This is a genomic window from Parasphingorhabdus sp. (assembly GCF_039977335.1).
In the GTDB taxonomy this organism is placed as follows: Bacteria; Pseudomonadota; Alphaproteobacteria; order Sphingomonadales; family Sphingomonadaceae; genus Parasphingorhabdus.
Genome location: NZ_JBDWDI010000001.1, coordinates 829671 through 886052 on the forward strand (window position 1 = coordinate 829671; position 56382 = coordinate 886052).

55 protein-coding genes (2 of these 55 running past the window's edge) are annotated in these 56382 nt (G+C 53.3%); 32 read left to right on the plus strand and 23 right to left on the minus strand.

Going from position 1 to position 56382, the window contains the following annotated elements:
- The 5 genes from gcvPA to ABJM21_RS03900 all read left to right on the plus strand — a co-directional run.
- Nucleotides 1-663: the 3' portion of an aminomethyl-transferring glycine dehydrogenase subunit GcvPA gene (gcvPA, locus tag ABJM21_RS03880; RefSeq protein ID WP_348302714.1), read on the plus strand. 696 nt of this gene lie to the left of the window's left edge; the window shows 663 of its 1359 coding nt (coding positions 697-1359); its start codon lies off the left edge, out of view; the stop codon is at nt 661-663.
- The gene (gene gcvPB, locus ABJM21_RS03885; RefSeq protein ID WP_348302713.1) at nt 660-2243 is read left to right on the plus strand and encodes an aminomethyl-transferring glycine dehydrogenase subunit GcvPB; all 1584 of its coding nucleotides are present in this window, start codon (nt 660-662) and stop codon (nt 2241-2243) included. The genes gcvPA and gcvPB overlap by 4 nt, the downstream gene beginning before the upstream one ends.
- 33 nt (nt 2244-2276) lie before the next feature.
- On the plus strand, nt 2277-3263 hold the full coding sequence (locus ABJM21_RS03890) for a bile acid:sodium symporter family protein (RefSeq protein WP_348302712.1): 987 nt from the start codon (nt 2277-2279) through the stop codon (nt 3261-3263).
- On the plus strand, nt 3253-3900 hold the full coding sequence (locus ABJM21_RS03895) for a DUF938 domain-containing protein (RefSeq protein WP_348302711.1): 648 nt from the start codon (nt 3253-3255) through the stop codon (nt 3898-3900). The genes ABJM21_RS03890 and ABJM21_RS03895 overlap by 11 nt, the downstream gene beginning before the upstream one ends.
- Before the next feature lie 80 nt (nt 3901-3980).
- Nucleotides 3981-5567, plus strand: a complete 1587-nt coding sequence (locus ABJM21_RS03900) for a long-chain-fatty-acid--CoA ligase (RefSeq protein WP_348302710.1) — start codon at nt 3981-3983, stop codon at nt 5565-5567.
- 20 nt (nt 5568-5587) lie between these two features.
- Here the strand turns inward: ABJM21_RS03900 and ABJM21_RS03905 are convergent, their stop codons facing one another.
- On the minus strand, nt 5588-6175 hold the full coding sequence (locus tag ABJM21_RS03905; protein ID WP_348302709.1) for a TetR/AcrR family transcriptional regulator: 588 nt from the start codon (nt 6173-6175) through the stop codon (nt 5588-5590).
- Between the two features lie 117 nt (nt 6176-6292).
- Between ABJM21_RS03905 and ABJM21_RS03910 the strand changes: the two genes are divergently transcribed.
- A complete protein-coding gene (locus ABJM21_RS03910) occupies nt 6293-6610 on the plus strand; it encodes a hypothetical protein (RefSeq protein WP_348302708.1) in 318 nt (105 codons plus the stop codon).
- A gap of 52 nt (nt 6611-6662) precedes the next feature.
- Nucleotides 6663-7220: a dihydrofolate reductase family protein gene (locus tag ABJM21_RS03915; protein ID WP_348302707.1), complete on the plus strand. Its 558-nt coding sequence runs from the start codon at nt 6663-6665 to the stop codon at nt 7218-7220.
- Nucleotides 7221-7253: 33 nt separating this feature from the next.
- Here the strand turns inward: ABJM21_RS03915 and ABJM21_RS03920 are convergent, their stop codons facing one another.
- On the minus strand, nt 7254-8171 hold the full coding sequence (locus ABJM21_RS03920; protein WP_348302706.1) for a copper resistance protein B: 918 nt from the start codon (nt 8169-8171) through the stop codon (nt 7254-7256).
- Nucleotides 8171-9982 (minus strand): copper resistance system multicopper oxidase, encoded by a 1812-nt coding sequence (locus tag ABJM21_RS03925; RefSeq protein WP_348302705.1) that lies wholly within the window; start codon nt 9980-9982, stop codon nt 8171-8173. Before ABJM21_RS03925 ends, ABJM21_RS03920 begins: the two co-directional genes overlap by 1 nt.
- A gap of 40 nt (nt 9983-10022) precedes the next feature.
- On the opposite strand from ABJM21_RS03925, the gene ABJM21_RS03930 reads away from it, so the two are divergent.
- Entirely contained in the window at nt 10023-10784 is a 762-nt protein-coding gene (locus tag ABJM21_RS03930) for a glutaredoxin (protein WP_348302704.1), read from the plus strand.
- A gap of 37 nt (nt 10785-10821) precedes the next feature.
- Nucleotides 10822-11097, plus strand: coding sequence for a metal-sensitive transcriptional regulator (locus ABJM21_RS03935; protein ID WP_348302703.1), 276 nt, complete (start codon nt 10822-10824; stop codon nt 11095-11097).
- A gap of 40 nt (nt 11098-11137) precedes the next feature.
- Here ABJM21_RS03935 and ABJM21_RS03940 read toward each other — a convergent pair whose 3' ends face one another.
- Genes ABJM21_RS03940 through ABJM21_RS03950 form a run of 3 tightly spaced genes read right to left on the minus strand, consistent with a single transcriptional unit; the run spans nt 11138 to nt 15480 of the window.
- On the minus strand, nt 11138-12697 hold the full coding sequence (locus ABJM21_RS03940) for a long-chain-fatty-acid--CoA ligase (RefSeq protein ID WP_348302702.1): 1560 nt from the start codon (nt 12695-12697) through the stop codon (nt 11138-11140).
- A gap of 29 nt (nt 12698-12726) precedes the next feature.
- Entirely contained in the window at nt 12727-14475 is a 1749-nt protein-coding gene (locus tag ABJM21_RS03945; protein ID WP_348302701.1) for an amidohydrolase family protein, read from the minus strand.
- 51 nt (nt 14476-14526) lie between these two features.
- Complete coding sequence (locus tag ABJM21_RS03950; protein ID WP_348302700.1) at nt 14527-15480, minus strand: DMT family transporter; 954 nt, start codon at nt 15478-15480, stop codon at nt 14527-14529.
- 228 nt (nt 15481-15708) lie between these two features.
- Between ABJM21_RS03950 and ABJM21_RS03955 the strand changes: the two genes are divergently transcribed.
- From ABJM21_RS03955 to ABJM21_RS03985, 7 genes are all read left to right on the plus strand, one after another.
- Nucleotides 15709-17127, plus strand: a complete 1419-nt coding sequence (locus tag ABJM21_RS03955) for an aldehyde dehydrogenase family protein (protein WP_348302699.1) — start codon at nt 15709-15711, stop codon at nt 17125-17127.
- Between the two features lie 64 nt (nt 17128-17191).
- Nucleotides 17192-18139 (plus strand): polysaccharide deacetylase family protein, encoded by a 948-nt coding sequence (locus tag ABJM21_RS03960; protein WP_348302698.1) that lies wholly within the window; start codon nt 17192-17194, stop codon nt 18137-18139.
- Nucleotides 18136-19281 (plus strand): acyl-CoA dehydrogenase family protein, encoded by a 1146-nt coding sequence (locus ABJM21_RS03965; protein WP_348302697.1) that lies wholly within the window; start codon nt 18136-18138, stop codon nt 19279-19281. The genes ABJM21_RS03960 and ABJM21_RS03965 overlap by 4 nt, the downstream gene beginning before the upstream one ends.
- A gap of 32 nt (nt 19282-19313) precedes the next feature.
- Nucleotides 19314-20360 (plus strand): enoyl-CoA hydratase/isomerase family protein, encoded by a 1047-nt coding sequence (locus ABJM21_RS03970; RefSeq protein WP_348302696.1) that lies wholly within the window; start codon nt 19314-19316, stop codon nt 20358-20360.
- Between the two features lie 13 nt (nt 20361-20373).
- Entirely contained in the window at nt 20374-21150 is a 777-nt protein-coding gene (locus tag ABJM21_RS03975; protein ID WP_348302695.1) for an enoyl-CoA hydratase-related protein, read from the plus strand.
- A gap of 2 nt (nt 21151-21152) precedes the next feature.
- Complete coding sequence (gene mmsB, locus ABJM21_RS03980) at nt 21153-22034, plus strand: 3-hydroxyisobutyrate dehydrogenase (RefSeq protein ID WP_348302694.1); 882 nt, start codon at nt 21153-21155, stop codon at nt 22032-22034.
- Between the two features lie 36 nt (nt 22035-22070).
- Complete coding sequence (locus ABJM21_RS03985; protein WP_348302693.1) at nt 22071-22238, plus strand: hypothetical protein; 168 nt, start codon at nt 22071-22073, stop codon at nt 22236-22238.
- Between the two features lie 8 nt (nt 22239-22246).
- On the opposite strand, the gene ABJM21_RS03990 is transcribed toward ABJM21_RS03985, so the two are convergent.
- Complete coding sequence (locus tag ABJM21_RS03990) at nt 22247-23776, minus strand: CpaF family protein (protein ID WP_348302692.1); 1530 nt, start codon at nt 23774-23776, stop codon at nt 22247-22249.
- Between the two features lie 194 nt (nt 23777-23970).
- On the opposite strand from ABJM21_RS03990, the gene ABJM21_RS03995 reads away from it, so the two are divergent.
- Entirely contained in the window at nt 23971-24885 is a 915-nt protein-coding gene (locus ABJM21_RS03995; RefSeq protein WP_348302691.1) for a DMT family transporter, read from the plus strand.
- On the opposite strand, the gene ABJM21_RS04000 is transcribed toward ABJM21_RS03995, so the two are convergent.
- The 5 genes from ABJM21_RS04000 to ABJM21_RS04020 are packed head-to-tail and all read right to left on the minus strand — an operon-like array spanning nt 24882 to nt 29622.
- The gene (locus ABJM21_RS04000; RefSeq protein WP_348302690.1) at nt 24882-25139 is read right to left on the minus strand and encodes an ATP synthase F1 subunit epsilon; all 258 of its coding nucleotides are present in this window, start codon (nt 25137-25139) and stop codon (nt 24882-24884) included. The genes ABJM21_RS03995 and ABJM21_RS04000 overlap by 4 nt on opposite strands.
- Before the next feature lie 44 nt (nt 25140-25183).
- Nucleotides 25184-26629: a F0F1 ATP synthase subunit beta gene (atpD, locus tag ABJM21_RS04005; RefSeq protein ID WP_348302689.1), complete on the minus strand. Its 1446-nt coding sequence runs from the start codon at nt 26627-26629 to the stop codon at nt 25184-25186.
- Between the two features lie 23 nt (nt 26630-26652).
- A complete protein-coding gene (locus ABJM21_RS04010) occupies nt 26653-27528 on the minus strand; it encodes a F0F1 ATP synthase subunit gamma (protein ID WP_348302688.1) in 876 nt (291 codons plus the stop codon).
- Entirely contained in the window at nt 27528-29057 is a 1530-nt protein-coding gene (atpA, locus tag ABJM21_RS04015) for a F0F1 ATP synthase subunit alpha (RefSeq protein ID WP_348302687.1), read from the minus strand. The genes ABJM21_RS04010 and atpA overlap by 1 nt, the downstream gene beginning before the upstream one ends.
- 10 nt (nt 29058-29067) lie before the next feature.
- Nucleotides 29068-29622 carry a F0F1 ATP synthase subunit delta gene (locus ABJM21_RS04020; RefSeq protein ID WP_348302686.1) on the minus strand — a complete coding sequence of 185 codons (555 nt, stop codon included), beginning with the start codon at nt 29620-29622 and terminating at the stop codon, nt 29068-29070.
- Nucleotides 29623-29949: 327 nt separating this feature from the next.
- On the opposite strand from ABJM21_RS04020, the gene ABJM21_RS04025 reads away from it, so the two are divergent.
- From ABJM21_RS04025 to ABJM21_RS04035, 3 genes are read left to right on the plus strand one after another with little or no spacing between them, the layout of a single operon-like run.
- Nucleotides 29950-30408 (plus strand): DUF1203 domain-containing protein, encoded by a 459-nt coding sequence (locus tag ABJM21_RS04025; RefSeq protein WP_348302685.1) that lies wholly within the window; start codon nt 29950-29952, stop codon nt 30406-30408.
- Nucleotides 30405-31451, plus strand: coding sequence for a bifunctional DNA-binding transcriptional regulator/O6-methylguanine-DNA methyltransferase Ada (ada, locus tag ABJM21_RS04030; protein WP_348302684.1), 1047 nt, complete (start codon nt 30405-30407; stop codon nt 31449-31451). Before ABJM21_RS04025 ends, ada begins: the two co-directional genes overlap by 4 nt.
- Nucleotides 31451-32200: an isocitrate lyase/phosphoenolpyruvate mutase family protein gene (locus ABJM21_RS04035; RefSeq protein WP_348302683.1), complete on the plus strand. Its 750-nt coding sequence runs from the start codon at nt 31451-31453 to the stop codon at nt 32198-32200. The genes ada and ABJM21_RS04035 overlap by 1 nt, the downstream gene beginning before the upstream one ends.
- 9 nt (nt 32201-32209) lie before the next feature.
- Here ABJM21_RS04035 and ABJM21_RS04040 read toward each other — a convergent pair whose 3' ends face one another.
- The 3 genes from ABJM21_RS04040 to ABJM21_RS04050 form a co-directional block, all read right to left on the minus strand.
- Nucleotides 32210-33475 (minus strand): TCR/Tet family MFS transporter, encoded by a 1266-nt coding sequence (locus ABJM21_RS04040; protein ID WP_348302682.1) that lies wholly within the window; start codon nt 33473-33475, stop codon nt 32210-32212.
- Nucleotides 33450-34997 (minus strand): trypsin-like peptidase domain-containing protein, encoded by a 1548-nt coding sequence (locus ABJM21_RS04045; RefSeq protein WP_348302681.1) that lies wholly within the window; start codon nt 34995-34997, stop codon nt 33450-33452. The genes ABJM21_RS04040 and ABJM21_RS04045 overlap by 26 nt, the downstream gene beginning before the upstream one ends.
- Nucleotides 34998-35117: 120 nt before the next feature.
- On the minus strand, nt 35118-37316 hold the full coding sequence (locus tag ABJM21_RS04050) for a primosomal protein N' (RefSeq protein WP_348302680.1): 2199 nt from the start codon (nt 37314-37316) through the stop codon (nt 35118-35120).
- A gap of 67 nt (nt 37317-37383) precedes the next feature.
- On the opposite strand from ABJM21_RS04050, the gene ABJM21_RS04055 reads away from it, so the two are divergent.
- Nucleotides 37384-38058: a DUF4197 domain-containing protein gene (locus ABJM21_RS04055; RefSeq protein WP_348302679.1), complete on the plus strand. Its 675-nt coding sequence runs from the start codon at nt 37384-37386 to the stop codon at nt 38056-38058.
- A 142-nt stretch (nt 38059-38200) separates the two neighbouring features.
- Complete coding sequence (gene fsa / locus ABJM21_RS04060) at nt 38201-38854, plus strand: fructose-6-phosphate aldolase (RefSeq protein ID WP_348302678.1); 654 nt, start codon at nt 38201-38203, stop codon at nt 38852-38854.
- A gap of 48 nt (nt 38855-38902) precedes the next feature.
- On the opposite strand, the gene ABJM21_RS04065 is transcribed toward fsa, so the two are convergent.
- Nucleotides 38903-40120 (minus strand): penicillin-binding protein activator, encoded by a 1218-nt coding sequence (locus ABJM21_RS04065; protein WP_348302677.1) that lies wholly within the window; start codon nt 40118-40120, stop codon nt 38903-38905.
- 1 nt (nt 40121) lies between these two features.
- On the opposite strand from ABJM21_RS04065, the gene rsmI reads away from it, so the two are divergent.
- The 3 genes from rsmI to gshB are packed head-to-tail and all read left to right on the plus strand — an operon-like array spanning nt 40122 to nt 42314.
- On the plus strand, nt 40122-40967 hold the full coding sequence (rsmI, locus tag ABJM21_RS04070; protein ID WP_348302676.1) for a 16S rRNA (cytidine(1402)-2'-O)-methyltransferase: 846 nt from the start codon (nt 40122-40124) through the stop codon (nt 40965-40967).
- Entirely contained in the window at nt 40964-41317 is a 354-nt protein-coding gene (locus ABJM21_RS04075; RefSeq protein ID WP_348302675.1) for a YraN family protein, read from the plus strand. Before rsmI ends, ABJM21_RS04075 begins: the two co-directional genes overlap by 4 nt.
- A gap of 49 nt (nt 41318-41366) precedes the next feature.
- Nucleotides 41367-42314 (plus strand): glutathione synthase, encoded by a 948-nt coding sequence (gene gshB, locus ABJM21_RS04080; RefSeq protein WP_348302674.1) that lies wholly within the window; start codon nt 41367-41369, stop codon nt 42312-42314.
- A gap of 68 nt (nt 42315-42382) precedes the next feature.
- Here gshB and ABJM21_RS04085 read toward each other — a convergent pair whose 3' ends face one another.
- Entirely contained in the window at nt 42383-43522 is a 1140-nt protein-coding gene (locus ABJM21_RS04085; RefSeq protein ID WP_348302673.1) for a helix-turn-helix domain-containing protein, read from the minus strand.
- A 55-nt stretch (nt 43523-43577) separates the two neighbouring features.
- Between ABJM21_RS04085 and ABJM21_RS04090 the strand changes: the two genes are divergently transcribed.
- Complete coding sequence (locus ABJM21_RS04090; RefSeq protein ID WP_348302672.1) at nt 43578-45830, plus strand: penicillin acylase family protein; 2253 nt, start codon at nt 43578-43580, stop codon at nt 45828-45830.
- Between the two features lie 94 nt (nt 45831-45924).
- Here ABJM21_RS04090 and ABJM21_RS04095 read toward each other — a convergent pair whose 3' ends face one another.
- Complete coding sequence (locus ABJM21_RS04095) at nt 45925-46824, minus strand: tyrosine recombinase XerC (RefSeq protein WP_348302671.1); 900 nt, start codon at nt 46822-46824, stop codon at nt 45925-45927.
- Nucleotides 46825-47579: 755 nt separating this feature from the next.
- Nucleotides 47580-48776, minus strand: coding sequence for a radical SAM family heme chaperone HemW (gene hemW / locus ABJM21_RS04100; protein ID WP_348302670.1), 1197 nt, complete (start codon nt 48774-48776; stop codon nt 47580-47582).
- Between hemW and ABJM21_RS04105 the strand changes: the two genes are divergently transcribed.
- Nucleotides 48768-49502 carry a CAP domain-containing protein gene (locus ABJM21_RS04105; protein WP_348302669.1) on the plus strand — a complete coding sequence of 245 codons (735 nt, stop codon included), beginning with the start codon at nt 48768-48770 and terminating at the stop codon, nt 49500-49502. The two genes, hemW and ABJM21_RS04105, sit on opposite strands and share 9 nt — an antisense overlap.
- A 13-nt stretch (nt 49503-49515) precedes the next feature.
- On the opposite strand, the gene rdgB is transcribed toward ABJM21_RS04105, so the two are convergent.
- Nucleotides 49516-50148, minus strand: a complete 633-nt coding sequence (rdgB, locus tag ABJM21_RS04110; RefSeq protein ID WP_348302668.1) for an RdgB/HAM1 family non-canonical purine NTP pyrophosphatase — start codon at nt 50146-50148, stop codon at nt 49516-49518.
- Nucleotides 50149-50156: 8 nt separating this feature from the next.
- The gene (gene rph, locus ABJM21_RS04115; protein ID WP_348302667.1) at nt 50157-50870 is read right to left on the minus strand and encodes a ribonuclease PH; all 714 of its coding nucleotides are present in this window, start codon (nt 50868-50870) and stop codon (nt 50157-50159) included.
- A 71-nt stretch (nt 50871-50941) separates the two neighbouring features.
- Between rph and ABJM21_RS04120 the strand changes: the two genes are divergently transcribed.
- The 4 genes from ABJM21_RS04120 (at nt 50942) to ABJM21_RS04135 (ending at nt 53967) form a co-directional block, all read left to right on the plus strand.
- Nucleotides 50942-51535: a hypothetical protein gene (locus tag ABJM21_RS04120; RefSeq protein WP_348302666.1), complete on the plus strand. Its 594-nt coding sequence runs from the start codon at nt 50942-50944 to the stop codon at nt 51533-51535.
- Between the two features lie 55 nt (nt 51536-51590).
- Nucleotides 51591-52634 carry a heat-inducible transcriptional repressor HrcA gene (hrcA, locus tag ABJM21_RS04125; RefSeq protein WP_348302665.1) on the plus strand — a complete coding sequence of 348 codons (1044 nt, stop codon included), beginning with the start codon at nt 51591-51593 and terminating at the stop codon, nt 52632-52634.
- 11 nt (nt 52635-52645) lie between these two features.
- The gene (grpE, locus tag ABJM21_RS04130; protein WP_348302664.1) at nt 52646-53242 is read left to right on the plus strand and encodes a nucleotide exchange factor GrpE; all 597 of its coding nucleotides are present in this window, start codon (nt 52646-52648) and stop codon (nt 53240-53242) included.
- A gap of 194 nt (nt 53243-53436) precedes the next feature.
- On the plus strand, nt 53437-53967 hold the full coding sequence (locus ABJM21_RS04135; protein ID WP_348302663.1) for a PadR family transcriptional regulator: 531 nt from the start codon (nt 53437-53439) through the stop codon (nt 53965-53967).
- Between the two features lie 3 nt (nt 53968-53970).
- On the opposite strand, the gene ABJM21_RS04140 is transcribed toward ABJM21_RS04135, so the two are convergent.
- Nucleotides 53971-54456, minus strand: a complete 486-nt coding sequence (locus ABJM21_RS04140; RefSeq protein WP_348302662.1) for a GNAT family N-acetyltransferase — start codon at nt 54454-54456, stop codon at nt 53971-53973.
- Nucleotides 54457-54611: 155 nt separating this feature from the next.
- On the opposite strand from ABJM21_RS04140, the gene ABJM21_RS04145 reads away from it, so the two are divergent.
- Entirely contained in the window at nt 54612-55400 is a 789-nt protein-coding gene (locus tag ABJM21_RS04145; protein WP_348302661.1) for a hypothetical protein, read from the plus strand.
- An 8-nt stretch (nt 55401-55408) separates the two neighbouring features.
- On the opposite strand, the gene ABJM21_RS04150 is transcribed toward ABJM21_RS04145, so the two are convergent.
- Nucleotides 55409-56382 carry the 3' portion of a GntP family permease gene (locus ABJM21_RS04150; protein WP_348302660.1) on the minus strand. Its footprint extends 382 nt past the window's final position, so the window shows 974 of its 1356 coding nt (coding positions 383-1356); the start codon falls outside the window, past its right edge; its stop codon occupies nt 55409-55411.

A 56382-nucleotide genomic window follows, 5' to 3' on the forward strand; every position in this document is an offset into this window, starting at 1 on the left:
CACAAAGCATTGTTGATCGCTGTTGTCACCGAACCTGTCGCCCTGGGCGCGATCAAGGCACCCGGTGATATGGGCGCAGATATCGTGGTGGGTGAGGGGCAATCACTAGGTGTCGGTTTGCAATTTGGCGGACCCTACGTCGGTCTTTTCGGCTGCAAGCAAAAATATGTGCGCCAGATGCCAGGACGGCTATGCGGCGAGACGGTAGATGCCGAGGGTAAGCGCGGTTTCGTGCTGACCCTGTCGACGCGTGAACAACATATCCGCCGTGAAAAGGCGACATCGAATATCTGCACCAATAGCGGCCTTTGTGCGCTGGCCTTTACCGCGCATATGACCTTGCTCGGTGAAAAGGGCCTTCGGGAACTCGCTATGTTGAACCATAAAAAGGCTGTTGTTGCGGTGGATCGCTTGACGAAGATTGATGGCGTCTCGTTGTTGAATGGCAGTTTTTTCAATGAGTTCACGCTGGTTCTTGATAAGGATACGCGGCCGATTGTCCGCAAGCTGGCGGATCAAAAAATCCTTGCTGGTGTCTCTTTGGGCCGTCTCTATCCCGATGCCGGTGAACTGGCGCATGGCTTGATCGTCGCGATCACCGAGACGACCTGTGATGAGGATGTCGAAGCCCTAGTGGCGGCTCTGGAAGGAGAATTGGCATGAACATGTTGACTGAGGGCCGTCCTACCAAACAGGAAGAAAACATCGTCATGCCAGAGCAAGCTGCGCTCAAAACCCATACCGGCAATCGTGCGTTGATGGTTGACGAACCACTGATATTTGAAACCGGATCACCGGACCGCAGTGGCGTGGATCTGCCCGAAGCGCCGGCGGTGGAAAGCCGCTTGGGCGGTCTGGACCGCGATGAAGCGATCAGTATTCCCGGCCTGTCCGAGGCGGAAGCGGTGCGTCACTACACCCGGCTGAGCCGTCAGAATTATGCGATTGATGTCGGCCTGTTCCCCTTGGGTAGTTGCACCATGAAACATAACCCGCGGCTGAACGAGAGAATGGCGCGTTTGAAGGGCTTTTCCGACATCCATCCATTGCAGCCCGTTGATAGTGTGCAGGGCGCGCTGGAAACAATTTACCAACTGGCGGACTGGCTCAAAACACTGACTGGCATGCCCGCTGTGGCGATGAGTCCTAAGGCGGGTGCGCATGGCGAACTATGCGGTATTCTTGCCATTCGCTCCGCTCTTGAGGCGCGCGGCGACGCCCGTGAAGTTATCTTGGTACCGGAAAGTGCGCATGGTACCAATCCGGCGACCGCTGCTTTTGCAGGATATAAGGTTGAGGATATCCCCGCCAATGCAGCTGGCCGCGTTGACCTTGATGCGCTGAAAGCGCGGCTCGGTCCCGATGTCGCTGGTGTGATGATCACTAACCCTAATACTTGCGGACTGTTCGAACCGGACATGAAAGCTATTTCCGATGCCGTGCACGATGCCGGCGGTTTGGTCTATTGCGATGGCGCGAATTTCAACGCGATTGTTGGCCGTGTCCGTCCCGGCGATCTTGGCATTGATGCAATGCATATCAATTTGCACAAAACTTTCTCGACACCACATGGCGGTGGCGGTCCGGGTTCTGGTCCTGTGGTTTTCTCAGAAGCGCTCGCGCCATATGCGCCCTTGCCGTTCGTGGAGAGATCCGAAGACGGGCATTTTCACTTGGTCGAAGAAGAAACTGCGGAGGACCATCATGAAAGCAGCTTTGGCCGCATGGTCGCCTTTCATGGCCAGATGGGCATGTTTACGCGTGCACTGACCTATATGCTCAGCCATGGCGCCGATGGCCTGAAACAGGTGTCCGAGGACGCGGTGCTCAACGCGAACTATGTGCTGCGTAGCATGGAAGACCTTCTGGAAGCCCCGTTCGCCAAATCTGGCCCGTGCATGCATGAAGCCCTATTCTCGGACAATGGCTTTGCCAACGGCCTGACCACGCTTGATCTTGCAAAGGGGCTGATTGACGAAGGCTATCACCCCATGACCATGTATTTCCCGCTGGTGGTGCATGGCGCGATGCTGGTCGAGCCAACCGAAACCGAAAGCAAGGCAGCAATTGACCAGTTTATCGGCGCCCTGCGGTCGGTGGCCGAACGCGCCAAGGCTGGCGACGAATTGCTCAAATCCGCGCCGCATTTTGCGCCGCGTCGACGGCTGGACGAGACACAAGCTGCCCGCAAACCGATTTTGGTCTGGCAAGAACCGGAGGAATATGCTGAAGCAGCCGAATGAAGGCTGACTGACGTCTAGCTTGGGGGAGGCAGAATGATACAGCGCTTAACGAACTTGTTTGCGTTGTGGACTGTCCTCGGCACCGCTTGGGCCTGGTTTATACCCGAGCATTTTCTTTGGGTGGTGGACGGTCGTTTCCGGCCATTGGGCCAACCGCTGATCAGTGTCATGCTGGGCCTCATCATGCTCGGCATGGGCCTGACGTTGTCCTTTGATGATTTCAAGCGGATTGGCCGCATTCCCAAATGCGTTGCTGCTGGCGTGATATTGCAGTTCACTGTCATGCCGCTAGCGGGAATAGCCATTGCGATGCTGACCAATCTGGAAACCGGGTTGGCGGTCGGACTGATCCTTGTGTCCTGCTGCCCAGGTGGCACGGCGTCTAACGTGGTCGCCTATCTCGCTAATGCCAATCTGGCGCTGTCGGTGACGATGACCATGGCCTCGACGCTGGTTGCCGTTGTCGCGACGCCGCTGCTCACCGGTTGGCTGGCGGGCAAATTTGTGGAGATTGATCAATGGAACTTGTTCATCAACATGGTTTCGATTGTGCTGTTACCGGTGATCGCGGGCGTATTGCTCAACCGCTATTTTCCGAAAGCTACGGAGAAGATCGCAATTGTCTCTCCGCTCGCATCGGTGATCGTGATTGTGTTGATTGTCGGTGCAATTATCGCCAATTCCAAAGCCCTGATCGAGGAGCATTTTGGTGTATTGATGCTGGCGGTCTTGTTGCTCCACGTCTTCGGCTTCGGGCTGGGTTATCTGATCACCAAGGCTTTGGGTTTCGGCATCGGCGAGCGCCGGACGATCAGTATCGAGGTGGGCATGCAAAATAGTGGTCTGGGGTCAAGCCTCGCCTCCACGCCAGCCTTCGCCGCACAATTTGCTAACCCGCTGCAAGCGGCTCTCGCGCCGGTTCCCAGCGCGATCTCGGCGGTTTATCATGTCGTCATCGGCAGTTTTCTCGCCGCGATCTGGCGGCGGCAACCGATACAGGAGAGCTTTGATGACAGGTGAAGGCGATTCCACCCCATGGTTCCGCGATCAAGCCGGTCCGGAGGATGAAAAACATGCCCCTGCCACCCTGCGCAACCGCGATGCCATAGTCGCGCTATTGCGGGATGCCTTGCCCGATACCGGTACCGTGCTGGAAATCGCCAGCGGCACCGGCGAGCATGCAGTTTATTTCGGTGAGAAATTTCCGAGCCTGACTTGGCGGCCAAGCGATCCTGATCCCGAGGGCTGCCGCTCCATCGCCGCATGGACCAAGCGAGCAGGGGTGGTCAATGTCCTGCCGCCGCTGCAACTTGACGCGCTCGCGCCCAGTTGGGATATCGCCAAACCCGCCGCGATCCTTTGCATCAACATGGTTCATATCGCGCCGTGGGAGGCGTCTATCGGGTTATTTGAGAAGGCCGCACAGCTGCTCGAACCCGGTAGCACTTTCTATCTCTATGGCCCTTATTTCCGCGGTGATGCACCGACAGCACGGGGCAATCTCGACTTTGATCGCAGCCTCAAAAGCCGCAATCTGCGCTGGGGTATCCGCGAAGTCGCTGATATGGATGCGCTGGCCGTGGATAACGGCTTCACTCGGACTGATCTCGTTGAAATGCCCGCGAATAACCTGTCCCTGATCTACCGGCGCAACTAGCTCGATTACCGTAACGTCAATCCGCTTGCCTTGATTTAAGCGAGTGCTTAACGTCGCTCCAAACAGATCAAGGAGCGGGCATGTCAAACGAAACCCCAGAAATTCGCCGGTGCATGGGATCATCCATTGCCTATTGGGCAGAGCGTTTGCCGGACAATATCGCGCTGGATGATGCCGCTGGGGTGGTCACCTATGCCGAGCTCGACCGGATCGTAACCGATTATGCGCGCGCCTTCACCGGCTCAGGCCTTAAAAAAAGCGACCGCATCTGCTGGCTCGGCAAGAACAGCGCGCTCTTTTTCACTTTATTTGCTGCCGCTAGTCGGGCAGGCGCTGTCATCGCACCCATCGGTTGGCGCCTTGCGGCCCCGGAAGTTGCCTATGTCCTTAAAGATGCGCAGGCGATGCTGGTCATTTGCGAGCCGGAATTTGCCGAAACCGCGAAACAGGCGGCGGCCGAAACGGGTACTGTCAAAACGATATTGGTTGCAGGCGAGGCGGATGGCCTGCAATCGCTTGATGAGTGGATGGTCAAGACCCAGCCAGGCGACTTGCCCGCCACCGATCCCGCGGAAGGCGTGTTGCAACTCTACACATCCGGTACAACCGGCAATCCAAAGGGCGTGGTGCTGGCCAACGACAATCTGTTTAAAATGCGTCCGCTTGTGGAAAACAATCCGGAACATGCCTGGATTGATATTGGCCCGGACGACAGCACGTTGGCAGTCATGCCCTGCGCGCATATTGCAGGATCCGGCATTGGTCCGATAGCCTTTTACAATGGTGCAACGATGATGGTCATTCCCGAATTTCATCCCGACACTGTGCTCGATTGCGTGGACAAGGGGCTCAATCAGTTTTTCCTTGTACCGACCGCGCTGCAAATGCTGGTCAACTGGCCGCGCGCGAAGGACACCGATTTTTCCAGCGTGCGTTCCGTGACCTATGGTGCAGCGCCGATCCCGCTGGAACTGCTGCGCCAATGCATCCAGACTATGCCGCAGGCTTTATTTTGCCAGCAATATGGCATGACCGAAACCACTGGTACGGTTTGCATCCTCCCACCGGAAGATCATGATCCAGCAGGGAATGACCGGATGCGCGGCATTGGCATCCCGCTGCCAGGCGTTGAGCTACGCATTGTTGACGAGCAGCATGAAGAAGTGCCGCCAAATACCATCGGAGAAATCGCAACACGATCCGGCCTCAACATGCTGTATTATTTTAATAATCCTGAAAAGACCGCCGAGACAGTCGACAGTGACGGCTGGCTCTACACCGGCGATGCCGCGATCATGGATGAAGACGGCTATTTCTACATCAAGGACCGGGTGAAGGACATGATCATCTCTGGCGGCGAAAATGTCTATCCGGCAGAAGTCGAAAACGCGATCTTCGGACACCCGCAGGTCAACGAAGTCGCCGTCATCGGTATCCCCGATGAAAAGTGGGGTGAAGCGGTCAAGGCGGTCGTTTCGCCCAAGCCGGACGCGGGCGAGATCGATGCGGACAGTGTGATCAGCTGGGCGAGGGAGCGGATTGCCGGGTTCAAGGTACCTAAGACGGTAGATGTCATCGCGGAACTTCCGCGCAACGCGTCGGGTAAGATTTTGCGGCGCGAATTGCGCGCGCCTTATTGGGAAGGCAAGGAGCGCGGGGTCAATTAAGGAACCGGAATCCTAATGGTTTAGTTTGCCAATTGTCCCAGAGCAAAACTCTCCGCGGCACTTCGCACCTCTTCTGCCAAGTCTGAATCGGGTAGTGATTTGGCAACAACCATGCCGCCCACACATAAGGCTGCCAGTGACAAGGCGCGTTGTCGCGACTGACCGCCTTTCTCACCAATGCCGTTCTCGAACAATCCAACCATCGCTTCCAGCAATTGAGAGTAAGACGTCTGCACCTGCGGATTGGACCGGGCTATGTCTGAAGGCAAGGCAATCATTGGGCATTGTCCATCGATATCGCCCAAATGTTCCGAAGACAGATATCCGGATATCATTTGGCGGACCATGTCTTCCCCGGGTGAACTGGGATCAACGCCGGCATCTTTTCGCCATTCAGCACCGCGGCCATGAAGAAAGCTGGATACTGCGGCGTGATGGAGCTGTTCTTTCGTCTTGAAATGATTGTAGAATCCGCCGCGTGTGAGGCCCGCATTCTCCATCACCATGTCGATGGTAACATCCTGAAATCCGTGCCGGTTAAACAGGATCCGGGCGGATTCAACGATCTTCGCGCGTGTTTGCTGCTTATGTTCAGCGCTGTAAGGCATGTATATATTCTCCGTGTCACAGCATCATAAAAGATATCTAAAAATGTTCTTTAACATATTTAGATTGTCGCAATAAAGGCGCTTCGACACGCACTAAACCCCCAATAGGAGAATAAAATGCAGAAATTCATCTTGGCCTATCACGGCGGCAAGACCTCGATGACACCAGAAGAAGGTCAGCAACATATGCAAAAATGGATGGCATGGATGGATAGCCTTGGCGATGCAGTGGTAGATCGCGGACTTCCCGTTGGCCAATCGATAACGGTCAGTTCTGATGGCGTGACGGAAGATGGCGGTTCCAATCCGCTGTCCGGAATCACTATCATTCAAGCGGAAAGTCAGGATGCTGCGATTGTCATGACCAAAAAATCTCCCCACCTTGATATCGGCGGAACTATAGAACTGGCTCCGGCAATGGACATGCCGATGTAGCAAGGGGCGTGACGTCCTTATTGTTGGTTATGGCCTTCAGGAAAGTGATTATATGAGAGATATTGCAGCGCTGGCTTTCATCACCCTCGACGGTGTCATGCAGGCCGTGCGGTCGCCCGATGAAGATCGCTCAGGCGGTTTCACATCGGGCGGCTGGGCATCGGATTACTGGGATCCGGTCATGGAGCAAGTACAAAAGGAGGCGATGGCCAACCCCTATGACATGCTTCTTGGCCGGAAAACTTATGAGATGTTTTTTAATCATCAGGACACCAGCATGAATGATGGCCATGTGTATGTCGCATCATCCGGCCAGATTGATTTGAAATGGCGAAATACAACATTGCTGTCCGGCGATGTCCTGTCAGAGATTCGCAAGCTCAAACGGCAGGACGGCCCGTTGCTGCAAATTCACGGCAGTTGGCAGTTGATCCAGTCTTTATTGGCTGTGGACCTGATCGATGAATTTCGTCTTTGGACATTTCCTGTGATTGTTGGTTCCGGCAATCGGTTATTTGGCAGTGACATTGAAATGGGAAAGTTGAAGCTGGTAAAGACTGCCCCAACCGGCAATGGCGCCGTCATGAGTATCTATCGAAAACCTGACTAAGCTGCGCTTGGGAGAAGCGGTTGCTCGTCATCGCTAAAACCAGAAGCGCAGGCCGACCACATAATTGATGATGCTGGGATCTTCTCCGGCGGCGCGCGCGAAATCCCGGCTGTCGCTCAGCTTCCATTCCTGTTCAACGCCGATATAGGGCGCGAATTCCGGAGTGATTTCGTAGCGCAGGCGCAAACCAAGTTCGAGATTGTTAATTCCGGCACCAACTCCCAGTTCGGGGATGTCCTGCGCCGATAGGTTGATTTCAGCACGCGGTTGTAGGATCAAGCGCTGGGTGAGGCGCTGGTCATATTCCGCTTCGATGCGCGCGGTCAGGTCACCTTTGTCGGATAGGAAAACCGCCGCATCGACTTCGAACATATAGGGCACGAGACCCTGTATTCCGACCGCCGCATGGGTGCGGGTCGGACCCGTTAAATCCTGACGAATGCCGGCTTGCAGGTCGAAAAACGGCGCGATGGCGCGGCTGTAAAGCGCTAGAATTTCGGCATCTTCAATTGGTTCGCCAAAACTGCCTTCGCCTTCGCTTTTGAACCAGAATTTGTTGATGTCGCCACCATAATAACCCTGCACGTCCCAGAGATAGCCATTATCACCTTCGCGGGCACGATATTCGGCGCGGTCGCCCTGAAACCAGAACAGTTTCATATCGCCATGCTCGTCATAAAGGGCTTTTCGGGACGCGCGCATCGCCTCAGCCCCCCAGATCGCGTCGGCGGCTCTCGGAGGGCCGGATTGATCAACGGGACCGGATGTTGGCGGGGGTGCGTTGCCTGTACCGTGATCCATCTGGCCATGATCCATTTGACTGTGATCAACGGGTTCGGATTTCGCTGGCGGGTTCTCCTGCATTTGGTGTGAGCCATGACCCTGATGTTGGGCCATGATGGGCGTAGTTGCGGTTGATACCGCCAATGTGGCTGCGATGATCCGAAGCATTAGGCGTCCTTTGGAAATGCGACGCTGACCGTCTGCATCATCCCGGCGTGCATGTGGTAGAGCAGGTGGCAGTGAAAGGCCCAGTCGCCTGGTTCATCGGTCGTCACATCAAAGGTCGCGCTGCTGCCCGGTTGCACGATCAGCGTATGTTTCTTTGGCTGATGGTGGTCTTGTCCATTGACGACTTCAAAAAACATGCCGTGGAGATGGATGGGGTGGGCCATCATTGTGTCATTGACCAGCTTCACCCGCACGCGCTCGTTGTGGCCAAAGCGGATCGGGTCATCGCCGACCGCGCTCATCTTCTTGCCGTCGAACGACCACATATAGCGTTCCATATTGCCGGTCAGGTGCAATTGCATCTCCCGGTCGGGCGTGCGCTTGTCATGGTCCATTTCCAGCGATTTCAACATGCGGTAGTTGAGGACGCGGTGCGGGACATTGTCGAGGCCGAGACCGGGATAACCAGTGCGGTCCTGGGGGTTCATCGCGACCATATCGATACCCGGACCGACCTTGACCGTATCAGGCAGCAAGCTGGTATCGCGCATATCCATCGCGCCCATATTTGCTATCTCATGCTCTGTCGTAGCATTTGCGGTTTGAGGGGTGCCGTGGTTCATCTTGCTGTGGGCCATCTGACCACCGCTCATTTTGGAGTGATCCATCGGTGCGGCTGGCTCATCGCTGTGATTCATGCCGCCATGCCCCATATCGGTCATGCCAAGCAGCGGCGGGTCACGCAGTGCCGGGAATGCCGCTTTTGCGCTGGGCTGCGAGGTCAGCGTGGCCTGCGCCATTCCACTGCGATCCATTGATTCCGCCGCGACTGCAAAAGCTCCTTCGGCGGTTGGCTGGACAATCACATCATAGGTTTCCGCCACACCGATTTGCAATTCATCGACTTCAACCGGTTGTACATTCTGGCCATCTGCCTGCACCACCGTCATCGGTAGACCGGGCAAGCGAATGTTAAAGAAAGTCATCGCGCTGCCGTTGATGATCCGCAGCCTGACCCGTTCGCCGGACTTGAAGGGCAATTCCAGACCATCATCCGGGCCATGGCCGTTTATCATATAGGTGTAAGTCGGGGCAGATACGTCAGCAATATCGGTCGGCATCATTCGCATTCCTCCCCACATCCGCCGCTGTTCACCGCTGAAATCATAGTTGTCGCTTGCGGTGGTTTTTTGCCGACTGAAATAACCTTCAGAGACCTTCAGTTTTTTCATGATTTTATGTGGGTGCATCGCGGCAAATTCGCTGAGCAGGATCACATGTTCGCGGTCATAACGGATCGGATCTTCCCCGGCCGGATCAATGATCAACGGTCCGTATTGACCCATCTGTTCTTGCAGTCCGCTATGACTGTGCCACCAATAGGTACCGGATTGGCGGACCTTGAACGGTGCTGTGAAACGCGCACCGGGTTTTATACCGGGGAAGCTGATACCCGGAACACCATCAAACTGGAACGGCAGCAATAGTCCATGCCAGTGCACCGAACTGTCCTCATTCAGCATATTGTGCACGTTCAGGCGGACATCCTGTCCTTCGCGCAAACGGATGAGCGGGCCGGGTACGGTTCCATTAACGGCAATAGCATGTCCCGATCGCGCCCCGGTTTTGAAAAGACCGCTGCCGATATGCAGGTCCACTTCTGGCCCGGACAACTGATCCATGCCGTTGCGAATCCGTTCGTTCATTTTGCCCATCGACCAGGCGGGCATTGGCAGGGCGCAAGTGCCAGCCAGCGCCGCAAGACTGCCAATCATTTTCCGGCGCGATAGTGCGAGGTTGCTTTTTATCATACAAATACCCTATACCCCTATATGGTATATATCAATATGGATGATTGTCATGGAAAATAAAAGTGCTGAACTGCACCGCATGATCATGGACGAGCATCTCTGTCCCTATGGACTAAAGTCGAAAGACCTTTTGGAACGGCAGGGCTTTAAGGTTGTGGACCATCATCTCGCCACGCGGGAGCAGGTTGATGCCTTTAAGGAAGAGAAGGGCGTAGAGACGACGCCCCAAGTATTTATCAATGGCAAGCGGATTGGCGGTTATGACGATCTGCTTGTCCATTTTGGCAAGGCGAAGCCAAAAGATGAGCGGAGTGAAACCAGTTACCAGCCAGTCATCGCGTTGTTCGCAATGACTTTTCTGATGGCGATGGGGGCCGCCTTTGTAGCAACGGGATCATGGGTTTCGGCGAGGACGGTTGAATGGTTTGTGGCCTTTTCCATGTGCGTTCTGGCTTTTCTTAAATTGCGCGATGTCGAGAGTTTCTCGACGATGTTTCTGAATTACGATTTGCTCGCCAAACGATGGATCCGCTACGGCTATATTTATCCGTTTGGCGAAGCTCTGGCGGGTGTGTTGATGATTGCCGGCGTGGCCATGTGGCTTGCCATTCCGGTCGCGCTGTTCATCGGCACGGTCGGGGCAGTATCGGTATTCTACGCCGTCTATATCCAAAAGCGCGAGTTGAAATGCGCCTGTGTCGGCGGCGATAGCAACGTGCCGTTGGGCTTTGTCTCGCTGACCGAGAATTTGTTCATGATGGCCATCGCTTTATGGATGAGCGTCAAACTGCTAACTGCTTAGGGAATAACCTGCTTCAAAATACGAGGAAATGTAACATATGGGTGAGGACAAAATGACCGCGAAGCTCAACCGCCTGAACCGGATTGAAGGTCAGGTGCGGGGAATTGCGAAGATGATCGAAGAAGACCGCTATTGTATGGATATCCTGACCCAGATGCAGGCCGTAAAATCGGCCTTGTCGAAGGTCGAGAGCCAGATTTTGAAAGACCATGCGGCCTGCTGCGTCGCCGAGGCTATATCCTCTGGTAACGAAGAGGATCAGAAAGAAAAATTTAGCGAGCTGGTCGATCTTTTTGAAAAGATGAAAGGATAAAGCTGTTGTCTTTCCTGCGATAGTGCTGCTCGCAAAAGGTCTAGTTTACGCTCCGTTCCTGCCCCTCCCAATAAGGTGCCCGCAATTCGCGCTTCAGCACTTTTCCGGCTCCGGATAGAGGGAAAGGCTCGTTTCGAAAATCAATCGAACGCGGACATTTGTAGCCGGCAATCTGGTCCTTGCAATGGCTGATAATCGACTGTGCGTCTGGTGTTGTGTTGTCTTTGGGAATGACAATCGCATGGACAGATTCTCCCCATTGTTCACTAGGGATGCCAACCACGGCAACTGCCGCGACATCGGGATGGGTGGAGATTGCGCTCTCTACTTCGGCTGAGAAGACATTCTCACCGCCTGATACTATCATGTCCTTCATCCGATCGACAATATAGAGGAAACCATCCTTGTCCTGATAGGCTCCGTCTCCTGTATGGACCCAGCCATCAACCAACGTCGAGGCGGTCTGCTTTTGCTGCTTCCAGTAGCCCAGCATGTTACCCGGGCTGCGCGCGGCAATTTCGCCGACCGTTCCGCGCGGGACTGGCTTGCCTTGCTCGTCAATGATCTTGACTTCGCAGCCCCAGGCCGGGCGACCGGCAGAGCGGATCTGTTTTGCTTTCTCACCTTCCAGCACATGGTCGACTGAATTCAAAATCGACACCAGCGGTGCCATCTCGGTTTGGCCATAGGCCTGCGCAAATTTGACTTCGGGCAGCAACGCCATTGCGTGGCGCAGCAGGCCCTCGGGCATGGGCGATGCGCCGTAGAGATAGTGCGTCATCGAACGGAGCTTGGTCACGTCAAACTCGGGATGTTGCAGCATCATCCCTAGCATGGTTGGGACCAGCAACACATGAGTCACCTGATTGGCCTCAATCGCACTGAGGATCGAAACTGGTTCGAAAGAAGGCACATAGATATGTGTGCCGCCAGCCATCATAACCGCCCCGCCGCAAGCGATATCGGCCATGTGGAACATCGGGGCGGTGTGCTGATAAACGGAATCGCTGGTGAACCCGGCCATGCCGGCGAGAGCGATATTATTATACCACAGGGCCCGTTGGGGAACCATCACGCCCTTGGGGAAACCGGTGGTACCGCCGGTATAGAACAGGCCTGCCAGATCTTCGCCACTGCGGCACGCATCGGGGCAGGGATCATGATCTGCAATCAGCTGCTCGAAGGACAACATACCTTCTGGCACATCCTCTTCCTCCAGGTGGATGATGGTGGAGACGGTTTCGGCCTGATCCCGGATATCTCCAATCATCGCGGCGAAATGACGGTCAACAAACAGGATGGTCGTCTGTGAATCGTTGAGCGAATAGACATTCTCTGCCGCCGACCATCGCGTGTTCATGGGCACCACTGCACCGCCAGCCCACCAGACCGCAAACATATATTCGGTATAGCGGTCTGTATTGAGTGCCAATATCGCAACCCGGTCGCCGGCCTCGACACCCAGAGCCTGCAGAGCGCCGGCCAGACGTGCGATGCGCTCCCTAAGCTCCGCCCAACTTTTGCGCCGGTCTCCATCAACTGTTGCCAGATGATCTGGCCTTGTATCAGCGGCGCTGTGGAGCGTCTGGGTCAACTGCATGTCACGTCCTTCCGGTCGCTGTGGCGTGCCTAATCCTGACCTGCGGGGAACCAGCGGCCTTCGAATATCACACCTTTGATGCCGATTTCCTGCAATTGCGCTGCTCCCATTTCATAGGGGTCACTGTCCAGCACCGTGAAATCAGCTTTCTTGCCGGTTGCGATGCTGCCGACCATTGCATCAAGCCCGATCACCTGAGCGGCCTCGATGGTGATGGCGCGCAGGGCTTTATCGAGCGATAGTCGCTCGGCCGGGGCTTTGGTATTGCCGTCGAGCGTGATCCGGTTGCTCGCAACCCAGGCGAGGTAGAGTGGGTCAATGGGTGCCATGTTAAAGTCGCTATGCAGGCCAAGCGGGACGCCCTTGCGTTCGAGTGAGCCGAGCCGGCTCATTTGCGCTGCGCGGTCAGGGCCCATGCCGGTCTTGGCATAGGTGTCGCCGAGGATACGGATATAATTGGGTTGGGCAGAGACAAAGAGGCCCATTTCCCCAATCCGTCGGTTCTGAGCTTCGGTTGAATAGCCCAGATGTTCCATGACAATATCCTGACCGTTTTTGACCGCTAGTTTCTCGGTGATATCAAGCACCACATCGAGGCCCTTGTCCCCGTTGACATGGGTATGGAGGTGCCAGCCCGCGTCCCAGAACCGTTCTGTCTGTTTCAGCAGTTCTTCCGGTTCAGTCAGCCATTTGCCTTCATGACCGTCGCTATATCCAGGTGGATTCATCTGCATATATTGTGCAAAAAATGCACCGTCGGCGAACAGTTTCACGCGGTTGGAAAAGAAGAATTTATCGCTGTCATATTTGGCTTTCATATCTTTCAGCCAGACATTGGGATCACCTGTGATCAATGGCGCAACCGGAATGGCAAGGATACGTGACGGCATGATTGGCTGATCATAAAGGCTCTTAAACAGCTTGGATTCCATCTCTGGGCCGCCAAAGCCGCCAAAGGCGAGATCAGCGCTGGTCGTCACCCCGTTTTCTAGCATCATCTGGCGCATATCGGCCAGTCCCTGCTGCACTTTTTCAGGCGAGAAGAGATAGGGTCGGAGCTTTTCAATGCCGTTGAACAAAGCGGTTTCGTGGATGATACCACTGGCGTAGTCGGCATGGCCGGGCGTTATCTGAGGCTTGTCAAATGCAGCCTTGAAGGCGTCGGCGGTGCCGATGCCGAGCAGGTCCAGCGCCTTGGAATTGGCGATAATTTCATGGAAACTGCGCTGCCAGATAACCACTGCCCGATCGGGGGCTATCTGGTCGAGCAAAGCGCGATCCATATCGCCGTGAAATAGCTTGTGATGGCCCCAGGTGATAAAAAGTTCGTCCTGACTTTTGCCCAATTCTTCACGCAGCCGCTTTTCATAAGCCGCCTTGCCGCGCGCTGCCGGATAGGTCTTTCCCGGTAGCTCCCAAGACTCAGGGCTGATGAACGGGATAGGCAGCATCATGATCGTTTGCATCGGGTGGATATGCGGTTCGACAAAGCCGGGCATCAGGATGTCTTTGGAAAATTGCCGGTCTATTGTGACATCGCGGCCCTCGGTCCAGGCGTTCAGATCATCTAGGGATTCTCCCAGTCCCAGTACAATCCCGTCTGCTGTCGCGACGTAGCGGGCTGCGGGATATCCCGGTTCCATGGTGATGATCTTGGCCGCTTCGTAAATGGTGACCTGGGGATAGGGGATAGAGGGCGGTGGTTCATTGGCTGCTGCCAAGCTCGAAAAGGCTACCAGTGCCCATAGCGCTGCAATGCGGTGCCAAAAATGGAACATATCTCTCTCCTGAAAGGGAAGCTATGCGCTTTGGGAGCGCTTGCCAAGCTATCAGTTTTTGGAGTGAACCTGACGCGTCTCTCGAACATGCTCCCGCCAGGCGATGAACAGGCCAGAACCAATGATGATCGGTGCGCCGAGCAGGATGGACAGGCCGGGCCATTGGCTGAAGACAATGATGCCGATGATCGTCGCCCAAAGCAGAGCGCTATAGTCCATCGGCATGATCGTAGACACAGGTGCAAAGCGCAATGATTGGGTGATAGTCAGCTGGCCAATCGCGCCGAATATGCCGACGCCGAGCAAATAGGCCCAAGTCTTGGCATCATGTCCACCGCCATAGATATATGCGCAAACCGCCAAGGCCGGAAGCGTGTAGACGGAGAACCAGAATATCGTAACTATGCTAGTTTCGGTGCGGCCGAGCATCCGGATGACAAGCGTCACCGACGCCGTGACCAATGCACCAATCAGCGCGACGGTCGCCCCAAAGGCGGGGATCAAGTTACCGCCCGGCTGGATAACCACCAACACGCCGATGAAACCGATCAAGATTGCTGACCAACGCCTTACACCGACTTTCTCGCGAAGTATGACGGCCGCGAACAGCGTTGCGAATATCGGGACTGTGAAGCTTATCGTTGTGGCATCAGCCAACGGTAACAGCGTCATGGCCCAGAAATTGAGGCCCATGGCAAAAATACCCAAGGCAGATCGAAGAATATGGAGTTTATGCTTGTCAGACTTTATCGCTGGCCATCCTGCTTCGCTGCGCCAGATCAGGAAACAGATTAAAGGCATGGCGGTTAACTGCCGATAGAAGAGGCTCTCGGTGACGTGCACGCCCTGTTGTCCGGCCAATTTCACAAAGGCAAACATGACAGCGAGCGAGAGCATCGCGGCTAATCGAGTAATTATGCCAGCCATCGGCCGGTTTTGGCCGAGTATGGGCGGTTGAACCGGCGTTGGCTCTACCGGCGCTTTATCTAAAACATCAGTTGTCATTTGGCCGATAGAATGGTTGTGGAAAGGTTCATTTTGCTGACGATAGGCGCAATCGGATTGTTAATGCAATTGCGTATCGCAGCAGCGCTCTGTTGCTTTTGTAATTTAATTGCGCGCGGCGTTGCATGCTTATCGGCGGTGAATTATATGTAATGGCAAATAACAAGCCGTTTCAACGAGTCCCTTTTCGTTGATATTCGGGCAGAAACATAATTTCAGGAGCTTTATATGCTGGACACAACCACCAACCCACAGGATCCGATTGTGGAAGAAGTTGCCGAATTGGTTGCGCGGTCGCGTGCAGCACAGCAGCAGATCGAGAATTACTCACAGGAGCAGGTGGATGAGTTGATCCGTGCCATGGTTTGGGCAGTTGCCGAAGAATCTGTGGCTGAGAAAATTGCACAGCACACGGTGGATGAGACACAGCTGGGCAATTATGACGGCAAATATCTGAAAATTTTCCGCAAAACGCGGGCGACCCTGTTTGACATTATCGACGATAAATCTGTTGGCATTATCGAGGAAGATCACGAACGTAATATCGTGAAAATCGCCAAGCCAGTTGGTGTGATCGGCGCTTTGTCCCCATCGACTAATCCGGAAGCCACGCCGGTTATCAAGGCGATTTCCGCCGTTAAGGGACGTAACTCGATCATTGTCGCGCCGCATCCCCGGGCCAAACTGACAAACAAGATGATTTGCGACCTGATGCGCGATGCCATTGTTAAAATGGGCGCACCGGCTGATCTTGTGATCAGCATTGATGTACCGTCAGTTGAGAAGACCAATGAGCTGATGCGGCAATGTGACCGCGTGCTCGCTACGGGCGGTGGTGCGATGGTTACTGCGGCCTATTCGAGCGGGACGCCGGCTTTGGGCGTCGGTGTTGGCAATGCTGTTATTACAGTGGACGAAAGCGCCGATCTGGAAGATGCCGCTGAAAAAATCCGTATTTCCAAGACACTGGACCTCGCGGCAAGTTGTTCCTCGGACAACAGCGTGATTCTGGTCGATGCGATTTATGACGAGATGGTAGACAAGTTGAAGCATCAGGGTGGCTATCTCGTCAACGAAGAAGAAAAGCAGAAGCTGCAGGATGCGCTGTGGCCCGATGGGAAATTCAACACAGCAATTGTCGCTCAGCCAGCAGAGAAGATCGCTGGTATGGCGGGTTTCAACTTACCGGAAGGGCGCTCATTCTTCATCGTACCCGAAACCGGTTTTGGTCCGGAATTTCCTTTCTCCGGAGAAAAGCTGACCGTTATCATGGCGCTTTATCGTGCTGCTGATATCGAAGAGGCAATTGAATTGACCAACAATATCCAAGCCTATCAAGGGCAGGGGCATAGCTGTGGTCTCTATTCACGTTCAGACGAGAATATCATGAAGCTTGCCGATGCAACGCGCACGTCCCGCGTGATGGTCAACCAACCGCAATCAGCCTCGAACAGCGGTAACTTGTGGAACGGTATGCGTCAGACATTTTCGCTCGGCTGTGGTAGCTGGGGCGGCAATGGCACGAATAACAATATTACGTGGCGCGATCTGATCAACGAAACCTGGGTATCCAAGCCATTGGCCGTTTCCAAAGAACTGCCTTCGGATGAAGACCTGTTTGGTGACGTAATGCGGAAACTGGCATAGCGCCGTCTCTGTCGATATTTTTAAACAAAAGCCTTTCTGACATAGGAAGAGCAATGGTCCTGCGATGATGCGGTTTTTATTGATCCTAATAGCGAGCATTGGTTTCGCTCTTCATCCCGCTGCTGCTGAGAAGCAGATTGCGATTAGTTTTGATGATATCCCGCGTCATGCTGGCGGCTTTTTTACCCCGGATGAGCGTGCGATAAAGCTGATCGCAGCGCTGGCCGAGGCAGGCGTTGAGCAAGCGGGTTTTTTCGTAACAACTGGTAACCTAGACAAAGAGGCGGGCAAAGGCGGTGAAGACCGTATCCGTGCCTATGTGGCCGCTGGCCATGTGATTGGCAATCACACAAAGACTCATCCGTGGCTCTGGAAAACGGCGGTTGAAGACTATGTGGCGGAGATTGATGAAGCCGAAAAATGGCTGAAAGGCCGACCCGGCTATCGTCCGTGGTTCCGTTTCCCCTATTTGGACGAAGGTCGCCGCGATCTCGAGAAGCGCGATGCGGTGCGCAAAGCTCTGTCGGAACGCGGATTGATGAACGCTTATATAACGGTCGACAATTATGACTGGCACATAGACAGTCTCGCCTCGCAAGCCGCAAAGCAGGGCAAGGCGATGGATATGGACGCCTTGCGTGATCTCTATGTCCAGACGATGGTGGATACGGCCAATTTCTATGACGATATCGCAGTGCAATCTTCGGGTCGTTCTCCGGCGCATGTGCTGTTGCTGCACGAGACTGATATCGCGGCACTGTTCATTGATGATCTGGTGCGCGGATTGATCGCCGATGGTTGGACGATCATCACAATGGATGAGGCCTATGCCGACCCCATTGCCCAAACCGAACCCGATACCTGGTTTCTCGGCACCGGCAGGGTCGCAGCCATGGCGCATATAAAGGGGTCTACTCCGCGAGAACTTGTGTATGAGCGAACCGACGAAGGTGTTTTGAACCGGCTGTTCACGGAGCGGGTATTAAAAGAAAAATGGAACGATAAGAAATGACTGACCAATTCTCGCTGACAGAAGATCAACTGGCCATTCAGGATATGGCCCAGAAATTTACTGCCGACGCGATTACCCCGAACGCCGGTAAATGGGATGAAGAGCATATCTTTCCGCGCGACGTCATCAAACAAAGCGCAGAGCTAGGTTTTGGCGGTATTTATGTATCTGAGGAATCCGGCGGCATTGGCCTTGGTCGGCTGGAAAGCGCGATCATCATGGAAGCCATGGCGTACGGTTGCCCCTCGACCAGCGCGTTTATCTCCATCCACAATATGGCGTCGTGGATGATTGACACTTTCGGCGCTCAGGCCGTGAAGGACAAATATCTGTCTGATCTGATCAGCATGGAGAAAATATCCAGCTATTGCCTGACCGAGCCGGGAGCAGGTTCTGATGCGGCATCCCTGAAAACCAAAGCTGTGCGGGATGGCGATCATTATGTCGTGAGCGGATCGAAGGCGTTTATCTCCGGCGGCGGTGAGAATGAAGTCTATGTCACAATGACGCGAACCTCGGACGATGGCGCCAATGGTGTGACATGTTTAGTTATCGAAAAAGACATGGAAGGTGTCAGCTTTGGTGCGAATGAGAAGAAGCTTGGTTGGCATTCTCAACCGACTGCGCAGGTCAATTTCGATAACGTTCGCGTGCCGGTTGAGAACCGTGTGGGTGGCGAGGGCGAGGGTTTTCGCATCGCCATGGCAGGTCTTGACGGTGGGCGGTTGAATATCGGTGCCTGTTCGCTCGGTGGGGCGCAGCGCTGCCTTGATGAAGCGGTCGCTTACACCAAAGAACGCAAGCAATTTGGGAAGAGCATCAGCGATTTCCAGAACACACAGTTCATGCTGGCCGATATGGCGACCGATCTCGAAGCCTCGCGTGCGTTGCTTTATATGGCGGCAGTTAAGGTGACACAGGGCGCACCGGACAAAACGAAATTCGCCGCTATGGCTAAGCGCCTAGCGACTGATAGTGGCTCCAAGATCGTCAATGATGCGCTGCAGCTCTTTGGCGGTTATGGCTATTTGCAGGACTATCCCGTCGAGCGCTTCTGGCGCGATTTGCGGGTGCATTCGATCCTCGAAGGCACCAACCAAGTCATGCGGATGATCGTTTCGCGTGAAATGTTGCGGCAATGACCATCGCGTCGGCCCAAGAATAGAAAGACAAAATGACCGAAGATCTCATCATCAAGAAAACCGGCCGCATTGGGCATATTAGCCTTAATCGTCCGAAAGTTATCCACTCACTCAATCTCGCTATGTGTGAAGCCATACGCGACACGCTCATTGCATGGCGCGACGATAACAGTGTCGAAGCTGTGATTATCGATCATAGTGAAGGTCGCGGGTTTTGTGCGGGTGGCGATATTGCGATGCTGCAGGCCTCTGGCAAAAAGGACGGCAAAGAAGGGCGCGAGTTTTTTTATAAAGAATATCAGCTCAACCATCTGTTGTTCGAATATTCCAAACCTGTGGTTGCGTTCATGGACGGCATCACAATGGGTGGCGGTGTTGGTATTTCCCAGCCAGCCAAATATCGCGTTGCGACCGAAAATACACGCTTTGCGATGCCGGAAACAGGTATTGGTCTATTCCCCGATGTCGGTGGTGGCTGGTTCTTGTCCCGGCTTGCAGGGCGTTTGGGGCAGTTTCTCGCGCTAACGGGCGCACGGCTAAACGGCGCGGAATGCAAAGAAGTGGGATTGGCGACCCATTATGTACCATCCGAGAATTTGGAAGAAGCCAAGCAGCGGATCAGCGAAAATCCGGATCGGATTGACGGGATATTGGGGCAGCTGTCCGACATTGTTCCAGCCGCACGGATTTCTGACAACCTCGATAAGATCGACAAGTTTTTTGCCTCCGATGTCTATGAGGAAATTCTCGCCGCACTGGACGCGGACGATAGTGATTGGGCTCTGAAAGAGCGCGACACATTAGGTACGAAAAGCCCGCAAACCTGTAAGGTAGCTCTCCGTCAGCTGAAAGAAGGCGCGGCGATGGAGACATTTGCCGATGAAATGCGGAATGAATATCGTATCGGATCGCGCGTGCTTGTTCGGCATGACTTTATCGAAGGTGTTCGAGCGTTGATTGTCGACAAGGATAATGATCCCAAATGGGATCCCGCGACACCGGAAGACACGAGTGATGAACTGATCGACGCCATTTTCGCTCCGCTGCCTGCGGACGAAGAGTGGGTACCGCTGGCTTAACAAGGAAATAAACATGGCAGATTATGAGACAATATTGGTTGAACAGCGTGATGCGGTCACGCTGATTACGCTCAACCGGCCAAAGGCGCTCAACGCGCTGAACAGTCAAGTGCTCGCAGATTTGAAAGCGGCTTTCTCCGCTTATGATGCCGATGATAGTCAGCGCTGCGCGGTGATTACCGGTTCGGAAAAAGCTTTTGCCGCTGGTGCCGATATCAAAGAAATGGCTGAGCAGAGTTTTGCCGACATGTATGGCGACAATTTCTTCGCGGGCTATGACGATGTGGTGGCGACGCGTAAACCATGGATTGCCGCGGTTGCAGGCTATGCGCTGGGCGGCGGTTGTGAGTTAGCGATGATGGCCGATTTCATCATTGCAGGTGATAATGCCAATTTTGGTCAGCCGGAAATCAAGCTCGCCGTGACCCCCGGAATGGGCGGATCACAGCGGATGACGCGGGCTGTTGGTAAAGCGAAATCGATGGAAATGTGCCTGACTGGTCGGATGATGAAAGCCGAGGAAGCAGAGCGTTCCGGCCTTGTTGCTCGGGTTGTGCCTGCTGCGGACCTGATCGACGAAGCTATTAAATCAGCAACTGAGATTGCCGGCATGGCACCACTGGCAACTATTGCCACCAAAGAAATGGTCAATGCCGCCTTTGAGATGAACCTGCAGCAAGGCGTCGTCTTTGAACGCCGCCTGTTCCACGGACTTTTCGGTAGTGAAGATCAAAAAGAGGGCATGAAAGCCTTCATTGAGAAACGCCCAGGCAACTGGACGGGGAAATAATCATGAAAATCGGATTTATCGGTCTCGGCAATATGGGCGGCGGCATGGCCGCCAATCTGGCGAAAGCAGGCCATGAGGTGCACGCCTTTGATTTGTCGGGTGAAGCGCTAGCGAAAGCCGGAGAGGCAGGATGCCATCCGGTCAGCGATGCGGCCGATGCTGTGCGCGGTATGGAAGCGGTCGTCACCATGCTACCAGCCGGCAAGCATGTGCGAGCTGTCTATGCCAACGATGTGGTGATCAACGCTGGACCAGGAATGCTGGTTCTTGATTGTTCTACCATAGACGTTGATAGCGCGCGCGATGTTGCTGAAATGGCTAAAGCCAAGGGCATATTGCCCGTGGACGCGCCTGTTTCTGGCGGTATCGCAGCAGCCAATGGCGGCACGCTGACTTTCATGGTTGGGGGCAGCGAGGAAGCTTTCAAGCGCGCCGAACCGATTTTGTCCGATATGGGCAAGGCAGTGATCCATGCCGGTGACAATGGTGCAGGGCAGGCGGCAAAAATCTGTAACAATATGCTGCTCGGCGCATCGATGATTGCCACTTGCGAGACGTTTAAAATGGCCGAGAAACTGGGTCTCGATCTTCAAAATTTTTACGACATTTCATCCAAGGCTTCGGGCCAGAACTGGTCGATGACCAGCTATTGTCCGGTTCCCGGCATTGGACCGCAAAGTCCGGCAGATAATGGCTATGAAGGCGGTTTTGCAGCAGCCCTGATGCTGAAAGATTTGCGTTTGGCGATGGAAGCGGCGGAGAGTGTCGGCGCTGAAGTGCCCATGGGCGAAAAGGCCGCCGCGCTTTATGCCCAATATGCTGAAGGCGAAGAACAAGGCGGCATGGACTTTTCTGGCATCATTAAGATGCTTGATAAAGCCTAAGTCTGTATGGTTCCGCAGTGGATGGTTGTGTGTGCTGTGGCAGCGACTATCACGGTCGTTTCAGAGGTTGCAAACAGGCGGCGTAGCAAGCGCAAGGATATCAACAAAGTCGGTTTCATGCCGTGGCAGTTTATTTCTGCCGCGTCTTTACTAACCTTTGGTATTTCAGTGGCTTTCGGATTGGGATTTATCTCAACCGAATAGGTCGCTGTTTAGAGGCAAGCCTCAAGCAACGGCTGCTCAAATCCATATTGCCGCGCTTTTTCAAGCGTATAAGGGCGCAGGCCGGAAGACTGATATTCACCGATAATCTTGCCGTCGGCATCCTCGTCCAGATATTGATATTTGAACAATTCTTGCGTCACAATCACGTCGCCTTCCATTCCGATAACTTCGGTAATGTTGGTGGTACGACGTGAACCATCGCGCAGACGCTTCACCTGCACAATAAGATCAACCGATTCTGCAATCTGGCGTGAAATGGCTTCTTTCGGAATTTTAATGTCACCCATCAAAATCATGTTTTCCATACGACCAAGACACTCGCGAGGAGAGTTGGCGTGAAGCGTACACATGGAACCATCATGGCCCGTGTTCATGGCAGCGAGAAGGTCGAAACATTCCGCGCCACGAATCTCACCCAGGATGATCCGGTCAGGACGCATACGCAGGGCGTTTTTCACAAGGTCACCAATGGTGATCGCGCCTTCGCCCTCAAGGTTTGGTGGACGAGTTTCGAGCGGCAGCCAATGGGGTTGTTGCAAGCGAAGCTCGGCAGCATCCTCAATGGTCAGCACACGTTCGCCGGGATCGATCATTTTCGACATGGCATTGAGCATCGTCGTTTTACCAGAACCCGTACCGCCTGAAATGACCACGTTGAACCGGCAAGCACCGGCAATTTTCAGCGCTGTACACATGGCAGTCGACATTGAGCCAAAACCCTGCATCATATCGAGCGTAATCGGTGTATCCGAGAATTTACGAATGGAGATAGCCGTGCCTTTAAGGCTGAGCGGTGGCACGATGACGTTCACACGAGAACCATCGGCAAGGCGCGCATCGGCAAGCGGTGTGGTTTGGTCAACACGTCGGCCAACCTGATTCACAATCCGTTGGGCGATTTGGAAGAGATGCTCTTCATCACGGAATTTAATTGGCGCGATTTCCAGCTTACCTTTGATCTCAATATAGGTCTGTTCCGGGCCGTTCACCATGATATCTGAAATATCTGGATTGCCGAGCAATTCTTCGAGCGGTCCGAAGCCGAGCAGTTCATCGACGAGCACTTTTTCAAGTGCAAATTGCTCGCGCCGGTTCAATGTCAATTTCAGCTCGGTCAACACTTCCATGATGATCGGGCGGAATTCTTCGGTCAGTTCCTCTTTATTGAGCGTCGCTGCAGCTTCGGGATCAACACGCTCCAAAAGTCGTGGAAGCACCTGTTCTTTGATTTTGTGGACGGACGCACCAAAGCCTTCATCCTTGTCGCCTGCTTCGGCCATTGGTTGAGAACGTTCGGCGAGACGCGACATTGCATCGTCTTTGTCCGGTGCCGCTGCGGCTTGCTGTTCGCCAGGAAGGGGAACAGCATCGATTGGAGGAAATTGATCCCCGCCTTCCGATTTATCCGGATCTTCAGGATTTGAAGGCTTTGACCCTCCACCGCCAGACATAGGTTTTGCGACGCCAAATGACGGTCTTCCGCCACCCAATCCATTTTTCTTGCCAAATGCGCTCATGTCTCTCCGCCGGAAATAGTTTGTTCCCAAATCATCAGACATCTCTTTCGAGGAAAATGGTTAATGTTTGGATAATGGTGATGGGACAGTTTTGGCTTTGGACATTTTTTACACCTGAAAAATGGAGGTTGTTTCTTGCCGAATAGCCTGCAATCGGTGGCTCAGACCTCATTTTGATCGGACGGATTTTGCAGGTGGATAAAAATATTGGAAAGACGGTAGCGGGTAGCGGTATCTTACTGGCGCTTATAGCTTTTTCCGGTTTTCCGATTGGTGATGCATTCATTAAATCCATGGCGGGAGACTGGCCAGCACCCGCAGTTGCGGCGCTGCGCTTTATGATTGGTGCGGTCGCCCTTGCCATGATCCTATATTGGCGAGAGGGCAAGGGGGGCTTTCAGATCAGCCGGCCTTGGCTGCATGTCGCACGCGGCTTTGCTTTGACGATAGGGACTATCACCTTCTTTTCCGCCATTTACATCATGCCGTTGGCTGATGCGGTGGCAATATCCTTTATCAATCCGATCCTTACGGCATTGCTTTCCGGTTGGTTTTTGAAAGAAAAAATGCGACCCGCGACATGGCTGGCGACGATTGTCGCCTTTGGCGGGGTGCTGATCATGCTGCGGCCCAATGTTGCTGCCTTTGGCTGGGTTGCGATATTGCCGCTATTTTCGGCGGTGGCTATGGCTGCCATGTTGATCCTCAACCGCATGGTATCCAGCCAGCGCTCAATATTCGCGGCGCAATTCTACATAGCCTTTTGGGCAGCTATATTCCTGTCCATCGCCTCTGTTATCGGCCATTTTCTCGTTCCGGTGATGTATGTTCCGGGGGCACCTGACTGGGATGTGATCCTGCGCTGCGCGATTGTTGCTGTTACTGCAACCAGCTGCCATTTCCTGCTTTATATGGCAACGATGCGGACGACAGCGGCGGCGATTGCACCGATAGTCTATATACAGCTGATCATCGCGTCCTTGATCAGCGTGTTTATATTCGGTGATGCTATTGATCCGCTCGCCTTGGTGGGCGGCGGTCTCATCTTGTTAAGTGGATTGTTTTTGTGGCGCAGCGAACGCAAAGCGACGACGGTATTGGAAGCTTAGGAAACAGCCTCGGCCAATACCGTGAGGCCTTTTTCATTAACTTCAGCAAAACCGCCCTGAACGGTGATGACTTCAGCTTCTGCGCCTTCGCTGGCGTAGATAGAAAGCTCTGCATCGCGGATGGTGGACATAAACGGCGCATGGCCCGCCAGCACGCCAAAATCGCCCTCTGTACCGGGCACAACAACCATATACACATCATCCGACCGGACGAGCTTTTCAGGGGTTACGAGTTCGAAATGTAGGTTTGCCATCAATCAATGTCCCTATTCCCCTCCCGTGAGGGAGGGGGAATGGATTAGGCCGCTTCTGCTGCCAGTTGTTTGCCTTTTTCAAGCGCTTCTTCGATGCCGCCGACCATGTAGAAGGCATTTTCAGGAAGGTGATCATATTCACCGTCCACAACCGCTTTGAATGACTTGATCGTGTCTTCCAGATCAACAAACTTACCTTTGATGCCGGTAAAGACTTCGGCAACGTGGAAAGGTTGTGACAGGAATTTTTGAATTTTACGCGCACGGGCAACGACCAGCTTATCTTCTTCAGATAGCTCGTCCATGCCGAGAATGGCGATAATATCTTGCAGTGATTTATATTTCTGCAGGATTTCCTGAACAGCGCGCGCCGTATCATAATGTTCCTGACCCACAACGCGCGGCTCGAGAACACGGGATGTTGAATCGAGCGGGTCAACAGCAGGGTAGATACCCAGCTCTGAAATCGCACGGTTCAAAACGGTGGTTGCGTCCAAGTGGGCAAAGCTGGTTGCCGGTGCAGGGTCGGTCAAATCATCGGCAGGAACGTAAATCGCCTGAACCGATGTAATCGAACCCTTGTTGGTAGAGGTAATACGCTCTTGCAGCTGACCCATGTCGGTGGACAGGGTTGGCTGATAACCCACAGCCGAAGGAATACGGCCAAGAAGCGCGGACACTTCCGAACCAGCCTGCGTGAAACGGAAGATGTTATCGACGAAGAACAAAACGTCCTGGCCTTCAACGTCACGGAAATATTCCGCGATGGTGAGACCGGACAGAGCAACACGAGCACGCGCTCCTGGAGGCTCGTTCATCTGACCGTAGACGAGAGCCACTTTGGAACCTTCAGAGGTTGCGTTGCCGTCTTCGCCCTTGGCGATAACGTTCGCGTCGAGAAATTCGTGATAAAGGTCATTACCTTCGCGGGTACGCTCACCCACGCCGGCGAACACGGATGTACCGCCATGGCCTTTGGCGATGTTGTTGATCAGTTCCTGAATAAGCACGGTCTTACCCACGCCGGCACCGCCGAACAGGCCAATTTTACCGCCCTTTGCATAAGGTGCGAGCAGATCGACAACCTTAATACCGGTGACGAGAATTTCACTGTCAGTGGACTGGTCCACAAAAGCAGGCGCTTCTGCGTGGATCGGTGCGGTGCTTTTCGCGCCAATGGGGCCAAGCTCATCAATAGGTTCACCCACAACATTCATGATGCGGCCGAGCGTTTCGGGGCCAACTGGCATCATGATCTGTGATCCGGTGTCGGTCACTTCCTGACCGCGGGTCAAACCTTCGGTCGCATCCATCGCGATGGTACGAACGGTGTTTTCGCCAAGATGCTGAGCAACCTCAAGCACCAGCCGGTTGCCATTATTGTCGGTTTCCAGAGCCGAGAGAATGGCCGGGATATCCGTATCAAAGGTTACGTCGACGACAGCGCCGATAACCTGTGAAATGCGGCCTACATTGTTGGTATTTGCCATTTGTCTTTCCTTGCGTACGTGCTTTAGAGCGCTTCAGCGCCAGCGATAATTTCAATCAATTCGGTGGTAATCGCGGCCTGACGGCTGCGGTTATAAATAATTGTCAGATTGTCGATCAGGTCGCCGGCATTGCGCGTGGCGTTGTCCATTGCGGTCATCGACGCGCCTTGTTCTGATGCCATATTTTCCAGCAAAGCGCCGAAAAGCTGGGTGGTCAGATTGCGTGGCAGCAACTCGGTGAGGATTTCTTCCTCATCGGGTTCATATTCTGTCGATGCGCCTGATGCTTCGTCACCGGATGTGTCCAGAGCAACAGGAATAATCTGCTGCACTGTTGGTTCCTGCAATAAGGCTGATTTGAATTTCGAGTAGAAGAGATGAGCAACGTCAAATTTGCCTTCTTCCAACAGAGCCGTCAAATCCGCTGCAATCGCTTTGGCTTCTTCAAAACCGGGCGTTTTTGCTTCGGTCGTGTCGAAATGCTTCAATATCTGGTCGGGATAGATCCGTTTGATCACCGGAATGCCTTTGCGGCCAACCATATAGAAGAGGACAGTTTTACCGTCCTTGGTCAGCTGTTCAGCCTTCAACCGTGCTTCTTTGACGATATTGGCGTTAAACGCACCGCACAGACCGCGATCTGAGGTTGCGACAACCAGAAGGTGCACCTGATCCTTGCCGGTGCCAGCCAAAAGTTTGGGTGAATTTTCATCCACTGTCACTTTACCAGCAAGGCTAGACATGACCTTGGCCATTTCATTGGCATAAGGACGCGCAGCTTCGGCTGCCATTTGCGCACGGCGCAATTTGGCAGCGGCCACCATCTTCTTGGCCTTGGTGATCTTCTGGGTCGATTTAACCGACCCGATCCGATCCTTAAGTTCTTTAAGTGAAGCCATTAGGCAAAGCTCTTGCCGAACGCTGCCAATGCGGCTTCCAGCTTCTCCTTGGTGTCATTTGCCAAGTCACCGCTTTCACGGATCGTTTTCAAAATGTCAGCATGGTCGGAACGCATATGAGCAAGCATCGCTTCTTCATAGCGCACAACATCGGTCACTGCGACATCATCCAGATGGCCGTTGGTGCCAGCGTAAATGGAAGCGGTCTGCTCTTCAAAAGCCAGCGGAGAAAATTGTGCCTGTTTCAATAACTGGGTCAAACGTTCACCGCGTGCCAGCAATTTCTGGGTCGAGGCATCAAGATCGGAACCGAACTGCGCAAAGGCCGCCATTTCACGATATTGCGCGAGATCGAGTTTAATCGAACCGGAAACCTTTTTCATCGCTTTCGTCTGTGCAGCGGAACCCACACGAGAAACTGACAGACCCACGTTAATCGCAGGACGGATGCCCTGGTTGAACAGGTCGGTTTCGAGGAAGATCTGACCATCGGTAATCGAAATAACGTTGGTTGGGATGTAAGCCGAAACGTCACCAGCCTGTGTTTCAATGATCGGCAATGCGGTCAGGGAACCAGAACCATTATCTTCGTTCATTTTCGCGGCGCGTTCGAGCAAACGACTATGCAGATAGAAAACGTCACCAGGATAAGCTTCACGGCCAGGAGGACGACGCAGAAGCAAGGACATCTGACGATAAGCCACAGCCTGTTTGGAGAGATCGTCATAAACGATGCAGGCGTGCATGCCGTTATCGCGGAAATATTCGCCCATCGTCACACCGGTATACGGTGCAAGATATTGGAGCGGAGCAGGCTCGGAAGCAGAAGCGGCCACAACGATAGAATATTCCATCGCGCCGTTTTCTTCGAGCTGACGCACGATCTGCGCAACGGTGGAGCGCTTCTGGCCCACAGCAACATAGATGCAGTAAAGTTTCTTGCCTTCGTCATCACCAGCATTGATTGTTTTCTGGTTGATAAAGGTATCGATGGCGACAGCGGTTTTACCGGTCTGACGGTCACCAATGATCAATTCGCGTTGACCACGGCCAACAGGAACCAGCGCGTCAAGCGCCTTCAGGCCGGTTTGAACAGGCTCGTGCACAGATTTACGCGGGATAATACCCGGCGCTTTGACTTCAACACGGCTACGTTTTTTGGTTTTGATCGGGCCCTTGCCGTCAATAGGATTGCCAAGACCGTCAACAACGCGGCCGAGCAATTCTTTTCCGATGGGAACGTCCACAATTGTGCCGGTCCGTTTAACAACGTCGCCTTCTTTAATGTCTGCGTCAGAACCAAAGATCACGACACCGACATTGTCGGCTTCAAGGTTCAGCGCCATGCCCTGTGTGCCGTTGGAGAATTCAACCATCTCACCGGCTTGCACCTGGTCAAGGCCGTGGATACGGGCGATGCCGTCACCAACTGCCAAAACGGTTCCGACTTCGGAAACCTGGGCTTCGTTGCCAAAATTGGCGATCTGGTCCTTGATGACCTTTGAAATTTCTGCTGCGCGAATATCCATGTTTCTTCCTTTAGCCTTTCATGGCCTGAGATAGCGTGTTCAAACGGGTTTTAATTGAATTGTCGATCATCTGACTGCCAATTTTGACAACCAAACCGCCCAGGATGGACGGATCGACGGAGGTGGAAACCGAGACATCGCTTCCCACACGTTTCTTGAGCTGCGCTTTAAGCGCATCAATCTGTGCATCATCCAGCGGATGCGCAGAGGTCACTTCGGCCGTGATTTCACCGCGATGGCTGGACGCCAAAGTAGAGAAAGCGCGAATGACGGCTGGCATCTGATCGAGCCGGCGATTGGCCGCGAGAACACCGAGTACATTGGTGGTGAGATCATCGAGCTTCATTTGCTTGGCGATGCCAGCAATTGCTTTTCCGGCGTCGGCACGAGACAGGACCGGGCTGCTGATCAGCGCTTTCAGGTCGTCCGATTCGCCCATCGCATCGCCGAGTGCACCAAGGCTTGATTCGACTTTTTCGATGGCTTTATTTTCGGTGGCCAAAGCGAACAGCGCAGTGGCGTAACGCCCCGCTAAACTCGCCCTAATGCCGCTGGAATTCTCCACGCGTTCGTTACTCCGTGCCTGAATTATTGGCCTGAAAATCGACCAAAAAACTGGTAAGTGATTTATGCCCGATGGCAGACGAAAATAACAGCATCTCGCCTTCGGATGGGCGGCGTCTAGCAACCATTTTGCTGCGATGCAAGATGGCTTTGGGAATGATTCTTACTTGGCAGATTTTGGCGGTTTTCTATTGCAGCACGAAACGGGTTTTGGCCGACGATAGTGTAGGAGGTTTGAAAGGAAATTTGCTTTGATCGCAAGATACGGGAAGCGGCCAGACCCGGGTCTGATCTAAAAGTCATTTTATCAACGAGACGGAGATGAATAATGACATATCAGATTACCGGTATCAGTCCTGAAACTTTGGCATCGCACAAAAAAACCAATGAGAGCAGAACAGTAAGCGTCAAAGCCACAAGCAAGCCGGGCTTTCCCTGCCGGGTTTCTTTGGAAGACGCGGAAGAAGGTGAAGAATTGCTGCTTTTCCATCATGTTTCGCACGACGTCGAATCTCCCTATCGCAGCAGCTATGCGATCTACGCGCGATCCAGTGCGACCAAGGCCGCGCGATACACAGACGAAGTACCTCCGGTATTCCAGGGTCGCCCTTTGGGCATGCGGGCGTTTGGGACCGATGCGATGCTAAAGACGGCCGGGCTCTCCATGCCCGGAGATGCGGACAAAACCATCAGAGAGCTGTTTGAACTGGATGAGGTTGCCTATATAGATGTACACAACGCCGCGCATGGCTGTTTCGTCGCGCGGGTGGAAAGATTTGACCAATGAGCAATGAAACGGTTGATCGTCGACCCATAGACAATGAACAGGCATGGCAGGCCGTGGCCCGACGTGATCGGTCTTTTGACGGCCAATTTGTGACCGGTGTGCTGACCACCGGTATCTATTGCCGTCCATCCTGTGCCGCGCGCCACCCGAAGCGTGAGAATGTGCGCTTCTTTGCCAAGCCAGAGCAAGCGGAAGCCGCAGGGCTGCGCGCCTGCCTAAGGTGTATGCCAAAGGATGTCGCTCGCGACGATGCCGCGGTGAAGACAGTGATTGACGCGATCCGTATGGCCGAGACAGCACCGACATTGGACGAGCTGGGCGTGCTAACTAGCTATTCACCGACCCATTTGCAGCGTATTTTTAAACGTGCAATGGGATTGTCGCCCGCCGCCTATGGCCGGGCGCTGCGGTCTGAACGCGTGAAAGAGGCGTTGGACGGTGGTGCTTCAGTCACTGAGGCCATTTATGATGCAGGCTATGGTTCGGCATCGCGTTTCTACGCAGACAATGAAAAGAGATTAGGCATGAAAGCAAGCGCATGGAAAAATGGTGGGGCCGGGGTCACCATCCAATGGGCCAATGTTGAAACCTCGCTGGGTATGATGATGGTTGCGGCTACAGACAAGGGTGTCTGCTGCCTGTCGTTTAACGAGGGCGAAGAAGAGCTACACGCTCGTTTCCCCAAAGCAGAATTACGAGCCGGAGATGATGCATTTCAGGAGTTGTTGTCAGAGGTTGCAGCCTCTGTCGAGAAACCCGGCGACTTTAGTCATATCCCGCTCGATGTGCAGGGCACGGCGTTTCAGGAAGCCGTGTGGAAACAGCTTCAGAAGATCCCACTCGGCGAAACGCGAAGCTATGCGGATATCGCGGCGGCCATCGGCAAACCCAAGGCGGTGCGCGCTGTGGGTAGTGCCAATGGCGCGAATAATGTCGCGGTGCTGATACCCTGCCACCGGGTGGTGCGCAGCGATGGAACCATGGGCGGCTATGCCTATGGCTTAGAGATAAAAGAACGTTTGCTTAAAAAGGAAGCCCCATAATGACGGATAAGATCGCGCAATTTGTTAAGCTGCACCAACCGGGCAAGCCATTGATCCTGTACAATATCTGGGACGCAGGCAGCGCCCAAGTCGCGGTTCGTGCCGGCGCTAAGGCTGTAGCAACAGGCAGCCTGTCGGTAGCTGGCGCACAAGGCTTTGAGGATGGTGAGAAACTGCCATTTGATTTTGCGCTCACTAATGCAAAGCATATTGTCTCTGCGGTAGACGTACCAATCAGTATCGATTTGGAAACTGGATATGGTGATGACGCAGGTGCTGTTGGCGCAAATGCGCAGTTGATGAAAGAGGCTGGTGTGGCTGGCCTTAACCTTGAGGATCAGGATCTATCGGCGGGTGGACTGCGCGATGTGTCAGCACAGGCCGGACGCATTAAAGCAGCGGCTGATACCGGTTTATTCATCAACGCCCGAACGGATTTGTTTATCCAGACGCCATTGGCGGATCATGATGATGCGCTTGCCCAAAAAGCGCTGGAGCGTTGTCAGGCCTATGCCGATGCTGGTGCAGGCAGCTTTTTCATTCCCTTTGCAGCGGATGAAAAATCAATTGGCGATATTTGCGAGAAAGCGGTTTTGCCGGTCAATGTCATGATGATGCCGGATGGCCTATCCATCTCCCGGCTGGCTGAGCTGGGCGTGTCCCGCATCAGCTATGGTCCTGGCCCCTGGATGGCGGCAATGACAGCATTCGAAGCCGAAGCGCTGAAAATATTTGGTAATCAGGCCTGAGCCGGCATCTTAACCCTTATCGTCCGGTGCTGGCTTGATAGTCATCAACAGGACTAGCGGGATCAGCCCGATAAATGCTGCAATTGAAAATGGTGCACCGACGAAACGGAATGGCGCTGCATCGCTAGTGAAATAGGAAAGCGAGCCATTGTAAAGCAGCGGCGCGATCAGTGCGGCGAGCGCAGCCATGCTGCCGTTAAAACCCTGTAATTCTCCCTGCATATTGCTTGGTGTGCGGCGGGACATCATTGCGTTGATGCTGGGCATTGCCATGCCTTGCAATCCAACGACCAGACATAGGGACAGCGCGACCCAACCAACATCGACCAGCACGTAGACGGCAAAAATCACTATGGCGACAAATATGCCGAATATTGCGGTTTTCCGTTCACCAACCGCAGTAACAAAACGACCGATCAAAAAGGCCTGAACCAGTGCCATGGATAGGCCGACACAGGTTAGCGATAATCCCACCATCTTGCTATCCCAGCCATATTGCGCGGGGGCGAAAAAGGACCAGCTGGTCGGATAGATCGAACTGCTGAGCATCCACAGGAAATAGATCACGGCGACACCCAGCAGGTTAGGCAATTTGCGTAGGTTCAGGAGCGCGCCCAGTGGATTGGCGCGTTTCCAGTCAAAACTACGTTTCTGCTCTGGCGCCATTGTTTCGGGAAAAGCAAACCAGCCATAGATGAAATTGAGGAAGGCCAATCCGCCGGCCACAAAAAACGGGATGCGCGTACCAAAATCGCCCAAAAAGCCACCCAAGGCCGGGCCGACGATGAAACCGATGCCAAAGGCTGCGCCGACAAGACCGAAGCTTTTGGCGCGATCTTCGTCGCTCGACATGTCGGCCATGGCGGCATTGGCTGGCCCGAATATGGCACCAAGTCCACCCGCAATGGATCGGCCTATGAACAGCCAGACAATCGACGTGGCAAAGCCCATCAGCGCAAAGTCAATTCCGAACGCGAGCAAGGAGACCAGAAATACAGGGCGGCGGCCAAAGCGATCTCCCAAATTGCCGACCAACGGTCCCATGAGAAACTGGAACAGTGCATAAGAGGCGCTTATAAAGCCGCCAATCATCGTCGCTTCGGAGAGGCTAACGTCCTCCAGCTCCTGAATAAGCTCAGGCAACACCGGCATGATGATACCGAACCCTACCGAATAGATGAACACAGTCAGCAGCACAAAGCGCATGGCTGATTTGCGCTGCCGATCTGCTATCATAGTCGGCTTTCGATCATTCGGAAGATTTTTCGCATTCATAAACCAACCGCTCGTTGGTTTGCATGGGTAGCTCGGTACGGATCGCTTTCACCATTTCCGCGATGTCCGACAATGCTTTCTCATCGGTAGTGCAAGCTCTATTGCCATATTGTTTGCGGATTTCGCGCGCTTTGGTCATCGCCGATAGTCCCAAAAGATAGCGCTCGGTGGTAAATTCAGCGCTGCTGGGATCAAAGCTACTGATTGTCACGGTTTGCTCTTGATTGGGTACAAAGATGCGGGACCATTTGCCGCCATCGCGGCCATATTGGGTGCGTTCGTTAACACATCCGCCATCTGCCCAGTCAATCTCGAGAGAGTCCGTCTGAGATACCGTAATCCGGCTGCGTTCGGCATTTAAGCGGCATTGATATTTACCCGCAGTGGCCAGACTTTGCCCACCATTCGTGCCGTTTTCATCAGGCAATTGTTCCTTAAGTGCAGCTGCGACGCGGTCGTCAATTTCATTAAAAGCCGGTCGGGACAGAAAAACGAGGATTGCACCGACCAATAGTAATGCCGCGCCGCCTGCCGTTCCGATCGCTGGGGTGCGCTTGTCCTGCAACATAAGATAGCCTGCGCCGCCCACTGCGACCAGCGACAGCACCAGCATCAATGCGGCAATTGCCATCTGATTCTCTCGCTCGGCAATAATGTCCTGTGAGATGGTCGTCCGCAGCTTTGCTTCGGCCTGTTGTCGCTGCGCAGTCTCGGCATTTTGAGCAGCCTCTATTTTTGCACGGGCAGCGGCCTCGCGGCGCTGTTCTTGCAAACTGATATCAGCGGCAGAGCGGCAGGGCGTAGCGGTCAGCCCTACTTTAACGCCGGCCCTGCGCAAGAATGAGAGGATTTCGCGACTGGATACTGCAAATCCGAATTCCGCATCATTGCCGTCTGACAGCGATCCAAAGCTGTTCGCACCTAATATCCGGCCGCAATTGTCGATCAGCGGACCACCGCTATTACCGCTGGCAATAGGCGCTGTGTGCAATATCGTGTCAAATTGCTTCGTCGTGCGTCCGCCTGATACCGAACCGCGCGTTTTTACCGGTGACATCGGATTAATAAGATCGTCGAGGTTGAGGCCCTGGGCCCTGTCCACCGAACCCGGATAGCCAACTGCGACAACATCCGCGCCATCCGCAACCGGACCGCTAAAAACTGTCATTGGTGGTAGTCTTCCGCCATCCTGCAACTGAATCAGTGCCAGATCATTACCGGGCGAATATGCGATGACCTTGCCGCCATAGCTGGTGCCGCCCTGTGAAGGGACAATGCCAATCACAACGGATTTTTCCTGTCGGGCAATTTCAACGACATGGGCATTGGTGACAATCTTGTCGGGAGCAACTGCGAACCCGCTACCATGGCCGACAAAGGCTACTTTATCGCCATCGGTGGCTGCTAGCACAACGCGCACGACAGATCGGCTGGCTGCGCTAATATCGGCGGGATCGGCATGGGCCGGGCCAGCGAACAGAACAGCAAGCGTGAAAGCAAAAAATTTAAGAAAGCGGTTCATCGGTAACCTTTTAGTGTTTCGTGCTCCGCATTTGATGCAGCGCCCAGAGTGGAAGCAGCGCTACCATTACCCTAGGCTCCGCATCAAGTGCGGAGCATAACTTTGTTCCATTTTTCAAGATCAAACAAAGCTGTAGGGATCTACATCAACGCCCACCCTGACTGCTCTGGGCCATTCCAGCTTTTCGAGCCATTCGTGCATGATATCCTGCAACTCAACCGAGCGGTGCGCGTGGATCAGCAAACGATGCCGATGACGCCCACGAAGCATAGCAAGCGGAGCAGGCGCTGGGCCATAGACCGCAAAACCCTCAATCTTGGGTGCTGTCTGGCCGATCAGGCGTGCGGCCTCAATCGCTTCTGCATTATCTTCGGAAGATACGATAACAGCGGCGAGTCTTGAAAAGGGAGGCGCAGCGGCGGCGCGGCGGGATTCGGTTTCTGCGTCATAAAACCCATCTCGATCGCCCTTTATCAAAGCCTGAATCACGGCCGCACCCGGCATACGTGTCTGAACATAGACATGACCCGGTTTTTCGGCACGACCAGCGCGGCCCGCTACCTGTGAAATTTGTTGGAAGCTTCGTTCAGCCGCGCGCAGATCGCCACCTTCCAAGCCGATATCGGCATCGACCACTCCCACCAAAGTCAGATTGGGAAAATGATAGCCTTTGGTAACAAGCTGTGTGCCGACGACGATATCAATCGCACCAGCTTCCATCTGCGCAACAAATTCACCGGCCTTTGCCGGCGACCAGATTGTATCGGATGTGACAATGGCAGTGCGCGCCTGTGGAAATAGCATTTTTACTTCGTCGCAAATACGCTCGACGCCCGGACCGCAAGCGACAAGGGAATCTTCATCACTGCATTCCGGGCATTTTTCCGGTTGCGGCATGACGTGACCGCAATGATGACAGGCAAGGCGCTTGGTCAGCCGGTGTTCGACCATCCATGCTGTGCAATTGGGGCAGTTGATCCGGTGGCCGCAGGTCCGGCACAATGTCAGCGGTGCAAACCCCCGGCGGTTGAGGAATAATAGGGATTGTTCCCCCTTACCCAAATTTTCTTCAAGCGCGTTGATTAGTGTCGGTGCCAGCCAAGAGCCGCGTGCCGGAATATCTTGCGTCAGATCAAGCGCTTGGATCTCTGGCAAAGTAGCCGCACCAAAGCGGGCGGGCAATTCTAGCAACTCATAATTGCCCTGTTCAACCTGATGGCGACTTTCAATCGCTGGTGTAGCAGAAGCCAGCACGATCGGAATTTTCTCATATAGTCCGCGCATCACTGCGACATCGCGGGCATGATAGCGCACGCCATCCTCCTGTTTGAAGCTAACTTCATGAGCTTCATCAACGATTATCAGGCCAAGGTTTTTATAGGGCAGGAACAACGCTGACCTTGCCCCGACCACGACTTTCGCATCGCCATCGGCAAGCGCGCGCCAGTTTCTCTTGCGGTCGGATTGTTTTAGCCCGCTATGCCAAGCAACCGGTTCGGTACCAAAGCGCGCTTTGAACCGGTCGAGAAAGGGTTCGGTGAGAGCGATTTCGGGGAGCAGGACCAAGGTTTGTTTGTCTTGACGCAGAGCTTCGGCCACTGCTTCGAAATAAACTTCGGTTTTGCCAGATCCCGTCACCCCATCCAGCAGATAAGGTTGGAAAACCGAGTCCTGAACCGCTTGGATTAGCGTTTCACTGACCGTATTTTGATTGTCGCTCAGATCAACCTTGGCGAAGTCAGGGTCGGGGCGCGCGATGTCTGCAAAAGGAGAGGCCTGGCTGCTGTCCAGCGCGCCCGCTTTTTCCAATCCTCTAATCACTGCGATTGAGACATCGGCCCTAAAAGCCAGCTCACTAACGGTGCCTTGTACATCAGCGAGTTTCTCCAGCGCCTGTTCTCGCTGCGGCGTCATGCGCGCCGGGGCATTGCCGTTCAGCCGATATTCTGTGATCGGGCGATTATCGGCAAAGGCTGCACCGCTCGACAACACCATCCGCAGGACGGAAGCGGGAGAAGCGAAATAATAGCGTGCGGTCCATTCAATCAGCCGTCGCAACGGCGCAGACAGAGGCGGTACATCGCGGAGCTCTAGGAGGGGGCGCAATTTCTTTGCGTCAATTTCATCCACTGGAAAGCTGTCAGCATCCCAAACCACACCTGGCACTTTACGCGGACCGAGCGGAGCCATGACAATCGAACCAGGAAGCACAGTCATGCCTTCTGGCACCCGGTAGTCAAGCGGTCCCAGGGCAGCGTTGAGCAATATCACTCTTACTCTGTTTTTAATGGGTGCATCTATGCGATTCATACCTGCCATATAAGCATGCTTTGGGATTGCGTCACCAACTGCTATGAGAGAGCAGAGGGATTAGGGGATTATAATCATGCAGAATATCGAACGCCGTAAATTTCTGGCCGCGGGTGCCGCTGTGACCATGCTTGCATTACCGGGCTGTGCGAGTCTTCCAGCATTTAGTTTGACCGATGCGATTAGACGCTTGCTTACCTTGTCATCACAAAATGCCTTCGCCCAATTGATACAGCCCAATGGTTTTTTTGACAGTCAGGTTGCTCGCTTGTCTGTGCCAGAGAAACTGGGCGGGACGCGTGTGACCAATATCGCGACAGCGATGCTGCGATCAAAGCCGATCCAGAAACGTCTGCTTAAACAAGTAAATCGCGCGGCGGAGAAAGGGGCGGAGCTGGCTGCACCTGTTATAGCCGACACGATCAGGGGTATGAGCATTGCCGACGCCGCCGCGATTATCAAAGGCAGTAACCGTGCTGCTACAACATTGCTGCAAAACCAACTTGGGACGTCGCTTGCTACCCAGATGTTGCCGGGCGTTAGCAAAGGGTTGAACCTATTTGACAATGAAATCATCAATCTTGTGCTCTCTCAAGTCAGCGATATCAATTTTGCAGACATTAGCGAAGATGTAACAGCAAAGGTCAGCGATGCTATCTATCTTGCAATCGGCGCCGAGGAAGCGAAGATTAGGGCCAATCCACAAGCGACCAATGATCCCGTACTGATCGGAATATTTGGTTTGAGCTGATTGGATTTTGACCACTAATAGCCCCCAAGCTATCCACAGCTTTCTGCACAAGCTAATTTCGTGATCTGTTTCGTCTTTGACCAAAAAAGGTTAGGTCTTGCGTAACTTTAATCATTGCACCCGCTTATAGGAGCACAAGTCCATGAAATTCTTCGTTGATACCGCCGATACCGCTGAAATTGCCGATCTCGCGGCAACGGGAATGGTCGATGGTGTGACCACAAATCCGTCGCTGATCAAGAAATCTGGCCGCGACATTGTGGAAGTCACCAAAGAGATTTGCGGACTGACCGATGGCCCCGTTTCTGCCGAAGTCGTTGCGCTCGATCATGAAACGATGATGAAAGAGGCTGAAGTGCTGCGCAAGATTGCAGACAACGTCTGCATCAAAGTGCCACTGACCATTGACGGCCTGAAAACCTGCAAGGCCCTGACGAGTGATGGCACGATGGTCAATGTGACGCTTTGCTTTTCAGCCAATCAGGCGTTGCTCGCCGCCAAGGCGGGCGCGAGTTTTATCTCTCCCTTTGTTGGTCGACATGACGATAATGGTTTTGACGGTATGAAGCTGATTGATGACATTCGCTTGATCTACGACAATTATGCCTTTGATACAGAGATTCTGGTCGCCTCTATCCGGCACCCGATCCATGTCCTGGAATCAGCACGGATCGGTGCTGATGTCGGTACAATGCCGCCGAATGTCATTCGCGGTTTGTTTAAACATGTCCTGACCGACAAAGGCATTGAAGGATTTTTGGCGGACTGGAAAGATACCGGTCAGCAGATTGGGTAATTGGAATACTGCACCATTCCAGCCTTCGCTGGGATGGTGCTCAAGCTCCTAAAAACCCTTCGGTGCCGCGTCCACTACAGTGAAGCTGCCGCTCTTGATCTCTTGTACTTCCAGCGCGCGTTCTGAGATGCCGTTGCGGCGGAAGCGAAAGACGCCATCTAGGCCAATGAACCCACCGGTATCAGTCAATTGCTTGATCGGGAAGGGCGTGCCTACTTTCCAGTTTTGCGCCACTTTCACAGTGAGCAGAACCGAGTCATATCCCAGACTGGAAAGCCGGAATGGCGCGCGGCCATAGCGGCTGCGATATTTGCCAGCATATTGCCGGTATAGACCATCTGAAACGCTAGCAAACCAAGCTCCACGCATTGATGGGGCACCGGCAAGGCTGCTGCTGGTATTCCACAAATCGGTGCCGAGTATCTTGGCGGTACCACTAGCATTTTTTCGGATGTAGGGCGCAGCCTTTATTGCCATGGAGCCATTGTCAGCGAGCAGCACAGCATCAAATTCACCATTTTGAGACAGCTTCTTGGTAGCGGCCTCAACAGACTTGGAGTCACGGTTGAAATTCTGGATTGATACCACCGTTCCGCCCACGTCTTTAACCGAGCGCAACAAGGACGATGACGCTCGCTGGCCATAAACGCCATTGGGTACCAGCGCTGCAAAGCGGCTCATGCCCTTCGATTTGGCATAGCCTACAACGCGATCAATAGATTGTGATGGAATGTGACCAAGCAGAAATACATTGTTGCCCGCAACACCGGCATCATTGGAAAAGCTCAGGATGGGGACGCCGGCCGGGCGGGCGATATTGGCGGTCGCAACGACATTGTCGCTGAGTAGAGGGCCGATGATCAATTTATTGCCATCAGCAACCGCTTTGCGCGCCGCCGCCCCCGCGCCTTTTGCGGTATCATAATTGGTCATGCGGATATTGCCCGCTTTGGTATCGAGCAGCGCCATGGTGGTCGCGTTGGCAAGGGATTGCCCAACACCCGCATTCTTACCGGACAATGGAACCAGCAATGCGATCCGGTGATGAGTCTTGTCTGATGGCAAACCGCTGGTCACAGGCGGCGGTGTGGGTGTCGGCGTTGGTGCGCGGTCGCCGCCGCGCGGCACAACCGTTTCACAACCAGCCAGAAAAATGATGGAAGCGAGCCCGGCATATTTCAACAGGCCGCGCCGCCCGCTTTGGATGGTGGATAGGTCCGTTGTTTCACTCTGTCCTATACGCGATTTATCTGCCATGGCCTTCATTATGTCTGCTCCCATTGAACATGGCCTGTATATCGTCGCCACACCAATCGGCAACCTCGGAGATTTGTCCCGCCGCGCAGAAGAAATTTTGTCGGCTGCTGACCTTGTTTTGGTAGAGGACTCAAGGGTTACCGGTAAATTGCTGAATCATATAGAAAAAAAGAAGAAAATGGTGGTCTATAATGACCATAAGGGGGAGCGGGAACGGCATGAAATATTAGCCGCAATGGGATGTAAAATTGTCGCACTTGTGAGCGATGCCGGTACACCGCTGATTTCTGATCCAGGTTACAAGCTGGTGCGCGACGCGCAGGCGGCCGGCATTCATGTCACGACCGTTCCCGGACCAAGCGCTGTCATCGCCGCTTTGACCCTGTCTGGATTGCCTAGCGACCGGTTTCTGTTTGAAGGGTTCTTGCCGAGCAAAACGAAAGCGCGCGGGGAAGTTTTGGCAGAATTGAAGCCGGTGAAGGCGACGCTTATTTTTTACGAAAATGGCTCGCGCCTTGGCGCTATGCTCGCAGATGCGCTGAATATTTTGGGCGATCGGGAAGTCGCTGTGATTCGGGAAATCACCAAAAAATTTGAAGAAACAGTAACTGGGAGCCTGATCATGCTCGCCGATCGTTATGCGAGTGAGAAACCAAAGGGCGAGATAGTTGTCGTAATCGGTCCGCCCGGTGCGGCAGAACCCGCTAGCAGTGAAGATATTGAGGCGGCTTTGCGTCTGGCTCTGGAACGCCTGCCGGCAGCCAAGGCTGCAGGCGAAGTTGCCCGCGCTTTCGGTGCTGACCGAAAAATGCTCTATGATCTAGCAAATCGCTGGAAGGCGGAACGTCAAAAATGAATCGCAAGCGGGCCGAGCAACAAGGGCGGCGCGCAGAAAGCATTGCGGCGGGTTGGCTGCGGTTACATGGCTGGAGAATTTTGGCACAGCGCGCACGGACTGTGCGGGGGGAAGTTGATATCATTGCCAAGCGGGCCGGTCTGGTCGCCTTTGTCGAGGTGAAGGCGCGGACGAAAGCAGCGGACTTGGAAACGGCAATCGATCATCATCGGTTAAAACGCGTCGCCGCAGCGGCGGAAATCCTCTATCCGGAATATTGCCAAAATGGCGAAGATGCCCGCATCGATGTGATTTTGGTTGCGCCGCGCTGTCTGCCGACCCATTTAACCAATGTCTGGCATGGATTTTAATCCCGCCAATCCCAATGACTTGAGCTCAATGACGTAAGAAAGTGCCGTTATGACCCTGAAAATTGCCATGCAAATGGATCCCATGGAAACAGTCAATATTGGCGGCGATAGCAGCTTCGCCCTGATGATCGCGGCACAGAAGCGCGGCCACCGGCTGTATCATTATGATGTCAAAGACCTGACCTATCTAGCCGGCCGTCTCACAACACTCGCGCACCCGGTCAAGGTGCAGCAAGTCGAAGGCGATCACTATGAATTTGGCGAGAAGGTTCGACTGGATCTTGGTCGCGATATTGATGTCGTGCTGATGCGGCAAGACCCGCCTTTTGATGTCGGTTATATCACGGCAACCCATTTGCTGGAGCGGATCGAGGATGAGACGCTTGTAGTCAACAATCCGGTATCCGTCCGCAATGCACCGGAGAAAGTCTATGTGCTGGATTACGCCAAATATATGCCGCCCACTTTGGTTTCACGGAATATTGATGAAATTCGCGCTTTTCAGGAGGAACATGGTGGTATTGTCGTGAAGCCACTCCACGGCAATGGCGGCAAAGCTATCTTCTTGATCCCGGAAGACGGCAGCAATTTGAGCGCTTTAATCGAAGTCTTTAACCAGACATGGCCAGAGCCCCATATGATCCAACCCTTTCTTCCCGAAGTGCAGGAAGGCGACAAGCGCATCGTATTGGTCGACGGCGAAGTAGCAGGCGCGATCAACCGCAAGCCCGGCAAAGGCGAGTTCCGTTCCAACCTGGCGCAAGGAGGTTATGCCGAAGCAGCTGGACTGACCGATCGCGAAAAAGAAATCTGCGCGGCAATGGGGCCCGATTTGAAACGGCTTGGTCTGCTCTTTGTCGGCATCGACGTGATCGGCGGCAAATGGCTGACCGAGATCAACGTGACCTCGCCGACAGGAATTGTGGCGATAGATAAGTTTAATGGCACGGACACGTCCGGTATGATTTGGGATGCGATTGAAGGGCGGTTGGGGTGAATTGAGAATGTCCGCTAGATCCCGAAAGCGGACATTAGGTTCTTAATGAGAATCTCTCCTTCAACACATCATCTCTCCCGCTGGTTCTGCAGGCTTTTTCGATATTGAGACGGAGTCACACCGGTGTTTTTCTTAAAGGCATGATTGAACGTCGCTTTTGATCCAAAGCCGCAATCATAAGCGAGGTTAATAAGGGGCAGCTGGTCGCCACTAGCCAGAAGGCATTGCTTGAACGCTTCAATGCGATACCCAGTGATATATTCGTAGAAACTGACTTCTGCCTGAGAGTTGATTACTTCTGACAGCAATCTCTGGTTTATCTGCAAGTGGTTAGCGAGAACCGTCAAGCTCAAATCGCTATCTAGATAGGGTTTGTCCTGAGACATGACCCTTTCAAGTTCTTCAAATAACGAGCTTAATTGCGCCCGATCAGTTTTTTGCTCCGCATTTTTTCTTCGACTTTCGTCAAATCCGGTCGTTAAAATCTGCGTATGCAGATAGCCTTGTGTACCAATCCAATAAGTGCCCAATGACAGAAAAAGAAGGAAAGGATAGTAGTTTGAGATGTCTAGGCTGTCACTGAACTGTAAGACGTCGATCGCCCTTAAACTGAACCATAGAATAAAAAAGAGTGTATAGAGAAATACGGGTTTCTGCAGCCAGCTTAAAGTGCTTTTGTGGATATCTGAATGGTTTTCTCTGATCCATTTTGAGTATTTCATCAAAATCCGATTTGTAAGGAATAGATAGAAAAAAACGGATATAATTGCTCCTGCTTGTTCCACCATCCAGATGAAATGGTCGATATTAATGGACTCGGCAAAAAAGTAAAATTCGTGCCGTTGGTAAAATGGGCTGGAATAGTAGATGATTTCCAGCACAACCGGCAAAAAATGAAGCAAATCTAACTTGCCTGGATGGAACTGGGCATTGGTGAGCGTCTTTGTGTAGAGATAGAGCGATGGGCCGAGGCCGTATAACAGTTCCACGGACAGAAACGAGTAACCCAGCGACCTTATGAAACCCATATCATGCAACACCACGCGCAACACAGGCAAGGTGTAGAATAGCAGCATCAACGACAACATGATGTTGCCAGACTTGCGGTTCTTTCCAGACAAAACCAGCAACAAACTGATCATCAATCCGTGCAATGCCCCGATCAGGATGATCAAATTCCAGGCATTCAGATTGAGAGATGAATCCATAAGGAGAGATAGCCGCCGGTTAAGTGATGTAGTTTCATCCTACTTAGCCGGATCGATGTCCATAGCGAAACAATCACAGCAGGATTATTTCGTCTCGCTGCATCCAAACGGACGCCACCGTCTCGCTTCTGGTCTAACCAGCACTCAACTGACCAAACAAAGAGGCTTGTATATGCTATACAGAACATTTCGCTTGCCCGTTATCCTGCCGTTCCTGGTGGTGTCGGGAAGCTGCGCTCTGCACGGTTCAGAAATTCGACCTAACAGCCAATCAGTTTCAGATATAATCGTAGATGAGCCTACTTTGGCGGAAAACGTAACAATCGTCAGGGATGGATTTGGAGTTCCGCATGTTTTCGGACCCACGGACGCCAGTGTTGTTTTCGGTGCCACTTATGCGCGCGCCGAGGATGAATTTCACTACATGGAGCAGGCTTACATAAAGTTGTTGGGGCGCGCTGCATCGGTTAGCGGGTCCGATTGGCTGCAGTGGGACATCTTTCTAAGAAAGCTGGAAATCGAAAGACATTCCAGGCGGGAATATTTGAAAGCGCCACCTGAAATTAAGGCGCTCTGTGATGCTTTTGCAGAGGGCATGAACTATTTTTTGAAGACCCGGCCCGATATCAAACCCAAATTGATCACACATTTTGAGCCGTGGCATGCTTTGGTTGGTTATCGTTTATTTCATGTTTCGGGTATTGACGGGGAAACCCAAAAACAAATTGGGGAGCCCAATATTCTCGCTGCGTTTTCCGGATATCTTGCTTCAACCATGTGGGCGATCGGACCCTCCAAAAGCGCATCGGGACACCCCATGCTGTTTATCAACCCGCATATCCCGCTTGATGCGCCTTATGAAATGTCTCTTCACAGCGACGAAGGTCTGAACGTCTCGGGTCAGTTGGCTTATGGAATCGGGATCTTACCGATTTCTGGACATAATGGAGAAATGGGTTGGTCGATCACCGCAAATGATCCTGACATCAACGATGTCTATGAAGAGAAATTCGTCGATAAGGCGTCAGGCTCATATCAATATGGTAGCCAGATACTGATGACGTCAAAGTGGAGCGAAACAATTACCGTCGCCACTCCGGATGGAAACAAACATCAAGACTATGTTTTTGAAAAATCCCGACACGGTCCGTTGTTTGACGGCCCAGAAGGCAAACACCTCGCGCTAAGAGTGGCGAAGCTGTCCGAAGGAGGCGTGCTGGAGCAGTTTTTTAATATGAGTAAGGCGCGCACTCTGCCTGAGTTCAAACGTGCAATCGCACCTATGAATATCACCTATAATAATTTGATTTATGCTGGGCGGGACGGACATATATTTTACGTCTATGGCGGCGCCATTCCCATACGCAGTGCCCAGTTGGATTGGTCTAAACCTGTTGACGGCAGCAATCCTGAAACAGACTGGCGGGGTTTTTTCTCTCTCGCGGACCTGCCCCAAGTTGAAGACCCGGATTCAGGCTATTTACAAAATTCCAACAGCTCGCCTTTTTTTACAACAGACGGCACCAATCCAACAAAGACTGACTACCCAGCATATATGTTTGGATCTGATCGCGATACAGCGATCGCAAAACGATCCAGACAAATGATTGCGGGGGAAGAAAAAGTCTCGCTGGAACAATTATCGCGATTTGCGTTTGATACGTATTTACCCACCGCTGCTGCTGATATCGGGAAACTAAAGGCGGAATGGACAAAGTTTTCACCCGACGGCAAAAAGGCGGAACCAGAATTGAAGGAGGCGCTGAATACCCTCAATGATTGGGATAAACGGGCAGATGCTGACTCAATTGGCGCTGCGCTCTATGTCACGATGTTCCACATTCGCGGCGATGACTCCACTTATCCGATGATCGGCCGGCTCCGAAAGGCAACTGCGCTTTTGGAAAAATATCACGGCGACTGGCGGATCCCATATGGTCATTTTAACAGGCTGAAAAGATCGGAACATAGCGGCAGAACAAATGAGCCGCTTTCGCATAATGATCTACCGTCGCCAGGTACGCCGTTTTATATGGGCGCGATCATGACGTTCAATACCCAAACCGAAAATGGGTCCAGCAAAAGCTACGGCAATCATGGCCATTCTTATGTAAGCGTAGTGGAATTCGCCCCTAAGGTGAAAGCGCGATCCGTTATGGCCTATGGGCAGAGTAGATATCCGGGATCTGCACATTATTTCGATCAAGCAAGACTGTACGTTAAGCAAAAGCTTAAGCCGGTCTGGTTCGATGAAAAAGATATCAAGAGAACAGCAGTCAAATCATATCGACCGGGAGAAAAACGCTGATAGCTGTGGGGAGTAGTTTCGTTTTTGAGAAGGCTAAGTTCCTAGAAATTACGTCCGCTTTTGCGCCCATAGCGGACAAAGCGTTGAGGCGAATTCAACCAGCTCTCGGATGGGCGTTCTGATACACATCCAGCAAATGGGCCGCGTCCACCGCCGTGTAAACTTGCGTACTGCTCAAGCTTGCATGGCCGAGCAGTTCTTGCAGGCTTCGCAAATCGGCACCGCCGGCGAGCAAGTGGGTGGCGAAGCTGTGGCGCAAGGCGTGCGGTGTTGTTTTGTCTGATATGCCGAGCTTTCTGCGAGCCTGTTGGACTACGCGGCGAATGAGGTTGGGGGATAGTTGCCCGCCTCGCTTGCCGCGGAATATGGCTTCCTCCGGGGTCATCACATGGGGGCAGATATCGATATAATATTCGATGGCTTCGCGCACTTGGGGGAGTAGGGGCACGATCCGGGTCTTTCCGCGCTTGCCGGTCACGCGCAGCGTATCGGACAAGGGCAGGAAATCGCCGGTCAGATCGAGCGCTTCGCTGATCCGCAGGCCTGATCCATAGAGCAGCAACAAGACTGCCCAGTCGCGGGCGCCAACCCAATCGCTGCTCGCGCTTTCGGCAATATCCTCAGCCATTGCGATAATATCATCGGGGGAGGCAGGGCGGGGGACACCACGCGTGACCTTGGGGCCTTTGATCTTTGGTATCTGGTTACCGTCACCGCCGACAAACTTCAGGAATGCACGAATTGCGGATAGCTCGCGCGCCGCGCTGTTATTGGACAACTCGGCTGCGCGGCGAAAAGCGAGATAAGAGCGGATATCCGATTGCTGGAGCGCCTTGATTTGCGGGGCACCTACTGCGCCACCGAGATGCTCTGTTAGAAAAGTGCAAAACCGCTCAGCCGTTGTGATATAGGCGCGCACCGTATGCTGCGAACGACGTCGACCCTCGCGCAAATGGCGCGAAAAGTCCTGAATGAGGGCGTTGGCGGTTTCCATCTGGAGAATCTAGCAGCGCTGATGGATAAAGTCCAAATGCAGATTATTGTGTTCCGCTCATGTTGACCGGTGCAGGCCTGAGCATATCGACTGGACCAAAGTCTGGAACTCAAAGTAACAAGAAATCACAATATGGTCTTTGTGAGTGCCTTCTCTAACACTAATGAAACAAAAACTTCCGAAAATTTTCCGGACGAAATCGCAGATTGTCAAATACTTGCCAATCTCTGGTTATGGATGTTTATTTTTATGTAAAATAATGTAACATAATGAAAAATAATTATGTTACTGCACCAACATGAACAGAGTTACAGAAAATCTATTAATTGCTTTCTTCGGGGGGCTTTTTGTTCTTAGTGTAGTGATGTTTTTCGTCGGGCACGCGACAAAACTTAGTCCAAATTCATGCAATACAAATGCCGAAGCATTGGTAGCTGCGTTGCAGTTTCATAATTCAATATTGCAAGGACGCGATTTTGAGAAGGCTAATCAGGCCTTTCTACAGCGTGAAGGGAAGATCGAAGTTACGCTCGTCTATCGATCGGAGGTGCCCGGCCTACACACAGCAAATTACCATGTGTTTACTGATTGCACCGTCAACTTTGCGTAAATATCTCAACAATAGTGAATTTCATTCTAACGGATTGCCTCACATAGTTGCTGGCGAGTAACCTCACAAACAGATTGCCCGATGCGAGAAGTTTAAGAAAACCCGCCAACTGTTTCTGTACTGGTGTAAGCGGATTGAAGTCGCATCAAGTGCGGAGTACGTCAGCTATGATTTTCGGTAAGATGGCATCGAGTAGGGGCATGCCCCTGGACGTTATGGTTAGTTGATCACCGGTTCTTTCAACAAGTCCGATTTCGGCAAGTTTTGAGACTTCCTGACTGTCAATCATCTCCGCTATAGCCAGCCCGGTTTTCGCTTCTAACGCTGCCAAATCAAGACCTTCGGCCAGCCGCAATCCCATCATCAGCGCCTCCGCCGCTCGCACATCCGGTGACAGCGCCTGTTCGACTTTCAGACCATTACCGTTACGCTGAATCGCCGACAGGAAGTTTTCGGGCTTCTTGTGTCGCTCGGTTGCGCTTTTAAGCCGCCGTCCATGCGCACCAGCACCGATGCCGATATAATCTCCATAGCGCCAATAAGTCAGGTTGTGGCGGCTCTCCTCACCGATGCGGGCATGGTTGCTAATCTCATAGGCTGGCAGGCCAGCCGCGGTCGTCATTTCCTGCGTCAGATCAAATAAGTCCGCACAATGATCATCATCGGCAGGGACAAGCTCCCCAGTCCGTACCAGTGTTTCAAAGCGGGTGCCGGGTTCGATGGTGAGCTGATAGAGTGACATATGGCCAGTGCCAAAACGGAGAGCTTGTGCAAGTTCCGACTGCCAATCATGCAAGGATTGGCCGGGGCGTGCATAAATCAGGTCAAAACTCACGCGGTCGAAATTCTGCTGTGCCGTTGCGAGCGCGGCGAGGCCCTCTTTGACGTCATGGGCGCGACCCAGAAATTGCAGAGTTTTGTCATCAAGCGACTGTAATCCCAAGGAAACCCGGTTAACGCCAGCAGATGCCAGATCTGCAAATTTACTGGCCTCAACCGACGAAGGATTAGCTTCTAATGTGATTTCGCACCCCTCGATCAGGCCCCACAGCTTATCTGCTTCCGCAATCAGGTCCGCGACGAGCCGAGGGGGCATGAGCGACGGGGTGCCGCCGCCGAAAAAAACCGAGCTTATTCTAGGGCTTGGGTTAACTTTATATTCATGTCTGAGATCGAGAAAGAGGGCGCTGCGCCATGTGTCATGATCGACTTGATCACGCACGTGGCTGTTAAAGTCGCAATAGGGACATTTAGCGATGCAGAACGGCCAGTGAATATAGAGTGCAATCTCGTCACGGTCCATCTGCTTCGCTGAAACGGGAGAGGACGGGTTATGAAGCATCAGCGGATCACTAAGCATCGACGCTATTTCGTGCAAGCAGCAATGCTGGCACTTTTGGTTGGTTGTGGCGGCGAAAGTGGAAGTCCTCCGGATGTAACCTTGCCGGGCTCTCCGGCGCCCAGCCCAGCGCCTACTCCGGCTCCGACGCCAGCACCTACGCCGGCCCCAACGCCTGCGCCTACACCAACTCCTGCGCCTACCCCGGCCCCAACACCTACACCCACGCCTACCCCGGCGCCCACCCCAGCGCCAACGCCGACACCGACGCCTACTCCAACGCCGCCTGGCAGCACGATGCTGCAAGTCATGTTGGCAGCGCACAATTCTGCGCGCGCGGAAGTCGGTGTTCCGGCAGTCGAGCTTGATGCCGCGCTTAGCGCCGCAGCACTGGATTATGCGGAGACACTGATTGCCAATGGCCGCTTCGAACATAGCCCGGGCTCCTCGCGGCCCAATCAGGGTGAGAATCTATGGGCGGGAACGGCTGGAGCATTTTCATTCCAGGATATGGTTGATGGCTGGATTAACGAAAAACGCTTTTTTGTCGCGGGTACTTTCCCGGATGTTAGCACTACCGGCCGGTGGCAGGATGTTGGCCACTATACGCAAATCATCTGGCGTGGAACGACCAAGATCGGGTGCGGTATTGCCAGCAACAGCCAACGCGATGTCTTGGTCTGCCGCTACAGTCCGCCGGGCAATTTCATTGGCAGAACCGTCCCCTGATCAATCGGAGGACTTAGTCAAAACAGGCTTTGACGAGCTTGTTAAACGCATCGGCGCGATGACTCATATCGTGCTTCTGCTGGGGGTCAAGTTCGGCAAAAGTTTGTTTAAAACCAATAGGTTGGAACACGGGGTCATAGCCAAAGCCCAGCGTCCCGCGCGGCGGCCAAACTAAAGTGCCTTGCACGGAACCTTCGAATATTTCCGAATGTCCATCAGGCCAAGCAAGGGCCAAAGTGCAAACAAAATGAGCGCTGCGATCAGTCTCCGGCCCCAGTTCGGCCAGCTTCCCTTCCACCTTACCCATCGCCATGTACCAATCGCGACCGGGTCCGCCCTCATAGGTGTCGGCTTCCGCCCAGTCGGCGGTATAGACACCCGGCGCATTGCCCAGCGCGCTAACACAAAGCCCGCTGTCATCGGACAGCGCCACGCAATTGGCGCCCTCTGCACTGGCTCGCGCTTTCAGCAACGCGTTTTCCGCAAAGGTTGTCCCAGTCTCTTCTGGTTCCGGTAAATCCAGCTCTCCCGCCGACACCGGTTCGATACCAAAAGGAGCCAGCAAGGCGCGTATCTCACGCACCTTGCCTTGATTATGACTGGCAATGATCAGCTTGCCGGGCGAGAGTTTGCGGCGTTCGGTCATCAATGCGCTCAGGAAACTGCCTTGTCCTGTGCCTCAAAGATTTGCCCGCAGCCAATTTTGGCCAGTCGCATCAATCGCATCAGGCCTTCGTCATCAAATGTCTCGCCTTCCGCCGTAGCCTGCGCTTCGGCAATATTGCCATCTCCTGTCAAAACAAAATTGGCATCAGCCCCGGCATTGCTATCCTCGTCATAGTCAAGGTCGAGCACCGGATTGCCATTATAGATGCCGCAGCTGATGGCTGCGATTTTCTGTTCAATCGGATCTTCGCTGATCAGCTTTTGATCGAGCAGACCGTTGACCGCCAGTCGCAGCGCTACCCATGCGCCGCTGATCGACGCGGTCCGCGTGCCGCCATCGGCCTGTATAACATCACAATCTACCGTGATCTGACGTTCGCCGAGTTTCTTCATATCGACGACGGCGCGCAGGGATCGACCAATAAGGCGCTGAATTTCCTGTGTCCGGCCCGATTGTTTGCCGCGTGCCGCTTCGCGGGAATTGCGGGTATTGGTGGCGCGGGGCAGCATCGAATATTCGCCTGTAACCCAACCTTCACCCTTGCCGCGGAGCCATGGTGGAATGCGCTCTTCGATACTGGCGGTGCAAATGACTTTGGTATCGCCAAAGCTAATCAGGCAGGAGCCTTCAGCATGTTTGGTAAATCCGGTTTCGATAGAAATAGCGCGCATCTCGTCGAGCGCGCGTCCTGATGGGCGCATGTGATGATTCTCCTGTGGTTTTGAAGGGGTGGGATAGCTAGACTCGCCACAACTGCCAAGCAGAGGATGTTATGTTTTTTAAAATGGGAGCTAGAAGTTCAATATTGGGATTGTTCGTTCTAGCTACAGGTTGCAGCTTCTTCGAGAGTTCCTTTGCCGAGCGAGAAAGAATTTTGAAACGCTTGGCAATCTCAATCTCGATTGAATTTTTCGAACGGCCATCAAGCTTGCCTGCCTGCTCGAAAAAAGCTGTTTTCGAAATCGAACCGGATGGAACAGGTCATGTGCGATGGTTCAATGATGGTATGATCGGAGATCATGGGTGCTCTTTTGACATGGCCAACTCCTTCAAGTCCGAAAAATTCAAGTTATCTAACTTCGAAAATATCTCTGTTCGAAAAAAGCTCGCTGAAATTGATTGGCCCCTAAAACGGGGGGAGAGAAACAACATATGCAGCATGATTACCAATGAAGGCCCGCCGGTGATATTGAAGTTCGGAGATGACTATTCAATACCATTCTACACTATTTATCCAAACTGGGTTGATGATCATCGGCATTTGTCCAAAGAATGCCAGCGAGATGTGCAACGGGAAGTCGATATCATAGAAAACGTGATATCCTACTTGCCAATAACCTATTCTAAAAAACTGAGCTTAAAATAACTACTACTGTGCTCGATTGTTGAGCCGAACCGTTGGATGATCTATCTACCCTTCCATGACAACCACGCCCATTACCGAAATGAACGACCGGACCCGCGATATCTTCCGCGTGGTGGTGGAATCCTATCTGGATAGTGGCGCACCGGTCGGTTCGCGAACCATATCCAAGGCGCCGGGTCTCGAGCTTTCTCCAGCCTCGATCCGCAATGTCATGCAGGATCTGGAAGAACTTGGTCTGCTCGCCGCACCGCATACCAGCGCCGGGCGGATGCCAACCGAATTGGGACTGCGGCTATTTGTTGACGGTATGATGCAGGCAGCAGAGCCTTCGCGAGAGGAGCGCGATGCGATTGAGAGCCAGATTAGCGAGAGCGGTCCGGTCGAAGATGCCTTGCGCGCGACTACTAGCATCTTGTCAGGTCTGTCGTCTTGCGCTGGCCTGGTCATGGTGCCCAAGCGCGAACCGACGCTCAAACAATTTAGTTTTGTAAAATTGTCCGAAGGGCAGGGGCTCGCTATTCTGGTGTCACAGGATGGCGGCGTGGAAAACCGCGTGCTTGATCTGCCCATCGGCATATCGGAATCCGCATTGGTAGAGGCTGGCAATTATCTTACTGCACAATATGGCGGGATAACATTGTCGCAGGCTTTGTCCCGGATAGATCGCGATATTCAGGCCGGCCGGACGGCGATTGACAAAGCGTCGGAAGATCTTGTCCAGCGCGGCCTTGTCACCTGGACTCAGGATCCGGCAGAACGACCTATCCTGATCGTACGCGGGCAGGCCAATCTGCTGGAAGACGGGGCGCTGGACGATCTCGATCGGGTGAGGCAGCTGCTTGACGAGTTGGAGGGTAAACAGGAAATCGCCCGCTTGCTGGATAATGCCCGCGATGCAGAGGCGGCGAAAATATTTATCGGTGCAGAGAATAAATTATTCTCCCTTTCCGGCTCATCTGTGATAGCGGCCCCCTATAAAGACGGCGATGGACAAGTGGTCGGCGTGGTCGGGGTTATTGGTCCCACCCGCTTGAACTATGCCCGCGTCGTACCCATGGTAGATTTCACAGCACAAACGCTGTCCAGATTGTTGAAATGAGTGACGAAATAATGAGTGATAATAAGCCACAAGAAAATGAAGATGCGAAACTGGACGAAGCCGCGGCCGCAGAGCTGGACGGTGTTCCAGAGGCATTGAAAGAAGGCGGTGACCAGGCCTCGGATGAATCTTCGCAAGAAGAGCGCATCGCCGCCCTTGAAAATGAATTGGCCGAAGCCAAACAGCAGGTTCTCTATGCGCAGGCCGAAACGCAGAACGTCCGCCGCCGGTTAGAGAAAGATGCGCAAGACGCCAAAGCCTATGCCGCAACCGGCTTCGCTCGGGATATGTTGAGCGTTTCGGATAATCTGCAACGCGCTCTCGCTGCCATTCCGACCGAGATCAAGAATGAAGAGAAGTGGAAAGGCCTGATTGGCGGTATCGAAGCCACCGGGCGGGAACTGGAAACCGTTTTTGAGAAAAACGGCATCAAACGTGTTGCATCCGTTGGCTTACCGCTGGATCCTAACCAGCATCAGGCAATGGTCGAAGTACCAACCGATGAGCAGGAACCGGGCACCGTCGTGCAAGAAATGCAGGCCGGTTACATGATCAAGGACAGGTTGCTACGACCCGCTTTCGTCGGTGTAGCGAAGAAGCCAGAATAGATATTTTCCGCATATTTTAGAAATTTTCTTTCCTTTCTAGTTTCTTAGCGATTTCTCGCAAAGGACGTCATTGCATATTCTTTATAAAGATATATCTTAGGAGCAGCTTAGATATAAAAGAAGGATATTTTATGCGATACTCAAACTATAATGATTGCGGACCTCGCTCTCAGCGCGGTAAGCGCTGGGGGGCTATGAATGGACAGAAATTTGCTCGCGCCTTTGCCGCTGCTGCCTTTGAAGGGGCGAAAGCCAAGCGCCGTGCGCGGGTTTTCCAGCGCGGGGAGCTGCGGCTAGTATTGTTGCACCTGATCTCGCAAGAGCCTCGTCATGGTTATGATCTGATCCAGCAGATTGAGGAGCTTACTGGCGGTCACTATGCACCCAGTCCGGGGATTGTTTACCCGACGCTGACGCTGATGGCTGAAATGGAGCTGATTGATGAGCAAGTCGATGATGGCGGTAAGAAAATCTATTCAATCACTGACGCGGGAACTGCTCTGCTGACAGAGGAAGAAAAGCATATTGCTGATATTCTCGCTCGGCTAGAGGGCATTGCGCAAATGGATCAAGCCTCCGACGGTGCTTCGATACGCCGCGCAATGGGCAATATGAAAAGCGCGATCCGCATCCGGCTTGCCGATGAGGAAAAGGGTTCAGAGAAGATTCTGGATGTCGCAGCGATTATTGACGAGGCGGCAAGCAAGATCGAACGGCTCAAATAGAGACTATAACGCCAGAATCATTTGCACATTGCAGCGGGCATAAGGCGTAGGCCATAGATCATCACCGGATAAATGCTGAAAGCCGCATCGTTCATAAAGACGGATTGCGGCTTTCAGATCGTTGTTGGTTTCTAGCCAGATGGCATCGGCGGCCATAGTCCGCCCCTCGGTAATTAGCGCTTCCAGCACCGCACGGCCAATGCCTTGGCCGCGCAAATCTTTCCGGGCCGCCATTTTCACGATTTCCAACCATTTGCGGCCATCTTGCGGATCATGATGTGGTGGTAAAATCGCGCCGGTTCCGACCACTTTTCGGTCCAGTTCTGCGACAATGATCTGTCCGCCCAGTGCAAGGATCGTTGCTTCCAGATTTTCCAGCTGGTCCCGGTCGCTTTGTTCCAGCTTGAAGGATTCCTCAATCCAATCGAGATTGAGGGAGATATATGCCTGTTTGTCTCCGGGAGTATATCGTCGGGTAATTACTGTCATTAAGAACCTGATCTTTTTTTTCCTATCTATTCGATGAGCTTGCCTTATTTATGGTGCGGTGTCAGCCTTGATGATCGCTGACACTGAGCTCATCGCTTTATGCGCTATTGCATGCTCTTACAATCAACTCGGGTCGCAAGCTGGAGGGGGTTATCATGAATACATGGATGAAGGTTGTTCTCGGCATTGTCGCCGGGATTTCCGTTCTGGTCGGCGTCATTTTTTGGCTGACCGGAGATGTGACTAAGGCCGGCGATGATTTTTTCGCTGCCGTGCAGAATGACGATATGGATGCGGCTTACACATTGCTGTCGGATGATTTCAAGGCAGGGACGAGCAAGGAAGAGTTGCAAGCTTATCTCGCCGCCAATGCTTTGGATAAAATCAAGGAAGCATCCTGGGGCGGCCGGATGATGACCGGTGGGATTACTGAGTTGAAAGGCACCATCACGACAGAAGGCGGTAGCAAGATACCCCTAAAACTACGCCTGATTGACTCGGATTCCGGTTGGCAGATCAACGCGATCGAAAAAGATACCGCGGGATTCAAAACCGCTGGAAGCGATCGTGACGTTCCGCCCGCTGACAGGCAGAAACAGCTGTTTCGAGAAACCATGACGGTCTTTGCACAGTCGCTTTCAGACGGCACGATGAAAAAGCTACGCGACAATGGGGCGGGCGCTTTTCAACGGCAGATATCGCTTGAAGATCTGGACAAGGCCTATGAGGGTTCGTTTAAATTTGCCGACGACTTTTCAAGCATCGCCAAGATGTCTCCGGTCATCGATAGCGCGGATATTGGTGAAGATGGTGCGCTGAATATCCGGGGCCATTATCCGACCAAACCACGCACGGTCTATGTCAACCAGGCCTATGAATATGAAGGGGTGGGCTGGAAGTTTCTGGGCTTCGTCTATCGTGTCGGTTCACCAGTCAAGAACTAGGATGACGGCTAGAGCATCGTAAACAGTGCCACCGCCATGATCGTGCCAATGACCGGTATCACTACAGTGAGCGCCCCGACCGCGCCATAGGCGTCCTTGTGCGTCTCGCCGCAAACCGCGCGGATTGTGGTCACGACATAGCCATTATGCGGCAAGCTATCGAGTGCACCGGAGGAGATTGCTACCACGCGGTGCAGTTCGTCCGGTTGTGCGCCGACGTCGAGATAATGCGGAGCGATCAGGGGCAGAGCGATGGTCTGGCCGCCTGAGGCTGAACCGGTCAGGCCAGCAATCACGGTCACGGCAATCGCGGCGCCGATCAATGGGCTGCCCGGGATATTCTGCACCATCACCAAGGCTTCCTGAAAAGCGGGTGATAGCTTGGCAACCGCACCAAAACCGACCACGGCGCAGGTATTGGTGATCGCGACCACCGCGCTAGTGGCGCCGCGCGAAAAGGCCTCTGGCATCGCACGCAATTTTCGATATCCCACGGCCAGCGCGACAATCGCGCCGGAACCGAGAGCCGCCACCAGTGCCCATTTGTCGAGCGAGTTTTGCGGCAATATGGCAGAAATCGGCCCCATATCTTGCGGATATTGGAAGATCAGGAAAATACCGAGTACGGCTACCAACGGCAACAGGCACAAGAGCGGACCGGGCAGGGTGCCATAATCAGTATTGGTATCATCGGTTTCGCGGCCGACGAATGTTTCACCTCTGGCGACGGCGCGCTTCACCATCCAGTTGAGCCAAAAATGACCCGCAATCGCCATAAAGACCGCGACTACAAGGCTGACCTCCCAACCCGCATAAGCAGTGGTGCCAAGAAATTCCATTGGGATCAGGTTCTGGATTTCCGGGCTACCAGCCGTAGTCATCGTGAAAGTCACGGACCCGAAAGCCAAGGCAGCCGGAATGAAGCGCCGCGGTAAATTGGCCTCGCGGAACAAGTGCACCGCCAGCGAGTAGACGGAAAAGG

Bases quoted from the DNA above. Each gene is read 5' to 3' on its own strand.
- atpD (WP_348302689.1), bottom strand. From the start codon at position 26,629: ATGGCAAATACCAACAATGTAGGCCGCATTTCACAGGTTATCGGCGCT.
- mmsB (WP_348302694.1), top strand. From the start codon at position 21,153: ATGAAAATCGGATTTATCGGTCTCGGCAATATGGGCGGCGGCATGGCC.
- ABJM21_RS04140 (WP_348302662.1), bottom strand. From the start codon at position 54,456: ATGACAGTAATTACCCGACGATATACTCCCGGAGACAAACAGGCATAT.
- ABJM21_RS03905 (WP_348302709.1), bottom strand. From the start codon at position 6,175: ATGCCTTACAGCGCTGAACATAAGCAGCAAACACGCGCGAAGATCGTT.
- rdgB (WP_348302668.1), bottom strand. From the start codon at position 50,148: ATGACCGAACGCCGCAAACTCTCGCCCGGCAAGCTGATCATTGCCAGT.
- ABJM21_RS04025 (WP_348302685.1), top strand. From the start codon at position 29,950: ATGACATATCAGATTACCGGTATCAGTCCTGAAACTTTGGCATCGCAC.
- ABJM21_RS04055 (WP_348302679.1), top strand. From the start codon at position 37,384: ATGCAGAATATCGAACGCCGTAAATTTCTGGCCGCGGGTGCCGCTGTG.
- ABJM21_RS03975 (WP_348302695.1), top strand. From the start codon at position 20,374: ATGGCAGATTATGAGACAATATTGGTTGAACAGCGTGATGCGGTCACG.
- ABJM21_RS04120 (WP_348302666.1), top strand. From the start codon at position 50,942: ATGTTTTTTAAAATGGGAGCTAGAAGTTCAATATTGGGATTGTTCGTT.
- ABJM21_RS04085 (WP_348302673.1), bottom strand. From the start codon at position 43,522: ATGGATTCATCTCTCAATCTGAATGCCTGGAATTTGATCATCCTGATC.
- ABJM21_RS04035 (WP_348302683.1), top strand. From the start codon at position 31,451: ATGACGGATAAGATCGCGCAATTTGTTAAGCTGCACCAACCGGGCAAG.
- ABJM21_RS04045 (WP_348302681.1), bottom strand. From the start codon at position 34,997: ATGAACCGCTTTCTTAAATTTTTTGCTTTCACGCTTGCTGTTCTGTTC.
- ABJM21_RS03915 (WP_348302707.1), top strand. From the start codon at position 6,663: ATGAGAGATATTGCAGCGCTGGCTTTCATCACCCTCGACGGTGTCATG.
- fsa (WP_348302678.1), top strand. From the start codon at position 38,201: ATGAAATTCTTCGTTGATACCGCCGATACCGCTGAAATTGCCGATCTC.
- ABJM21_RS04040 (WP_348302682.1), bottom strand. From the start codon at position 33,475: ATGAATGCGAAAAATCTTCCGAATGATCGAAAGCCGACTATGATAGCA.
- gshB (WP_348302674.1), top strand. From the start codon at position 41,367: ATGACCCTGAAAATTGCCATGCAAATGGATCCCATGGAAACAGTCAAT.
- ABJM21_RS03890 (WP_348302712.1), top strand. From the start codon at position 2,277: ATGATACAGCGCTTAACGAACTTGTTTGCGTTGTGGACTGTCCTCGGC.
- ABJM21_RS04050 (WP_348302680.1), bottom strand. From the start codon at position 37,316: ATGGCAGGTATGAATCGCATAGATGCACCCATTAAAAACAGAGTAAGA.
- grpE (WP_348302664.1), top strand. From the start codon at position 52,646: ATGAGTGATAATAAGCCACAAGAAAATGAAGATGCGAAACTGGACGAA.
- ABJM21_RS04145 (WP_348302661.1), top strand. From the start codon at position 54,612: ATGAATACATGGATGAAGGTTGTTCTCGGCATTGTCGCCGGGATTTCC.
- ABJM21_RS04075 (WP_348302675.1), top strand. From the start codon at position 40,964: ATGAATCGCAAGCGGGCCGAGCAACAAGGGCGGCGCGCAGAAAGCATT.
- ABJM21_RS04065 (WP_348302677.1), bottom strand. From the start codon at position 40,120: ATGAAGGCCATGGCAGATAAATCGCGTATAGGACAGAGTGAAACAACG.
- ABJM21_RS04095 (WP_348302671.1), bottom strand. From the start codon at position 46,824: ATGGAAACCGCCAACGCCCTCATTCAGGACTTTTCGCGCCATTTGCGC.
- ABJM21_RS03900 (WP_348302710.1), top strand. From the start codon at position 3,981: ATGTCAAACGAAACCCCAGAAATTCGCCGGTGCATGGGATCATCCATT.
- ABJM21_RS03970 (WP_348302696.1), top strand. From the start codon at position 19,314: ATGACCGAAGATCTCATCATCAAGAAAACCGGCCGCATTGGGCATATT.
- hrcA (WP_348302665.1), top strand. From the start codon at position 51,591: ATGACAACCACGCCCATTACCGAAATGAACGACCGGACCCGCGATATC.
- ABJM21_RS03955 (WP_348302699.1), top strand. From the start codon at position 15,709: ATGCTGGACACAACCACCAACCCACAGGATCCGATTGTGGAAGAAGTT.
- ABJM21_RS04000 (WP_348302690.1), bottom strand. From the start codon at position 25,139: ATGGCAAACCTACATTTCGAACTCGTAACCCCTGAAAAGCTCGTCCGG.
- rph (WP_348302667.1), bottom strand. From the start codon at position 50,870: ATGCGCCCATCAGGACGCGCGCTCGACGAGATGCGCGCTATTTCTATC.
- ABJM21_RS04105 (WP_348302669.1), top strand. From the start codon at position 48,768: ATGAAGCATCAGCGGATCACTAAGCATCGACGCTATTTCGTGCAAGCA.
- ABJM21_RS03910 (WP_348302708.1), top strand. From the start codon at position 6,293: ATGCAGAAATTCATCTTGGCCTATCACGGCGGCAAGACCTCGATGACA.
- hemW (WP_348302670.1), bottom strand. From the start codon at position 48,776: ATGCTTCATAACCCGTCCTCTCCCGTTTCAGCGAAGCAGATGGACCGT.
- ABJM21_RS03950 (WP_348302700.1), bottom strand. From the start codon at position 15,480: ATGACAACTGATGTTTTAGATAAAGCGCCGGTAGAGCCAACGCCGGTT.
- ABJM21_RS04135 (WP_348302663.1), top strand. From the start codon at position 53,437: ATGAATGGACAGAAATTTGCTCGCGCCTTTGCCGCTGCTGCCTTTGAA.
- ABJM21_RS03925 (WP_348302705.1), bottom strand. From the start codon at position 9,982: ATGATAAAAAGCAACCTCGCACTATCGCGCCGGAAAATGATTGGCAGT.
- ABJM21_RS03920 (WP_348302706.1), bottom strand. From the start codon at position 8,171: ATGCTTCGGATCATCGCAGCCACATTGGCGGTATCAACCGCAACTACG.
- ABJM21_RS03990 (WP_348302692.1), bottom strand. From the start codon at position 23,776: ATGAGCGCATTTGGCAAGAAAAATGGATTGGGTGGCGGAAGACCGTCA.
- ABJM21_RS03930 (WP_348302704.1), top strand. From the start codon at position 10,023: ATGATTGTCATGGAAAATAAAAGTGCTGAACTGCACCGCATGATCATG.
- ABJM21_RS03935 (WP_348302703.1), top strand. From the start codon at position 10,822: ATGGGTGAGGACAAAATGACCGCGAAGCTCAACCGCCTGAACCGGATT.
- ada (WP_348302684.1), top strand. From the start codon at position 30,405: ATGAGCAATGAAACGGTTGATCGTCGACCCATAGACAATGAACAGGCA.
- ABJM21_RS03945 (WP_348302701.1), bottom strand. From the start codon at position 14,475: ATGTTCCATTTTTGGCACCGCATTGCAGCGCTATGGGCACTGGTAGCC.
- ABJM21_RS03895 (WP_348302711.1), top strand. From the start codon at position 3,253: ATGACAGGTGAAGGCGATTCCACCCCATGGTTCCGCGATCAAGCCGGT.
- gcvPB (WP_348302713.1), top strand. From the start codon at position 660: ATGAACATGTTGACTGAGGGCCGTCCTACCAAACAGGAAGAAAACATC.
- ABJM21_RS03940 (WP_348302702.1), bottom strand. From the start codon at position 12,697: ATGCAGTTGACCCAGACGCTCCACAGCGCCGCTGATACAAGGCCAGAT.
- ABJM21_RS03965 (WP_348302697.1), top strand. From the start codon at position 18,136: ATGACTGACCAATTCTCGCTGACAGAAGATCAACTGGCCATTCAGGAT.
- ABJM21_RS03960 (WP_348302698.1), top strand. From the start codon at position 17,192: ATGATGCGGTTTTTATTGATCCTAATAGCGAGCATTGGTTTCGCTCTT.
- rsmI (WP_348302676.1), top strand. From the start codon at position 40,122: ATGTCTGCTCCCATTGAACATGGCCTGTATATCGTCGCCACACCAATC.
- ABJM21_RS04010 (WP_348302688.1), bottom strand. From the start codon at position 27,528: ATGGCTTCACTTAAAGAACTTAAGGATCGGATCGGGTCGGTTAAATCG.
- atpA (WP_348302687.1), bottom strand. From the start codon at position 29,057: ATGGATATTCGCGCAGCAGAAATTTCAAAGGTCATCAAGGACCAGATC.
- ABJM21_RS04090 (WP_348302672.1), top strand. From the start codon at position 43,578: ATGTCCATAGCGAAACAATCACAGCAGGATTATTTCGTCTCGCTGCAT.